The 55,657-nt window shown below is 71.5% G+C and carries 51 protein-coding genes and 1 pseudogene (1 of these 52 cut by a window edge); 22 read left to right on the plus strand and 30 right to left on the minus strand.

The features are described 5' to 3' along the window. The 4 genes in view from ACFY12_RS10760 to ACFY12_RS10775 are tightly spaced (at most 28 nt apart) and all read right to left on the minus strand, a layout consistent with a single transcriptional unit that may run on beyond the window. Positions 1-930, minus strand: partial view of a V-type ATPase 116kDa subunit family protein gene (locus ACFY12_RS10760; RefSeq protein ID WP_390715414.1) — the 5' portion only. The gene continues 534 nt to the left of window position 1, outside the view; the window shows 930 of its 1,464 coding nt (coding positions 1-930); it begins with the start codon at positions 928-930; its stop codon lies off the left edge, out of view. Next, positions 917-1,849, minus strand: coding sequence for a V-type ATPase subunit (locus ACFY12_RS10765; protein ID WP_390715415.1), 933 nt, complete (start codon positions 1,847-1,849; stop codon positions 917-919). The genes ACFY12_RS10760 and ACFY12_RS10765 overlap by 14 nt, the downstream gene beginning before the upstream one ends. Continuing rightward, positions 1,849-2,328, minus strand: a complete 480-nt coding sequence (locus tag ACFY12_RS10770) for a hypothetical protein (RefSeq protein ID WP_390715416.1) — start codon at positions 2,326-2,328, stop codon at positions 1,849-1,851. Before ACFY12_RS10770 ends, ACFY12_RS10765 begins: the two co-directional genes overlap by 1 nt. A gap of 28 nt (positions 2,329-2,356) precedes the next feature. Further along, a complete protein-coding gene (locus tag ACFY12_RS10775) occupies positions 2,357-2,617 on the minus strand; it encodes a hypothetical protein (RefSeq protein WP_390715417.1) in 261 nt (86 codons plus the stop codon). A 512-nt stretch (positions 2,618-3,129) separates the two neighbouring features. Between ACFY12_RS10775 and ACFY12_RS10780 the strand changes: the two genes are divergently transcribed. The 3 genes from ACFY12_RS10780 (at position 3,130) to ACFY12_RS10790 (ending at position 5,145) form a co-directional block, all read left to right on the plus strand. Beyond that, a complete protein-coding gene (locus ACFY12_RS10780; protein ID WP_390715418.1) occupies positions 3,130-3,597 on the plus strand; it encodes a cyclic nucleotide-binding domain-containing protein in 468 nt (155 codons plus the stop codon). A gap of 107 nt (positions 3,598-3,704) precedes the next feature. Beyond that, a complete protein-coding gene (locus ACFY12_RS10785) occupies positions 3,705-4,655 on the plus strand; it encodes a universal stress protein (protein WP_390715419.1) in 951 nt (316 codons plus the stop codon). Positions 4,656-4,662: 7 nt separating this feature from the next. After that, on the plus strand, positions 4,663-5,145 hold the full coding sequence (locus tag ACFY12_RS10790) for a CBS domain-containing protein (protein ID WP_390715420.1): 483 nt from the start codon (positions 4,663-4,665) through the stop codon (positions 5,143-5,145). A gap of 186 nt (positions 5,146-5,331) precedes the next feature. On the opposite strand, the gene ACFY12_RS10795 is transcribed toward ACFY12_RS10790, so the two are convergent. Then, entirely contained in the window at positions 5,332-5,973 is a 642-nt protein-coding gene (locus ACFY12_RS10795) for a DUF305 domain-containing protein (RefSeq protein WP_390715421.1), read from the minus strand. 230 nt (positions 5,974-6,203) lie between these two features. Further along, the gene (locus tag ACFY12_RS10800) at positions 6,204-6,389 is read right to left on the minus strand and encodes a hypothetical protein (RefSeq protein WP_390715422.1); all 186 of its coding nucleotides are present in this window, start codon (positions 6,387-6,389) and stop codon (positions 6,204-6,206) included. Positions 6,390-6,524: 135 nt separating this feature from the next. Here ACFY12_RS10800 and ACFY12_RS10805 point away from each other — a divergent pair, with 135 nt between their 5' ends. From ACFY12_RS10805 to ACFY12_RS10820, 4 genes are all read left to right on the plus strand, one after another. Then, positions 6,525-9,308 (plus strand): heavy metal translocating P-type ATPase, encoded by a 2,784-nt coding sequence (locus ACFY12_RS10805; protein ID WP_390715423.1) that lies wholly within the window; start codon positions 6,525-6,527, stop codon positions 9,306-9,308. Positions 9,309-9,713: 405 nt separating this feature from the next. After that, positions 9,714-10,601 (plus strand): CBS domain-containing protein, encoded by an 888-nt coding sequence (locus tag ACFY12_RS10810; RefSeq protein ID WP_390715424.1) that lies wholly within the window; start codon positions 9,714-9,716, stop codon positions 10,599-10,601. 109 nt (positions 10,602-10,710) lie between these two features. Further along, the gene (locus ACFY12_RS10815) at positions 10,711-10,914 is read left to right on the plus strand and encodes a hypothetical protein (protein WP_390715425.1); all 204 of its coding nucleotides are present in this window, start codon (positions 10,711-10,713) and stop codon (positions 10,912-10,914) included. Between the two features lie 2 nt (positions 10,915-10,916). After that, complete coding sequence (locus ACFY12_RS10820) at positions 10,917-11,804, plus strand: universal stress protein (RefSeq protein ID WP_390715426.1); 888 nt, start codon at positions 10,917-10,919, stop codon at positions 11,802-11,804. Positions 11,805-11,831: 27 nt separating this feature from the next. Here ACFY12_RS10820 and ACFY12_RS10825 read toward each other — a convergent pair whose 3' ends face one another. The 5 genes from ACFY12_RS10825 to ACFY12_RS10845 all read right to left on the minus strand — a co-directional run bounded on the left by ACFY12_RS10825 (position 11,832) and on the right by ACFY12_RS10845 (position 17,242). After that, positions 11,832-12,272, minus strand: a complete 441-nt coding sequence (locus ACFY12_RS10825) for a CBS domain-containing protein (protein WP_390715427.1) — start codon at positions 12,270-12,272, stop codon at positions 11,832-11,834. Positions 12,273-12,562: 290 nt separating this feature from the next. Further along, a complete protein-coding gene (locus tag ACFY12_RS10830) occupies positions 12,563-13,783 on the minus strand; it encodes a cytochrome P450 (RefSeq protein ID WP_390715428.1) in 1,221 nt (406 codons plus the stop codon). Positions 13,784-13,794: 11 nt separating this feature from the next. Beyond that, positions 13,795-15,171 carry an NAD(P)/FAD-dependent oxidoreductase gene (locus ACFY12_RS10835; protein WP_390715429.1) on the minus strand — a complete coding sequence of 459 codons (1,377 nt, stop codon included), beginning with the start codon at positions 15,169-15,171 and terminating at the stop codon, positions 13,795-13,797. Then, a complete protein-coding gene (locus ACFY12_RS10840) occupies positions 15,168-15,416 on the minus strand; it encodes a ferredoxin (RefSeq protein ID WP_390715430.1) in 249 nt (82 codons plus the stop codon). The genes ACFY12_RS10835 and ACFY12_RS10840 overlap by 4 nt, the downstream gene beginning before the upstream one ends. 362 nt (positions 15,417-15,778) lie before the next feature. Beyond that, positions 15,779-17,242, minus strand: a complete 1,464-nt coding sequence (locus ACFY12_RS10845) for an MFS transporter (protein ID WP_390715431.1) — start codon at positions 17,240-17,242, stop codon at positions 15,779-15,781. Positions 17,243-17,481: 239 nt separating this feature from the next. On the opposite strand from ACFY12_RS10845, the gene ACFY12_RS10850 reads away from it, so the two are divergent. Then, on the plus strand, positions 17,482-18,138 hold the full coding sequence (locus tag ACFY12_RS10850) for a TetR/AcrR family transcriptional regulator (RefSeq protein WP_390715432.1): 657 nt from the start codon (positions 17,482-17,484) through the stop codon (positions 18,136-18,138). Positions 18,139-18,462: 324 nt separating this feature from the next. Here ACFY12_RS10850 and ACFY12_RS10855 read toward each other — a convergent pair whose 3' ends face one another. The 5 genes from ACFY12_RS10855 to ACFY12_RS10875 form a co-directional block, all read right to left on the minus strand. Next, positions 18,463-20,487, minus strand: a complete 2,025-nt coding sequence (locus tag ACFY12_RS10855) for a flippase-like domain-containing protein (protein WP_390715433.1) — start codon at positions 20,485-20,487, stop codon at positions 18,463-18,465. Between the two features lie 501 nt (positions 20,488-20,988). Next, entirely contained in the window at positions 20,989-21,972 is a 984-nt protein-coding gene (locus ACFY12_RS10860; protein ID WP_390715434.1) for a 1-phosphofructokinase family hexose kinase, read from the minus strand. 906 nt (positions 21,973-22,878) lie between these two features. Then, entirely contained in the window at positions 22,879-24,309 is a 1,431-nt protein-coding gene (locus ACFY12_RS10865) for an RtcB family protein (RefSeq protein ID WP_390715435.1), read from the minus strand. Between the two features lie 314 nt (positions 24,310-24,623). Further along, entirely contained in the window at positions 24,624-25,058 is a 435-nt protein-coding gene (locus ACFY12_RS10870) for an archease (RefSeq protein ID WP_390715705.1), read from the minus strand. A gap of 189 nt (positions 25,059-25,247) precedes the next feature. Next, the gene (locus tag ACFY12_RS10875) at positions 25,248-25,892 is read right to left on the minus strand and encodes a universal stress protein (protein ID WP_390715436.1); all 645 of its coding nucleotides are present in this window, start codon (positions 25,890-25,892) and stop codon (positions 25,248-25,250) included. A 359-nt stretch (positions 25,893-26,251) separates the two neighbouring features. Between ACFY12_RS10875 and ACFY12_RS10880 the strand changes: the two genes are divergently transcribed. After that, entirely contained in the window at positions 26,252-26,830 is a 579-nt protein-coding gene (locus ACFY12_RS10880; RefSeq protein WP_390715437.1) for a universal stress protein, read from the plus strand. Between the two features lie 191 nt (positions 26,831-27,021). Here the strand turns inward: ACFY12_RS10880 and ACFY12_RS10885 are convergent, their stop codons facing one another. Next, complete coding sequence (locus ACFY12_RS10885; RefSeq protein ID WP_390715438.1) at positions 27,022-27,597, minus strand: hypothetical protein; 576 nt, start codon at positions 27,595-27,597, stop codon at positions 27,022-27,024. Positions 27,598-27,829: 232 nt separating this feature from the next. Then, positions 27,830-27,973: pseudogene (locus tag ACFY12_RS10890) on the minus strand (DUF4287 domain-containing protein); the annotation flags it as partial. Positions 27,974-28,705: 732 nt separating this feature from the next. On the opposite strand from ACFY12_RS10890, the gene ACFY12_RS10895 reads away from it, so the two are divergent. Continuing rightward, positions 28,706-28,840 carry a hypothetical protein gene (locus tag ACFY12_RS10895; protein WP_390715439.1) on the plus strand — a complete coding sequence of 45 codons (135 nt, stop codon included), beginning with the start codon at positions 28,706-28,708 and terminating at the stop codon, positions 28,838-28,840. Between the two features lie 197 nt (positions 28,841-29,037). Here ACFY12_RS10895 and adh read toward each other — a convergent pair whose 3' ends face one another. The 3 genes from adh to ACFY12_RS10910 all read right to left on the minus strand — a co-directional run bounded on the left by adh (position 29,038) and on the right by ACFY12_RS10910 (position 33,456). Then, positions 29,038-30,561: an aldehyde dehydrogenase gene (gene adh / locus ACFY12_RS10900; protein WP_390715440.1), complete on the minus strand. Its 1,524-nt coding sequence runs from the start codon at positions 30,559-30,561 to the stop codon at positions 29,038-29,040. Positions 30,562-30,628: 67 nt separating this feature from the next. Then, complete coding sequence (locus tag ACFY12_RS10905) at positions 30,629-31,945, minus strand: GAF domain-containing protein (RefSeq protein WP_390715441.1); 1,317 nt, start codon at positions 31,943-31,945, stop codon at positions 30,629-30,631. 263 nt (positions 31,946-32,208) lie between these two features. Further along, positions 32,209-33,456 carry a glycoside hydrolase family 18 protein gene (locus tag ACFY12_RS10910; RefSeq protein WP_390715442.1) on the minus strand — a complete coding sequence of 416 codons (1,248 nt, stop codon included), beginning with the start codon at positions 33,454-33,456 and terminating at the stop codon, positions 32,209-32,211. Positions 33,457-33,917: 461 nt separating this feature from the next. Between ACFY12_RS10910 and ACFY12_RS10915 the strand changes: the two genes are divergently transcribed. Next, complete coding sequence (locus ACFY12_RS10915) at positions 33,918-35,114, plus strand: acyl-CoA dehydrogenase family protein (RefSeq protein WP_390715443.1); 1,197 nt, start codon at positions 33,918-33,920, stop codon at positions 35,112-35,114. Positions 35,115-35,243: 129 nt separating this feature from the next. Here the strand turns inward: ACFY12_RS10915 and ACFY12_RS10920 are convergent, their stop codons facing one another. Beyond that, positions 35,244-36,452, minus strand: coding sequence for a pyridoxal-phosphate dependent enzyme (locus ACFY12_RS10920; protein ID WP_390715444.1), 1,209 nt, complete (start codon positions 36,450-36,452; stop codon positions 35,244-35,246). Positions 36,453-36,563: 111 nt separating this feature from the next. Beyond that, positions 36,564-36,980 carry a hypothetical protein gene (locus ACFY12_RS10925; protein ID WP_390715445.1) on the minus strand — a complete coding sequence of 139 codons (417 nt, stop codon included), beginning with the start codon at positions 36,978-36,980 and terminating at the stop codon, positions 36,564-36,566. Positions 36,981-37,199: 219 nt separating this feature from the next. On the opposite strand from ACFY12_RS10925, the gene ACFY12_RS10930 reads away from it, so the two are divergent. The 5 genes from ACFY12_RS10930 to fxsA all read left to right on the plus strand — a co-directional run bounded on the left by ACFY12_RS10930 (position 37,200) and on the right by fxsA (position 43,036). Continuing rightward, positions 37,200-37,640, plus strand: coding sequence for an Lrp/AsnC family transcriptional regulator (locus ACFY12_RS10930; RefSeq protein WP_043268198.1), 441 nt, complete (start codon positions 37,200-37,202; stop codon positions 37,638-37,640). Between the two features lie 60 nt (positions 37,641-37,700). Then, positions 37,701-39,347, plus strand: coding sequence for an amidohydrolase (locus ACFY12_RS10935; protein ID WP_390715446.1), 1,647 nt, complete (start codon positions 37,701-37,703; stop codon positions 39,345-39,347). Positions 39,348-39,879: 532 nt separating this feature from the next. Beyond that, a complete protein-coding gene (gene lnt, locus ACFY12_RS10940; RefSeq protein WP_390715447.1) occupies positions 39,880-41,553 on the plus strand; it encodes an apolipoprotein N-acyltransferase in 1,674 nt (557 codons plus the stop codon). Continuing rightward, a complete protein-coding gene (locus ACFY12_RS10945; RefSeq protein ID WP_390715448.1) occupies positions 41,550-42,305 on the plus strand; it encodes a polyprenol monophosphomannose synthase in 756 nt (251 codons plus the stop codon). The genes lnt and ACFY12_RS10945 overlap by 4 nt, the downstream gene beginning before the upstream one ends. Before the next feature lie 152 nt (positions 42,306-42,457). Beyond that, a complete protein-coding gene (gene fxsA, locus ACFY12_RS10950; RefSeq protein WP_390715449.1) occupies positions 42,458-43,036 on the plus strand; it encodes an FxsA family membrane protein in 579 nt (192 codons plus the stop codon). Positions 43,037-43,131: 95 nt separating this feature from the next. Here the strand turns inward: fxsA and ACFY12_RS10955 are convergent, their stop codons facing one another. The 3 genes from ACFY12_RS10955 to ACFY12_RS10965 form a co-directional block, all read right to left on the minus strand. Continuing rightward, positions 43,132-43,509: an RNA polymerase-binding protein RbpA gene (locus tag ACFY12_RS10955; protein ID WP_006601711.1), complete on the minus strand. Its 378-nt coding sequence runs from the start codon at positions 43,507-43,509 to the stop codon at positions 43,132-43,134. A 514-nt stretch (positions 43,510-44,023) separates the two neighbouring features. Continuing rightward, entirely contained in the window at positions 44,024-44,827 is an 804-nt protein-coding gene (locus ACFY12_RS10960) for a glycerophosphodiester phosphodiesterase (protein ID WP_390715450.1), read from the minus strand. Next, positions 44,824-45,504, minus strand: coding sequence for a YitT family protein (locus tag ACFY12_RS10965; protein ID WP_390715451.1), 681 nt, complete (start codon positions 45,502-45,504; stop codon positions 44,824-44,826). The genes ACFY12_RS10960 and ACFY12_RS10965 overlap by 4 nt, the downstream gene beginning before the upstream one ends. Positions 45,505-45,604: 100 nt before the next feature. Here ACFY12_RS10965 and ACFY12_RS10970 point away from each other — a divergent pair, with 100 nt between their 5' ends. Then, the gene (locus ACFY12_RS10970) at positions 45,605-47,110 is read left to right on the plus strand and encodes a PLP-dependent aminotransferase family protein (RefSeq protein ID WP_390715452.1); all 1,506 of its coding nucleotides are present in this window, start codon (positions 45,605-45,607) and stop codon (positions 47,108-47,110) included. 74 nt (positions 47,111-47,184) lie between these two features. Here ACFY12_RS10970 and ACFY12_RS10975 read toward each other — a convergent pair whose 3' ends face one another. Next, on the minus strand, positions 47,185-48,861 hold the full coding sequence (locus tag ACFY12_RS10975; RefSeq protein WP_390715453.1) for a hypothetical protein: 1,677 nt from the start codon (positions 48,859-48,861) through the stop codon (positions 47,185-47,187). 207 nt (positions 48,862-49,068) lie between these two features. Then, a complete protein-coding gene (locus tag ACFY12_RS10980; RefSeq protein ID WP_066936005.1) occupies positions 49,069-49,263 on the minus strand; it encodes a hypothetical protein in 195 nt (64 codons plus the stop codon). 247 nt (positions 49,264-49,510) lie between these two features. Here ACFY12_RS10980 and ACFY12_RS10985 point away from each other — a divergent pair, with 247 nt between their 5' ends. Further along, positions 49,511-49,942 carry a YchJ family protein gene (locus ACFY12_RS10985; RefSeq protein ID WP_390715706.1) on the plus strand — a complete coding sequence of 144 codons (432 nt, stop codon included), beginning with the start codon at positions 49,511-49,513 and terminating at the stop codon, positions 49,940-49,942. Between the two features lie 80 nt (positions 49,943-50,022). On the opposite strand, the gene ACFY12_RS10990 is transcribed toward ACFY12_RS10985, so the two are convergent. Then, positions 50,023-50,397 (minus strand): RNA-binding S4 domain-containing protein, encoded by a 375-nt coding sequence (locus tag ACFY12_RS10990; RefSeq protein WP_390715454.1) that lies wholly within the window; start codon positions 50,395-50,397, stop codon positions 50,023-50,025. Between the two features lie 72 nt (positions 50,398-50,469). Then, positions 50,470-51,387: a Ku protein gene (locus tag ACFY12_RS10995; RefSeq protein WP_390715455.1), complete on the minus strand. Its 918-nt coding sequence runs from the start codon at positions 51,385-51,387 to the stop codon at positions 50,470-50,472. 30 nt (positions 51,388-51,417) lie between these two features. Between ACFY12_RS10995 and ligD the strand changes: the two genes are divergently transcribed. The 4 genes from ligD to ACFY12_RS11015 all read left to right on the plus strand — a co-directional run bounded on the left by ligD (position 51,418) and on the right by ACFY12_RS11015 (position 55,598). Further along, positions 51,418-52,326: a non-homologous end-joining DNA ligase gene (gene ligD, locus ACFY12_RS11000; protein WP_390715456.1), complete on the plus strand. Its 909-nt coding sequence runs from the start codon at positions 51,418-51,420 to the stop codon at positions 52,324-52,326. 185 nt (positions 52,327-52,511) lie between these two features. Beyond that, entirely contained in the window at positions 52,512-53,774 is a 1,263-nt protein-coding gene (locus ACFY12_RS11005) for an MFS transporter (protein ID WP_390715457.1), read from the plus strand. Positions 53,775-53,857: 83 nt separating this feature from the next. Further along, complete coding sequence (locus ACFY12_RS11010; protein ID WP_390715458.1) at positions 53,858-55,177, plus strand: D-alanyl-D-alanine carboxypeptidase family protein; 1,320 nt, start codon at positions 53,858-53,860, stop codon at positions 55,175-55,177. Between the two features lie 208 nt (positions 55,178-55,385). Beyond that, entirely contained in the window at positions 55,386-55,598 is a 213-nt protein-coding gene (locus ACFY12_RS11015; RefSeq protein ID WP_390715459.1) for a cold-shock protein, read from the plus strand. The last annotated feature ends 59 nt before the right edge of the window (positions 55,599-55,657 follow it).

Consider the following 55,657-nt stretch of genomic DNA (forward strand, 5'->3'; position numbering starts at 1 on the left):
CCCGTTCTCCCGCCAGCGGTTGACGGTCCCCGCACCGTACGCCAGCGCGAGCAGCACCGCGCCGAGACCGACGGCACCGGCCAGCAGCCGTACGGGCTCCTCCAGTGGGTTCAGCCAGAGCACGGGCAGCACCCCGGTCGGGCCGAAGAACTCGCCGTACGCGATACCGGCAAGCGTGGCGGCCAGCCCGGCCCCGGCGACGAACGGCCACAGCGGGTGCAGCCACGTCATGCGCCGGGGCCGGCCGAGACGCAGCAGCAGTCCGGCGAGCAGCAGCAGCGCACCGTGCCCGGCGTCGCCGAACATCACGCCGAACATCGCCACGTAGACGATGCCGGCGGGCAGGGTGGGATCGAGGTCGGCATAGGGCACGGTCCCGTACGTCCGGACCAGGGGCGTGAACGAGCGGTGCACCGCACCGGTGCTGCGCAGCAGGGTCGGCGGATCGATGCCACGAGGTGTCCGCAGCGGTACCAGCGCACCTCCCGCACCGGCGATGCGCTCGGCGGTCGCGGGGACTTCGGCGGCCGGGCACCAGCCGGCGAGTGCGGCGACGGCCCCGCGCCGGACCGTGCCGGCGAGGCGCTCCTCCAGCTGTGCCTCGCCCGCCAGCAGATCCGTACGCCCGGCCCGCTCCAGCGCGTCGAGGTCGGGCGGGCGGGCGCTGAGGACCGCGCCCTCCTGCTCACCGGGTGCCCGCCGCAGCCGGCGGGCGGCCGAACCAGGTTCTCCCGGCCCGACGTCGTCGATCCGGTCGATCTCGACGCAGCCCGCCTCGGCGATCCGGACGAGGGTTTCCCGCAGCGCCTCGCGCGGGGCGACGATCGCCACCCGCTGCATACGGACCGGAATCACGGCCTGCATACGGCCAGGGGCCACGGGGCGGGCGAGCCGGCGCCGCGCCCCGCGCGCCGCGTCAGCCAGGACCATCGGACACCTCCGCCGGTCTGCCGCCCCGCGCGGCCAGTTCCAGCGCACCCCGCACGCGCCATGCGTCCGCGGACAGCTCCGCGACGGCGCCGATCACCGGCGCGGAGCTCATCCGGGATCCGCGCAGCAGCCCCGCCCCGTTCCGCCGCAGCTGGTCCCACCACCGCGCCTCTGCCCGCCACAGGTCCGCCGCGTCGTCGACCCCGTCGAGGGCCCAGCGTGCGGTGTCCGGCAAACGCTGCCGGAAGTCGGCGAACGACGCGGCACCTACCGCCCCGGAGCCGAGCAGCCGGCCCGCGTGCCGGGCGGACGGCTCCGCCAACCGGCGGCCGACGACGAACACTTCACGGCCGACCAGCAGCGCGAGCCGCCCCGCCGCCCAGCGCGCGGCCTCCGGAACGGCGGACGCGGTCCGTACGGCGGCGGAGATCCGCATACCGGTGGCCACCGCAGCCGGTGACTCTGCCCCCGGGTCACCCCAGACGGAAGAGGCCAGCGCGGCCCGCAACTCGGCCGGCGATCCGGTCCGGGCCAGCCGTGGCCAGGCGGTCGCCAGTGTGCCGAGCCGATAGGGCCGGACCGGCTGGGGGAGCGGCGTACCCGACACCGTACGAAGGTGGTCCTCCACATTGGCGATTTCGAACCCTGAGGCGAGCAGCCGGACGACGTTCGCCCCGCCGCGGGGCAGCCAGCCCGCCAGCACCCGCAGGTGCCACAACAGGGTTGCCGCGACCGCCCGTTGAGCGTCGGACAGCGAGGCATCGGGCTCGAGGTCGCGCCGGTAGGCCGTGGCTCCCAGGTGGCGCAGGGCGGCATCGAGGGTGGATGCCTCGGCCACCTCCCGGACACCCGCGGTGCCCAGGCACCGGGACAGCATGGCCCTGGCCCGGGTGACGCCGGCCACCCATCCGGCACCCATCACGGGCTCCCCGCGCCCGACGCCCCGGGCGCCGCCGGCGCGGTGCCGCCCGGATCGTCGAGTTCCGCCCTCACCAGCGCGGACACGCGATCGACGAGTTCAGGCATCCGTGCCTCCGCCTGCCGGCGCACCGCACACACCTCGCGCTCCGCCGAAGCGAGCAGCTCGGCGGACTCAGCCTCGGCAGCACGGCGGACCCGGTCGGCGCTCTCCGCCCGTACGCCCTCGGCACGAGCCCGCGCCTGCGCCACGATCTCCTCGGCCTCGCGCTCGGCTCCGCGTCGCCTCTCCTCAGCCGTGAGCGCGGCCTGCTCCCGTACGGCCCGTGCCTCGGCCTCGGCCTGCTCCAGCAGAGAAAGCGGCGGCTCCAGTTCGGCCGAGAGCTCAGCAGACCGGTCGGCGGGCACGCCCCCGGGGGCCGCCCGACCGGGCGGCCCAGCCAGGCGGAACCGCATCAGGAAGTCCCGGAATCCCGCCACCAGCTCTCCTCACGGATCAGCCCCCGATTCAAGTCTCCACAGGGGGTGTGCCCCTGTCGCGCCGGGTTGCGCCGTCTCCGGAGCCGGCGGCCGGCCGGCCATGTGCCGGTCGTCCGTCCGGCGGACGCTCCGGCCACAGCCGGGCCTGCGAGCGCATGACCACATGCCCGAGGCCGGACACCCCGCACACGATCAACAGGTCCGTGAGCGGCAGCGCCTCCGTACCCAGCAGCGCTTGCAAGGGCGGCAGACAGACGCCCGCCGCCTGGAGGCTCAGTGCCGCTCCCACAGCGACCAGCAGGAACGGATTGGCCAGACCGTCGGGACGCGCCCCTGCCGGCTCGTGTCCCCCGTCCCTCCGACGGTACGCAGCGACCAGGGCGCCGGGCAGGGCCGACCGGTCCGGCGGAACGGGGCCGCTCAGGACCGTATGCCCGGCTGGCCGGGGACCAGATCCGGTGGCGATGCGGCGGCATCCGGTGGCGATGCGGCGGCGCGGCGCGGTCCGAGTCCGCTCGCCTGCGGCGGTCGTGCTGTTGAGCCACTCGCTTTCGCCGCCCCGACCCGCTGGTCACCGGTGCTGCCCGGAGCCTGCCTGCGGTGGGCCGAGCCCAGCTCTCTGAGCCCGGAGCGACCCGGCGGCGGCCACCGGCCAGGTGAGCCCTCTCCCCGAGGCTGTTCGGCCCACCCCACCGCGCCGAACAGCCCCTGTACCGAGCACCGTCCGCGTGCGCACTCTGGAGGTGACCCCACAGCCCCGACGGTCCGCAGCCCACCACCGGAGACCCGGGAGGGACAGCCATGACCACGACGCCCTTGCCCTTGCTCAATGCACTCCCCGCGGAGGGGCGCGCTCGCCTGATGCAGTTCGCCGAGGCAGTGTCGTTTCCGGCAGGGACACGGATCTTCGAAGAACGCGGCCGCGCCGACCGCTTCTGGATCATCCGCACCGGCTCGGTCAACCTCGACGTCCAGGTGCCGCGCCACCGGCCGGCCGTCGTCGAGATGCTCGGCCACGGCGATCTGCTCGGGTGGTCGTGGCTGGTACCGCCGCACTCCTGGCGGATGGGAGCCGAGGCGTTCACCCCTGTGCGGGCGGACGAGTTCGACGCCGTGGCGGTACGAACCCTGTGCGAGGAAGATCCGGTACTCGGCCTGGCGGTCACCCGCCGGGTCCTCGACGTCGTCGCGCACCGCCTCCAGGCCACGCGGCTGAGGCTGCTCGACATGTACGGCCCCGGAGCAAGCACGATGCCGGCCCCACCGTGAACGCCGCTGGGCGATGTACCGCATGCGTACCCAGGGGTACCGCATGCGTACCCGGGGACATTCCCTTCCCCGGTCTCCTTCCCGATGTGAGAGAGGTGGTGGGGACGATGCCGCCCCCCTTGGTCGTCGGTGTGGACGGTTCGGATGCCGGCTTCCTGGCGCTCGACTGGGCGGTGGACGAGGCGGCACTCCACGAACTGCCGCTGCGCCTGGTGCATGCCTCCCGATGGGAACGGTATGAGGGTAGGGCGCCTTCGCTGATTCTCAAACGCCCCGCCGAACAGGTCCTGGCCGACGACATCGTCGGAGCCGCGGTCGAACGGGCCGTCCTGCGGAACGGAGACGTCGACCTCTCCGTGCAGGTTCTCGGGGACGACCCGGAGACCGTACTGCTGCGTGAAGCCGACCATGCGTCGGCGCTGATCCTGGGGTCACGCGGCCGCGGAGCGTTCACCGCGCTGTTGCTCGGCTCGGTCGGATGGGCCGTCGCCTCCAGGGCCCGGTGCCCCGTGATCGTGGTACGTGGAGACGGGGCGGGCCTCGCAGGGACACATGACCGCATCCTTCTCGGCATCGGTGACTCACCCCAAGGCTCGGAGGCCGTCCGGTTCGCTTTCCGGGAAGCGGCGGCTCGTGGCTGCACCCTCGACGCCGTCCGGGCATGGCGTTGCCCGGCGCACGAAAGCGCCGACCACCCTCTGCTCGCCGGAGCTCCCGAGCGCGACCACGAGGAACGGGCATCGGACGTGCTGAACGAGGCACTGCGGGAGACAGCCGGTGAGTTTCCCGCAGTACGGGTACAGCGCGCCACGGTGGAGGGTCCGGCCCATGAGGTGCTGGCACGCCGCTCCGCCACAGCAGATCTGCTGGTGATCGGAGCACGGCGCCGTCAGACGCACCTGGGGTTCCGGCTGGGGCGTGTGGCGCACGCCACTCTGCACCTCGCGGAGTGCCCTGTCGCCGTCGTGCCACAGCCGATACGAAGCGCCGTCTACGGGAGTGCACCGAGCAGGAAAGTGGGCCTCGGCTTCGGAGGAAGCGAAGCAGCGAGGAAGTGAAGCTCCTATGCGGGTACGTGAAGTGATGCGCACGCCGGTGGTCACGGTCGCTCCCGACACCACACTGGCGGAGACCGCGCAGCGGATGGGGGAGTGCGTCGTCGGATGCGTCGTGGTGATGTCCGGTCCGGCGGTCCACGGCGTGGTCACCGACCGGGACCTGACGGTGCGCGGGCTCGCCGCCGGGGCGAGTGCGACTTCGCCCGTCAGCAACGTGATGACGGCGCCGGTCCACACCGTCCGGGCGGACGACGATGTGGACGAGGCGTACCACACCATGCGCCGGACGGGCGTGCGCCGACTGCCCGTCGTGGACGGCGGCCGGCTCATCGGACTGGTGGCGCTCGACGACCTGCTCCTGGATGTGGCACGACGCCTCGATGAGCTGCTCGGACCTCTGTCGTGGTGCGCACTGGCCGAGCCGCCCGGCCCACCGCACTCGGCGGACCGGGCGGACCAGGCGGACCGGGGCCGGGCGCCCGGACTCTGAATCCCGCGCGCTCGGCCCACCTCCACACTGCGGGGGGGCGGTGCTGACCACGCCATCTACGATGCACGCGACGCGAATTGGGTATGCGCGCTCGCCGCTCAGGGCATCTCGTACCCTTCACCCGCAGCCTCGGGGCCGAGCCGGCGGCGACCTGCCCAGGAGCACGGGCAGCAGTCGGCACCGGGGTCAGTCCGTCCCGAGCATCTTCCGCATCTGGGTGATCTCCGCGGTCTGGGCAGTGATGATGTCGTCGGCGAGCTTCTTGGCCGGGCCGTATGTTCCCTGCCTCTTCTCGGTCCTGGCCATCTCGACGGCGCCTTCATGATGCTTGATCATCATGGTCAGGAACATGGTGTCGAAGGCTTTGCCGGAGGCACCGCGCATGTCGTCCATCTCGTGGTCGTCCATCATGCCGGGCATGTGCGAGGCGTCACCGTGACCCATCCCGTTCATGCCTTGGGGGACCTTTTCGCCCCAGGCGGTCAGCCAATTGGACATGGTCGCGATCTCTGGGTCCTGCGCCTTTTGGATCTTGGAGGCGAGGGCCTTGATGTCGCTGGACGAGGCCCGCGACAGGGCCATGTCGGCCATGGCGATGGCTTGGCGGTGGTGCGGAATCATTCCTTGGGCGAAGGTGACGTCTGCCTGGTTGTGCTCGCCTGCAGGGGCCGAGGCGGACGCGGCAGGGGTGGACGCGGCAGGGGTGGACGAGGTGCCGGCCTGAGCGGTGTCGTCATTCCCGCCACAGGCGGTGAGGACGAGCGCGGCAATCGCTGCGGCGGCGGCCAGGATGCTCCGACGGGGCAGGGTACGGCGGGTCTTGTTCATGGTTGGCGAACTCCTGGGATCGAGGGGGATCAGGAGATACCTGTATGTGATGAGGGGCAGTTCCGGACGATGCCGCGCCGCAGAGGCGAAGCCCGGATCCGCGGGAGTCGGAGCGCGCCGGCAGGGCGGAGCGCGCCGACCGGTCGGCCCGTACAGCAGGCAGGTCCGGCGCCGCGCGTGCCGGCTGGTCCTGTGATTCTTGCGGGTCGATTCTTGCGGGTCGCGGCCGCTCATGGCCCGCTCCTGGCCCGGGGTGCCCGCTGTCCGTAGGGCGAGTCGTAGAGGGTGTCGACGGCGGCGTGGACCAGGACTGCGGTGGTGATGGTGGCACCCCACAGGCCCCAAGCGCCGACGGTCGGCCGGGAGCCGGGCATCAGGTCCGGCCGGGCGGCTGACGTTCTTGTGTGCCTCGTCATTGCCGGCGTTCCTCCGCGCCGGCCCGCGCACAGGTGCCGATGGTCCTGGGCCGTTGGGCCGGTCAGCCCCTGCGCGGTAGGGGTGGCGGCGGGCGAGGCTGGAGGGGAGCGAGCACGCAGGGAGGGCGGTCTGCCATGGGTGTCGCCGATGTGGTTGTGGTGATCTCCGCCGCGGTGCTGATCGCCGGGCTGGGCTGGTTCTTCTTCGGTCCGCGTCGGGTCCGTGCCGCACGGCTGGAGGGTGGGGTGCAGCGGGTCGAGGTGACGGTGCGCGGCGGTTACCGCCCTGACGTCATCAAGGTCCGTCAGGGGGTGCCGGTGGAGCTGGTCTTCGACCGGCAGGAGAGCGGGGAGTGCACCTCCCGGGTGGTCTTCCCCGACCTGCGGATCAGCGCCGGCCTTCCGGCGTACGCACGGACCACCGTGCGCGTCAGCCCGGACCGGGCCGGCGCGTTCGGTTTTGCGTGCGGGATGAACATGATCCACGGAACGCTGCTGGTCGAACCGGACGGCGGCACGCCCTCGGGGGGTGAGGGCCGGGCGGCGGGCACCGCGGTGGCCGGTGGGCCGGTGAGCGGTGTGCCGGGCAGTGAGGCCACGGCGGCCGAGGCGGAGGCGGCGGAGTCCGCCGAACGGCGGGCGGAGATCGCCGACTTGACCCGACGGGTCGCCGTCGGCACGGTGCTCACGCTGCCGGTGCTCTTCGCGGTGATGGCCGACTCGCTGTTCCACGCGGGCTGGGTGCCCGGCTGGCTGCTGAACCACTGGCTGCAGCTGGCGCTGATCACGCCGGTGATGTTCTACACCGGGTGGCCGATCCACTCGACCGGCTGGCTGATCCTGAAGCACCGCGGCGCGGACATGAACTCACTGATCACCTTGGGTACCTGCGCCGCGTACGGCTACAGCCTGCTGGTCACCCTCGCCCCCGGTCTGCTGCCGAGCGAGGTGCGGGAGGTGTACTTCGAGGCGGTCGGGGTGATCCTGACGCTGATCCTGCTCGGCAGGCTGCTGGAGGCACGGGCCAAGGCCGGTACCGGGGAGGCCATCCGCGCGCTGCTGGGTCTGCGGGCCCGTACCGCACGCGTGGTCCGCGACGGGGTGGAGACCGAGATCCCGGTGGAGGAAGTGGCCGTCGGTGACGAGGTGGTGATCCGTCCCGGGGAGAAGGTGCCGGTCGACGCGGAGGTCCTGACGGGCTCCTCGGCAGTGGACGAGTCGATGGTCACCGGCGAGCCGATGCCCGTCACCAAGCGCGCCGGGGACACGGTCATCGGTGCCACGGTCAACACCACCGGGTCGTTGCGGGTGCGCGCGAGCAAGGTCGGTGCCGACACCGTGCTCGCGCAGATCATCCGCCTGGTGCAGCAGGCCCAGGCGTCCAAGGCCCCCATTCAGCGGCTCGCCGACGCGGTCTCCGCCTACTTCGTGCCCGCCGTGATCGCCATCGCGATCGGCACCTTCGCGCTCTGGTTCACCGTCGGCCCGGCCCCGGCCGTGACACTCGCGCTGGTCTCCGCCGTCGCGGTCCTGATCATCGCCTGCCCCTGCGCGCTCGGGCTCGCCACCCCGCTGTCGGTCATGGTCGGCACCGGCAAGGGCGCCCAGGCGGGCATCCTCATCCGCTCCGCCGAAGCCCTGGAGACCGCCCACAAGCTCGACACCGTGGTCCTGGACAAGACCGGGACGGTCACCGAGGGCAAACCCGTCCTCACCGACATCCGCACGGCCGGCGGAAGCTTCGACGAGGCCGGGCTGCTGACGCTGGTCGCGGGGGCCGAGGCCGACAGCGAGCACCCGCTGGCGGGTGCGATCGTCGCCGGCGCCCGCAGCCGCGGCATGACCCTGCCCGCGGCGAGTGACTTCGGCTCGGTCACCGGTAAGGGCGTGCGGGCCACCGTCGACGGCCGCGCCGTCCTGGTCGGTACCGCGCACCTGCTGGCCGACGCCGGCATCGACACCACCACGCTGAGCCCGATCGCGGCCGAGCTGTCCGCCCAGGGCAAGACCCCCGTCCTCGCCGCCGTCGACGGCCACGTGGCCGGAGTGCTCGCCGTGGCCGACACCGTCAAGCACGACTCCGCCCCGGCCATCGCAGCCCTGCAACGGCTGGGCATCGAGACCGTCATCATCACCGGCGACAACGCCCGCACCGCCGCCGCGGTCGCCGCCCAGGCGGGCGTGGGCCGCGTCCTGGCCGAGGTGCTGCCCGAGCACAAGGCGGACGAGATCCGCCGTCTGCAGGGCGGGGGCCGCACGGTGGGCATGGTCGGCGACGGCATCAACGACGCCCCCGCCCTCGCCGCCGCCGATGTGGGGCTGGCGATCGGCACCGGTACCGACGTGGCGATCGAAGCCGCCGACATCACCCTCATCTCCGGCTCCCTCGGCGGCGTGGTCACCGCCATCCGGCTCTCGCGCGCCACCATGCGCAACATCCGGCAGAACCTGTTCTTCGCCCTGATCTACAACGCCGTCGGCGTCCCTCTCGCCGCCGGAGCCCTGTACCCGCTGTGGGGCATCCGCCTCAGCCCCGTCATCGCCGCCGCCGCGATGGCCCTCAGTTCCCTCTCCGTGGTCACCAACGCCTCCCGCCTGCGCCGATGGCGCACGACACCACTGCCGACCGCCACGTCTCGATCCGTCGAACCCCGAGTGGAATCCGCCGCCGGCCGAGCGCCTGCCCACCCCGGGACAGCGGCCGGGCGGAAGCATCGGCCGGGCACCGAGACGACGGCGACAGACCCGGTCTGCGGCATGCGCCTGGACCCGGCAACCGCCGCTGAACGGCGCATCACCTCCACCGGCACCCACCTCTTCTGCTCCACGCACTGCGCCACAGCCTTCGACGCCGACCCCGATCGCTACCGCACACCAGCCGTGGGCGGAACGCCCGAAGGAGGAGGGGAGCACAGATGACGGCCACTTCCGGCCACTTTCGGCCACGCACATGTCCCTGCCCCGGACCCGGCATCGAGCGCAACACCACCCGGATACGCCGACCACCTCGCCCGGCTTCACAAGATCGAGGGCCAGGTACGCGGGGTGATCCGCATGGTGCGGGGTGACCCGCAGTGGTGCCGGGGAAGGCGGCGATCTCGGCGCCCAGCTCGGACTGACCGCCCGTGCCCTGCGAGAGGGCTGCTCTCCGTACGGTCAGCCCTGGACCGGCCGTCCCGTACCGAGGCCGGGCAGAGTTGCGCCACGCCGGTTGCGCATCACTGGACCCCCCCTTGCGCACCGATCCGGGGCCCGACGGCGCGCACCGGGGATCGGTGCGACACTGGCCGGGTAGGTGGCCGGCCTGCTCATCGGGAGGTTGCCGTGAGCGACTTCGAACGCCATGCCGCTGCAAAGGAAGCCCGCCGCGCCATGCCGGCCCGGCCCTGGACGCCGAACGAGGAGCGCCGCCAGGAGATGCTGCGGCGCTATCTCGGTGCGGTGGCACACGCCGCGTCGTCGAGGACCTCCGAACGGGCCGCAGGGCCGGGCGGGGCCGCGGCGACCGAGGCCGAGCCGGAAGCGGCCACGCCGCCCCGGCCGGAACAGCAGGCTGCCGCCCCCGTCCCCGTCCCCGCCCCACCACGAGTACGCGACGTCATGAGCGTGCCGGCCGTCTCGGTCCCGGGCGACATGCCGTACCTCGACGTCGCCCACACGCTCGCCCGCGAGCACGTCAGCGCCGTTCCCGTAGTCGATGCCGAGGACCATGTGCTCGGCGTGGTGTCCGAGTCCGACCTGCTGGCAAAGGCCGCTGTCATGGCCGCCCCGCACCCGCCCGGCCCCCTCGGCAGGCTCCGGGAGCATCACCTCTACGAGAAGAGCCGGGGAGAGACCGCGGCCACCCTTATGACCTATCCCGCGGTCACGGTCCGTCCCGGAGATCTGGTGGCCGATGCCGCCTGGACCTCAGCGCGCTCGCGCCTGAAGCGGCTGCCCGTCACCGACTACCACGGCCGGCTGGTCGGTGTCGTGAGCCGGATCGACCTGCTCCGGGCCCTCGTCCGCAACGACGCCGACATCCGCGAGGAGATCGTGTCCCGGATCATCCGGGAGGAATTCCTCCTCGACCCCGCCGGCTTCGAGGTGACGGTCGAGAACGGCCTGGTGACCGTGAGAGGCACGCTGGACAGCGAACTCGTACCGAAGTTGCTGGAATCGATCCAGGAGATCGAGGACGTGGTGGATGTGGCCGATCACCTCAGGATTTAACCGGTCACCGGCCGTTCGGGGACCAACCGCGTCTGCTGCCGGCGTCCACCGGCAGCCGCCGTCCGAAGGAGATGTTTCATCTGCTCGGGTCTGCGGTGCCGTCCGCTCCGTGCTGTTTCTGCTGCTCCGGATCGCTCTCGGCGGCGACGACGTTGTCCTTCACGAGCAGGAACTGTCGGGGGTGACGGAGATCGAGTCGATGCCGGCGCTTACCAGGATGCGGGCGAAGTCCGGGTCGTCCCTGACACCCTTTGCCGGTGGAGTCATGCTGGGGAGGGGAAGGGCGAGGCATGCGGGAGCGGCCGGGAGGTGACGATGGTTCCAGCGGAAACGCGCCGGCCGATCGTGGTCGGTGTCGCCCCGGAATCCTCCAGGCGGATGGCTGTTGCCTGGGCGGTGGACGAAGCGGCCCGCCGCCATGTTCCCTTGCGCCTGGTCCATGCCGCAGGGGCGCCTACCGTCTACCGGCAGACGGCGGTGCGGCCGTCCTGGGCGGAGTGGAGCCAGGCGTTGCACGAGGGCGGTGAGCGGGTGCTCGAAGAGGCGGTGGCTTTTGTCGAGGCCCGGCAGCCGCAGGTGGAGGTCTCCGGAGTGCTGGCCGAGGGGAGTCCGGCGTGGGTGCTGCGGGAGGAGGCAGGCGAGGCCGCCGTGGTAGTGCTGGGTTCCTACCACCTGGGCCGGGTCAAGGAGGTGTTCAGCTCGGTCGCGGTCGCGCTGCCGGTGATGGCGCACGCCCGCTGCCCGGTGGTCGTGGTGCCCGAAGCCGAGCACGTCACCCAGCAGCCGCCGTATGTCGTTGTCGGGGTCGACGGCAGTCCGCATTCAGCGGCCGCCGTCGACTTCGCCTTCCAGGAGGCCGCCCTGCGCGGTGCTGTCCTGCGGACCCTGTACGTGCGGCAGCCGCACCGGTTCGGTGTGCTGGACGCGCCGGCCATGGAGCAGGCATGCCGCAGCCTGCTGGCCGAGACCGTGGCCGGCCGTACCGCGACGTACCCCGAGGTGGAGCTGCACCATGAGGTCGTCACCGGCCACCCCGTGGAAGAGCTCACCAAGGCCTCCGCCCACGCACTGGCCCTGGTGGTGGGAACCCGGGGGCACGGAGGCTTCACGGGCATGCTGCTCGGCTCCGTGAGCCAGGGGGTGCTCCCCTACGCACACTGTCCCGTCATCGCCGTCCCCTGTTCCCCGGGGCCCGCTACCTGAGCGTAGGCACGAGCCCGCCGGCGCCGCCTAACGGGTGGGGAACGATCCCGGTACCCTGCGGGACGCGTCGACCACGTCCGCCAGCGCCCCCAACTGCACGGACAGGTACGAGAAGAGGTCGTCGAAGGAGACCATGCCCACCAGCCGCTTGTGGTCCACGACAGGCAGGTGGCGGATCTTGATCGATTGCATGGCGTGCAGTGCGACGGTGACGGGTGTGCCGGCGTCGACGGTCACCGGGTCGGCGGACATGACCGTCTCGACCTTCAGCTGAGGCGACAACCCGTGGGCCATTGCCCGGACGACCAGATCTCGGTCGGTGACCATGCCGATCACTTCCTCGCCCTGTACCACGGGCAGTGCGCCCACTCCCGCGTCAGCCATGTGACGAGCCGCTTCCTCCAAGGAGGCATCGGGCGGCACGCTGGCCGGCGGTGAACTCATGGCGTACTTGATCTCCATCGCCATCCCTGTTCCCTTCCCCGAGTGGCTCCCTCCGCCCGAGTCTCTGACCAAGCCGGCACCTACCAGCTTGGGAGATCGGGAGCCGGCCTGCCATCCGAGCGGCGCGGTGATCGTGCCGATCAGAGCCAAGTCCACGACGGCAGCACCGTGCATCATCCCCTCATGGGGAGCAATGCTCCCGTTGCTGCGATCAGGACGAGCACGGTCCGGCTTCGCCTTTCAGTGACTGAGTGACTACTCGATCCCTTGTCTCGGGGGTTTCGCGAACGGTGACGCCTTCGTTGCACAGCCGGTCAGGCGGTGCGTGTGTCGGAGGTGAGGCGGTTGAAGGAGACAGGGAGGTGCTGCGGGCCGCGGAGCACGGCGTTGTCCCGGTACGGCGGTGGGTCGGCGACCAGGCGGGGGGAGTCCAGTCGGCCGGCCAGGGCGGTGAGGGCTATGTGTGCTTCGGCGCGGGCGAGGGTGGCGCCGATGCAGTAGTGCAGGCCGCCGCCGAAGCCGAGGTGGGCGTTGTCACGGCGGTCGGGGAGGAACTGGTCGGGGTTGTCGAAGCGGTTGGCGTCGCGATTGCCCGCGGCGAGCATCAGCCGGACCCTTGAGCCCTTGGGGATGGTGGTGCCCGCGAGGTCGATGTCGGCCAGCGTGCTGCGGATGGTCATCTGCACGGGTGGGTCGTAGCGCAGGACTTCCTCCACCAGCGGGGTGGCCAGGTCGGGGTCGGTGCGTAGCCGGGCGAGGGCGTCGGGGTTGCGCAGCAGGGCGAGGGTGCCGTTGGCGATCAGGTTGACGGTGGTCTCGTGACCGGCGACCAGGAGAAGAGTGAGGGTGGTGAGCAGGTCCTTCGGCCCCATCGGGCCTTCAGGGGTGCTGCTGTGCAGCAGGTCGGAGATGAGATCGTCGCCGGGATGGGTGCGCCGGTGTTCGATGAGGCCCTGAAGGTATTCCGTCAACTGGCGGTGAGCGTCGACGAGTTCGCTGATCTCCTCCTCGGTGGGGATGTCGATGGGTTCCAGTCCGCGGGTGAGCACGCGGGAGAGGCTGCCGAAGAGGGGCTCGTCCTGGCGTGGTACGCCGAGGAGTTCGCAGATCACGGTGACCGGGAGGGGGTAGGCCAGGTCGGCCACGATGTCGAGTTGACCTGGTTGCTCGCTGATGTGGGCGTCGAGCAGGTCGGTGACCAGTTCGTGGAGGTGGTCGCGCATGCCCATGATCCTGGGGATGAAGTGCTGGGTGACCTGGCGGCGGAGTTGGTCGTGGCAGGGCGGGTCCTGGACGAGCAGGCTCTTGGTCTCCGGCGGGGGAAGGTAGGGGTTGCGCCGGTCGGAGCTGATGCGCGGGTCGTGCATCAGTTGGTAGATCTCCTGGTAGCCGCTGACCAGCCAGGTTCCGTCGTCTGCGCGGGCCACTGGCTGTTGGCGCAGTTGCGCGTAGTACGGGTAGGGGTTGGCGCGGTTGTCCTGCCGGGCTGCTGCGGTCATGAGATCGGTGGCGGACGGCTGTGCTGCCGTGGTCATGGTGGTGCTCCTTATGGGTGCGTGGCCGGGACCGGACCGGAAATCGGCGAGGGAGGTGCGGCGACGGCGGCACTGTCGGGCGTGTGGTGTCGGGGGAATGCGGCGTCGACCGGGGCGAGGTGCGCTGGGCCGTCGGAGGCGTTGAGTACGGGCGGGAACGGTGCCTTGGCTTCGATGAGGGCGGCGTATCCGTCCAGTACGCGGGGTGAGTCCACCGCGACGGCGGCGACCAGGCGTCCCTGGAGCCCGTATGCGGCGACGAAGCGGCGCTGGTCGAGGGATCCCTGGGTGACCATGACCTGGTCGGCGACGGTCGGCAGTCCCACGGACTTGAGGTTGATGCCGAACTGGTTGGACCAGAACGCGGGGAGGGGGCGGTGGACGCGGTGGTCGTGGGCGGGGCGGGTCATGTTGTGTGCGGCGGTACGGGCCTGGGCGATCGCGTTGTCCCAGTGGTCCAGGCGGAGGAGCTGGCCGGGGTAGAGAGGGTGCGGCCAGCGGGCGATGTCACCGGCGACGAAGATGTCCCCGGCCGGCGTCCCGTCGGCGGCCAGTGCCCGGCAGGCGCCGTCACACGCCACTCCGCGAGGGTCGGCGGCCAGGCCGGAGTCCGCCAGCCACTCGGTGTTGGCGAGCGCGCCGGTGGCAACCAGGGCCACCTCGGCATCGACCGTGGTGCCGTCGGAGAGCCGGGCTCGGCGCAGTCGGCCGTGGGCATCGCCTTCCAGGGCGTCGACGGTGGTGTTCAGCCGCAGGTCGACCCCGGCATCGCGGTGCCAGCCGGCGGCGGCGCGGCCGATCACACCGCCCAGTGCGCTCGCCAGCGGTGCCCGGCTGCGTTGGGTCACTGTCACCTCATGCCCCAACTCCCGGCATCCCGAGGCCACTTCCCCGCCGGTGAAGCCGGCGCCGATGACCAGCACCCGTGACGGACCGGCTGTAAGTGCCGCGCGTAGACGATCGGCATCGTCGCGTGTGCGCAGCAGATGCACGCCGTCCAGTTCGCCGCCGGCCCGTTCGGGCCAGGGGCGGGCGCGGGTGCCGGTGGCGATCAGCAGCCGGTCGTACCCCACCCGCCGCCCGTCGGCCAGGACCACCTGGCGGCCCGGCACGTCGAGTCCGGTCGCGGCGGTGCCCAGCAGCCATCGCGCGCCGATGTCCCGTACCCGGGGCAAGGTTGTGTGGTCGGTGGTCAGCCAACCGGACAGCACCGCTTTCGACAGCGGCGGCCGGTCATACGGCTCGTGGGGCTCCTCACCGATGAGGATGAGTTCCCCGGTGAAGCCCTCGTCCCGCAGGGCCTCGGCGGCACGCAGCCCGGCCAGCGAGGCGCCGACCACGACGATCCGGCCGGCGCCGCCGCGCCCGGTCGCATCTGCGGCGGTCATCGGCCCGCCCCCGAGGGCAGGGGCGCAGCCTCGGTGGCTCCGCTCAGCGTGATCGCCTGGACGGGGCAGGCCGCCGCGGCCCGCTCCACCTCGCGGCGCGCGCCGTCGTCCGGCGTGTAGTCGTACTCCAGCGACTCCTCGCCGCGGAACCGGAAGACCGTCGGCGCGGCGAAGACGCACTGGCCGTAGCTCTGGCACCGGTTCAGGTCCACCACCAGCCGCAACGGCCGCGATGGGGTCTGCATGATCATCTCTTTCCCTTTCTTCGCTGATGGAGGGCGAGCCTCCGCAGAGGCATGTACGTCGCCCGTGTGCTCGTGCGCCACACGCATGGCGCATCGCAAGTCCCATTTGAATAGTGACTGCTATCTCGACTGTAAACGCCATCCAGGTTTTTGCATAGGGCTTGCTATCTGAATGACTTCGGCGATGTGAATGTCGGGAGCGGAGAACCACGGCGTCAGCGACGGAAGGGCTGCGGCGTGAAGTGAGGGGCGCACCCCGGCGCCCGTCGCCACGGCGCTCTGAACGCTGGGGCGGGGAGGGCTGGTGCGGCTTGTGCGGCTTGTGCGGCTCCAGCCCTCCCCGGTCCTGCGGATCGGCCCGGCTAGCGGTCGGACCGCGCCAGCATCAGCGGCGCCGGTTCGGGTTCGGTGCTGGGCTGTGCTGCGGCCCCGCGTCGGCCGGGGATGCACAGGGTCACGAGCGCGGCCGCCACGGCGCCCGCTGCGCCAAGGACGAAGCCGGTGCGGAAGCCCGACTCGCTCGGAATCGCGACCGGCCCCATACGGGTAGCCATATGAGCCAGTACGAGACCCACCACCGCGCTCGAGGTCGAGGTGCCAATGGAGCGCATCAGGCTGTTGAGCCCGTTGGCCGCCGCGGTCTCGTCCACCGGGACCGCGCTCATGATCAGCGTGGGCACGGCCGCGTAGGCGAGGCCGATGCCCGCGCTGACGACGCTGGTGAACAGCAGCACGCCCCAGAGGTGGCCCATCAGGGGCGGGGCGAGGGCGTAGCCCGCCGCGATGATCACGGCCCCCACGAGCAGCGACGCCTTCGGTCCGCGTGCGGCCGACAGTCTGGCGGCATACGGCGAGACCGCCATCATGACCAAGCCGGAGGGCAGCATCCACAGGCCGGCGGCCGTCATGGACTGACCGAGCCCGTAGCCCGTCTCCTTGGGCAGTGCGAGCAGTTGAGGCGCGATCAGCGACATGGCATACATGGAGAAGCCGACGATGACCGAGGCGAGGTTGGTCATCAGCACCTGCCGCCGGACGCAGGTCCGCAGGTCGACCAGTGGTGCCGGCGTACGAAGTTCCCACCAGCCCCAGCCGATCAGCACGACGATCGCGGCCGCGAACAAGCCGAGCGTGGTGGGGCTCGTCCACCCCCAGTCGGCCCCCTTGGAGATGGGCAACAGCAGGCAGACCAGGCCCGCTGCCACACCCAGCGCCCCTATCACGTCGAAGCCCCTGGCTGTGGTGACCGGCGAGGCGGGGACGAGGAACCGTACGAGGAGCGCCATGATCACGCTCAACCCGGCCGCACCCCAGAAGAGGACATGCCAGTCCGCGTGCTGCGCGATGAGCGCCGCGGCAGGCAGGCCGAGTGCGGCGCCGACACCGAGGGAGGAACTCATCAGGCCCAGAGCGCTTCCCAGCCGCTCCGGCGGAAGGATGTCGCGCATCAGGCTGATGCCCAGCGGAACCACGCTCATGCCCATGCCCTGGAGGGCCCGGCCCACCACCATGGGGGCGAGTGAGGTGCTCACGGCGCAGACCAGGGAGCCGAGCACGAGCAGGGCGATGCTGACGAGCAGCAGGCGCCGCTTGCCGTAGAGATCTCCGAGGCGGCCGAAGACGGGGGTGGCCACCGCGCCCGCGAGCAGAGTCGCCGTGATGGTCCAGGAAGCGTTGGCAGTGGTGGTGTGCAGGAGGTGGGGGAGGGCGGGGATGAGCGGTACGACGAGGGTCTGCATCAGCGAGACCGTGATGCCGGCCGCGGCGAGCACGCCGACGGCGGCGCTGCTGCGGTTGGTTTGCATGGAGAGGCGGTGTTTGTTCACAAGGGGGACTCCCTACGACGCGACGAAGTGCAAAGAGGGCGAGGGGCGCCTGGAAGGCGGTCGCGGGCGGCGATGAACCGGCGTCGGCGCGGCGGCCGGCGATCCGCGCGACCTCACGCGCCGGCCCGCCGGGGCGCCCGCCACATCGCCATTGCAATTCAGATAGTGGTTGCCATTTGGACTGTACATCCCATCTGGCGGCTTGACGTAGGGGGTACTATCTGAATAGCTTGAGCGACATGAATGTCGAGAGTGAGGAACCCCGACGTCAGCGGTTGACCCGGGCCGAGGCCAAGGCCCGCACGCGTGCGCTCCTGCTGGATGCGGCTGCCCGCGTCTTCGCCCGTAAGGGCTTCACCGGTGCCTCGGTGGAGGAGATCGCCGAGTCGGCGGGCTTCTCCATCGGCGCGCTCTACTCGAACTTCTCCGGCAAGGAAGCACTCTTCCTGGAGCTGCTGTCGGACCGTGGCCGCGACCGTGTCGCCCAGGCCGCCAAGGCGCTGCACGACGTGGGCACCGAAGAAGCCGTCGCCGAACTCGGGCGCCTGCTCGTCGATGTTGCCGACAACGACACCGACTTCGCCTCGCTCCAGGCGGAGTTCTGGCTGTACGCAGTCCGCAACCCGCACGTACTGGAAACGGTGGCCGCTACCACGCGCGAGCCACGCCAGGCATTGGAGGGCGTCATGCGCACCGCGCTGGCCCAGCGGGGCGCACCCGGCGACGTCTCCCCCCAAGCCGTTGCCACCGTGGTGGGAGCGCTATGGCAGGGCCTGGTACGCCTGCGGCGCATCGACCCGGACAGTGTGCCGGAAGAACTCTTCGGACAAGCCCTCGGATGGCTGTTCACAGGCATCAATGCCAGCGACACACCCACTCCCGCTGACACCGACTGAACACAGACCAGCACAACCCTCGTGCACCGACCACAGCAAGACTCGTCACACGGATTCACCCTTGCCCGCCCTCTGACGAGCCCGTACCGGACCTTCTCATGCGGCAAACCCGCCTGACCTGCCTGCAACAGTCTGTCAACGGCCTCTTGATCGTCCGCCGCTGGCGGCCTCGAGACATCCTCGCCGGGGAGCTTACGGAGGCCGCTGCGAGAGATCCCAGACGGCGCCAAGTTCGAGGTCATCGCCCACCTGGACCGCGTCCTCGGCCCGGCCCTCGTCCGCGACGTCGGTCGCACCTGGCGTCGGGGCCCGGATGCGGTCGACTTAGCGAGCCGGAGGGCTGGCCGCCCACGCGAGGGCGTCATCGAGTTCGTCGTATGCGAACCGCCGAACCTCAGCCCGAACGAAGTGATTCGCGAGCTGGGGCGCCAGGGCGGCGACCTTACTGTCAGCCGCCAGCGCGATCTTCCGGACCTTCCGGTGGTGGTCGCGAAGGAACCGCACATGACGGATCAAGCCGCCCATGTTTTCCCAGCCGGGGAACTCGCGCGCATGGATCACGACGCCGGCCAATTCGGCGTGTGTCTTGAGCCAGCTGTCCACGGTCGACGCGAGGGCGTCGAAATCCTGTGCACGCAGGGGTTGTTCGACCTCGACCACGAGCACGTCGGACTCGGTCAGCCGGTGGGAAATGCCGGGGCCCTCGGGAAGCGACGACAGCCAGTGCAGGGCCTCGTCACGCTCCTGGCTTCCGAAGACGCGTACCGGACAGGCCATCAGAAAGCTCGTCAACCGGGTCGACTCACGGATCCAGCGCACGTCACTGACGACCGCACACCCCTCGAAAAGCCTCATGGCACCCATACCGACCTTGAGGTCCTCCCAGGCCGCTCCGGGAGTGAAGGACGTGAACTCGGGGCCGATCTCGCACAGGATCCGAATCCGGCGGCCTTCCCTCCGGGCGTCCTCGATGAGTGGCTCGACCACCGTCTGGTAGTCGCTCTTCGACACCGTCCCGATCGCCTTTACCGCGTCGACGCCGGCAGGGGTGTCCTCGGCTCTCTCCAGCATGCCCTTCCCCTCTCCGTGCCCGGTCGACGTATGGGTGGCCGCAGGCGTCCGAGCGGAGGCCGACGCACGGCCCAGTTCGACACTGATGCAATTCTTACAGAAAATTCCTTTTCGGGTATGACTGAAGATATGCGGCAATAGGCATGTTTCTGGGCATGGCGAGGTTCTGGCTGAGTGGTGGCCCGGTTGGACAAGGCCGATAGGTCCTACCCGTGCGACGACGAAGGATGATCGGAAGTCTCGGGCTGATCGGCGTGGAACGTCACGCCGATCCAGCAGACCCAGCCGGATCGGCTGCAACGCCCAGTAGCTGATGGCCCGGTACAGCAGAGTCGCGCCGATCGCCGAGCCGGGCGGCAGGCCGTACAGCACAAGCAGCACGGACAGGCTCGCCTCGACCACACCCAGGCTGCCGGGCGTCAGGCGCAGGCTGCCGGGGATCTGCGTGAGCCCGTAGGCGAGCAGCAGCCCGTGCCAGGGCACGCCGATACCCAGTGCCCACAGGCAGGCGGCCAGACACGCCGCATCGAAAGTCCAGTTCAACAGCGCGAGCAAGGCCGGGCGCAGCCACGTCCGGAAACCAGGCTGCAGGCTCCGGATCTGCACCACCACCTGTACCAGTGCCTGTCGGGCCCTGCGCACGCGTGCGGACCGCTGCCCGATCCGGTCCCAGCACCGTCGCACTGTTGCGCGGAAGCCTGCGAAACGGGACAGGCCGAAGACCGCCAGGCCGAGCAGCAGTCCCAGCCCCAGGAGGCCGGCAGCCGGGCGCAGAACGGTGGCGGCCCCGGTTGCGCCAACGGTGAACAAGCCGACCACGATCAGGATGGCCAGGCCGAGCACCGCAAGTGCCCCGGCGGAGACCAGTACGGCGGCCGCCAGGGCAGGTTCGACCCTCCGGCGGTTCAGCTGCCGAAACATCCAGGCGCTGGCAAGGGCCGCCCCACCGGGTAGTGCGCCCGCCACGGCGTTGGCCGCTACGGCGATCGCCACCATCCGCCGCAGGCTCCACCGCACCCCGCCCTCCCGCAGCAGCCAGCGCGGCACGGCCGCGAAGCACGCCACCGACAATGCCTCGACTCCCACAGCAACCGTCAGCTGAGGGAAGTGCACCCGGGAGATGAGGTCGAACGCCTGCGCCAGCTCGTGCCGCCGCCACACAGCCACCCACACCGCGGCCACCAGCAGCAGGCCGGCTCCGCACCAGGTCAACCAGCCCGGCCGAACCAGACGGTCCGCCTGGTTCTCCGCTGTGGTGTACGACCGCTCAGACGCCATCCGTCACCACCGGCGGAAGGCAAACCACCAAAAGCGGCTGCCGCCTGAGACGGCCTCGCATGCGCACACGTGAGACGGCGGATGCGCCGACTTGCTCGCAAGGACAGAGCCGTTCCATTCCGGGTTCACAGAGGCAGGTGTAGCACCGACAGTGCCGGGTTGCGGTCCAGCACTACTCGTCCGAGTGGCGTCGGTGTCTCTTCAGGGTTGAGCTCGAGACGGGCACCGGACTGCTGCGATGAGACGTGCGTCAACCGGACCCGACCATGGGGTGGGATCAGCGATGGGACCTCGATATGCGCTGGTCACACCGGAAACCGGTATGACCATTCGGGAAGCGGCCCTGGAGGTGTTGCGGCAGGAGGTGGATCCGTACGGCGGAAAGGCGTCCTCGGAGCTCTACGAAGAAGCGTGAGTCGCGGGGACCCCCCACCACACCCCGGCCGGACACCCACGGTCGCCCGGCTCCGCAGGGAACGATGCGACGGTCAACGCTCCCGATCACGACCTGGTTCGGAACGTGATCCCCACGTCGGAGCAGAGGGACTCGGCCACCTCACGGTCGAAGGGCTCGGTGCCGGGGGTAAGCACCGAAGCAGCGGCCACCGCCACCCCCAACGCGCAGGCACTGACCGGATCGTCCCCTGCGGCCAGCCGAACGGTGAGCGCGGCCACCATGCTGTCTCCGGCCCCGGCATCACTGAGCAGCTCCCCGGGCAGCGGCGGTGCACGCAGTTCGGTGTGGCCGTGACGGGTCGAGCAGAGCGCGCCCAGGTCACCGATCGTGGTGACCGCGATCTCGGCGGCCCCCGTGGTGAGCAGATGCTCGTTGACCGCTAGGGCGTCGTCGAAGCTGCGGACGGTCCGGCCGAGGAGATCGGCGGCCTCTGTCCGGTTGCACCTGAGCAGGAAGACGCCTTCGTCGAGCCCCTGCCGCAGCGCCGGGCCTGAGGTGTCCAGCACCAGCCGGGATCCAGCCGCCTTGATCCGGCGGGCAACCGCCGCGTAGAAGTCGTCAAGCAGGCCGCCGGGCAGGCTGCCGCTTGCCACGACGTACCTGCTGGTGCCGATCGCCTGCCCCAGCACGTCCAGGCAGCGTTGTCCCTCATGGTCGTCGAGGTGCGGACCGGGCGGGACGATGTGATGGCTGCGGCGGGACTCGGTCTCGAACAGCACGAGTGCTTCGCGGGTCTCGCCGTCGATGTCGACGGCGATGTGGTCGATGCCCTCTTCGTCCAGCAACCTGTTCAGGCGGCAGCCGACTTCGCGGCCGGCGGTGTGGACGGCGGTGGCCCGTCCTCCGAGTCGCGCCACACCGCGGGCGACGTTGATGCCCCCGCCCCCGCCGGCCACGGACCTGACCCGGGCGCGGTTCTTGCCGATGTCGGCAAGGTGGTCGACATCCCAGCAGATGTCGACGGTCGGGTTCACCGTCAGGGTGAGAACCGGCCCGGCCGTGGCGGGGTCCGGCGCTGTTGTGCTCATCGTGGAGATGCCGCCTCGCCCGGTATGGCCAGTGCCTGGCGCACCATCTGTTGAACGTGGCCCCGCTCGTTGTCGTACCCGGCTGTGACCGCCGGCGGGCCGTTGTCGGCAACGGCGCTCGGCGTGAGCCCGACGGCGGATGCTCGCGGACACGCCCCGATGCCGTTGGATTCCAGGGGTTTGTCTACGGCACCCAGCCCGTCCTGGTAGCGGCCACATGCCGGAAGATCTCGTTGACCTCGGAGCCGGTCGCCTTCCGTGCGGTCACCCAGACGATGCCGGTCACGTCGAGCGCATACTCGGTCTGCGCCGAGCGGGCCGAGGCGGCCGAACCCGTTGATCGCAACCCGGGCGGCCATGGTTCGCTCCCCACTTTCTTGGCCGAACCGCCGACGGAGCGGCCCGACACCTGGGACCTCGGCCGCGGCTGATAGCGGTCGGCTCACATGCCACGAACCGGACGGCCGATCATGCGTCTCACTGGCCCCGACCTGGCTTCGACGCTAACCCTTCCGACAGCCCGTCGCACCTCGTCGCCTCACCGGCAGATGCCAGCGGCTATCACGGCGCAGTGCCCGGCGGCGAAGGGTGGGTCGGCGGCAGGCTGCCCAGCAGCCGCCAGGTGCCGGAGGTGTCTGTGCGGGTCGGCCCAGCGCACGGCAGCCGCGAGAGCGACCTCCCCCCCCGGATGAACGTGGCCGAGGCGAAACAATGCGGCGCACGACTCGCCCACGAACTCCTGCTCTCCAAGGGACTGTAGGTACCCCGACAAGGGACTTTAGGTACCCCGACCGGCGGGAGAGACGCAACGCCGGTGGGACACCGGGCCGGCGAGCCGTTCGGAGAACCGCTCGGGAGACGGGCACTCGTGTCAGCGGCACAACAGGCGTGGACGGAGCCCCCAGGTCATCCTTTGACGACGCCTAGCGGGATCAGCCGGGCGACCAGCCGCGCCAGCCCGGCACCTTCGGTGGCGGAGGCGACCGCGTCGACGTCCTTGTAAGCGGCGGGAGCCTCCTCCGCGAGGCCGCGCCAGGAGGAGGGGCGGACGGCGATGCCATGGGCCTCCAGCGAGTCCCGCACCTGTTCGCCGCGGACTTGGCGCAGTGCGTGATGGCGGCTCCACACCCGTCCCGCGCCATGGCAGGTGGAGAAGAACGCGGCGTTGCCGGGCGTGCCGACCATGACGTACGAGGCGGTGCCCATGGTTCCGGGAACGAGGACCGGCTGGCCGGCCTCGGCGAGGTCCTCCGGCAGGCCGGGGTGGCCGGGCGGGAGGGCGAGGGTGGCGCCCTTGCGGTGCACACACAGCCGGCGCGGTACGCCGTCCACCTCGTGGGTCTCGATCTTGGCCATGTTGTGGGAGACGTCGTACACCAGGTCCACGCCTACACCCACACCGGCGGTGCAGGCGAATGCATGGCGTGCGGCCTCGGTGAGCAGCTGCCGGTTGGCGCGGCCGTAGTTGGCGGCGGCGGCCATCGCCCCGAGGTAGTCGCGGCCGGGCGGAGAGACGACGGGCGCGCAGGCGAGCTGCCGGTCCGGGATGTCGATGCCGTAGGCGCGCAGCGAGTGGTCCATGACCCGGACGTGGTCGGTGCACACCTGGTGTCCGAGGCCGCGGGAGCCGCAGTGGATCATCACGCAGACCTGGCCGACCCGCAGGCCGAAGGCGGCCGCGGTCCCCTCGTCGTACACCCGGTCCACCGCCTGGACTTCCAGGAAGTGGTTGCCCGAGCCGAGGCTGCCCACCTGGTTCAGCCCACGCTCCACGGCACGCTGCCCGACCTGCTCCGGGTCGGCATCTGCCAGCGCCCCGTGGTCCTCGCAGCGGTCCAGATCGCGCGGGACGCCGTGGCCGCACTCGACCGCGTACCGGGCGCCGCCGGTGAGCAGCTTCTCCATCTGTGCGCGTCCGGACAACCTCCACAGACCACCGCGTCCCACGCCGCGCGGCGTGGTGTCCCCGAGAACGTCCATCAGCTCCTTCAGGTGCGGGGCCAGTTCGACCCGCTCCATACGGGCAGCCAGCAGCCGGACACCGCAGGAGATGTCGAAGCCGACGCCGCCCGGCGAGACGACGCCGCCCGCGTCGATGTCCGTGGCGGCGACCCCGCCGATGGGGAAGCCGTACCCCCAGTGCACATCGGGCATGGCGAAGGAGGCGCGGACGATGCCGGGCAGCGTCGCCACGTTCACCACCTGTTCCAGCGCCCTGTCGCCGGCCGCCTGGGGCAGCAGCTCACGGCTGGCGAAGACGACACCGGGCACGCGCATGGCACCCTGCCGGTCGATGCGGAACCGGAACGGGCTCTCCTCCGTCACCGTGACGTCCATGTCCGTGTCCGTCGCTCTCGGTGAGTCTTCCTGGCCCACAGGCACCTCGCGCTGTCGTGAGAGTGCCGTGATCGACGCATCCGTCACTCCCCGGCGGACGGAGCCCGCAGGTCGGGGGCTCGATCCGGTCTGTCTCTCCCCACGCCACACGCCACAGTGTGCGCAGCGGGGCGTACAGGGGTCTGTCCTTCCACTGTGTCTCCGTCCGGCACACGCCGCACGGGCGGATGTGCCCGGAAGGCGACCGGTTCGGCCGGCACCCGGGGAGCCGGCTCGGCCGACAAGACGTACGTCAGGGGCCCTGAGAGGAACGGTCACACGTCGAGCGTGACCGAGCAGTGCCAGCCGTCCGGCCCGCGAGCGAATGTCAGCTCATGCAGGGTGACCGCTTTCGGCGCGGCCCCCGTCACCGGAAGCGCCCCGACGTCCGCCATGCTCAGCCCGGCCCGCAGCCCGCCGCGGACGGCGGTCAGCTCCGCCTCGACCGGGGCCTCGTTCTGGGTGTCGAGCCAGTACACGACCTCTTCCAGCAGTGCCACCAGCAGGTCCTCGTCCGTGTCCGCCCGGATCACGACATCCCGCCGACGCACACCGACCGCGCCCGCCAGGTCCAGGAAGGACTCGCAGACACCTCGCACGGCCTGCGCCAGGCACACCTCACGGGTCGGGCCCCATGCCTCCACCCGCAGATCCGCGGTGTGCGGAACGCTGCGGTGTCCGCCGAGCCGCGCGGAGCCTTCCGGCCGCATCACGCTCGCCCTCCTCGTACGACAGCCCCTGTTCCATCGTCGCCCCTCAGGCACCAGGGCAGGCGCCAGGCCGTCAGGGGCGGGGGCTCCTGCCAGACGACCCCATAACGATTCAACACCTGGGTGCCCGCCTGCCGCTTTCGGTGGTTCATGGTGGGTGGCCCGGGCGGAGAGTGCTGGGATTCGACGTCAACGGTGCGGGACGACGGCCACCGGGCAGTGCGCGTGCTGCGAGTCTGCGTGGGTGATCCGGCCCAGGCGGGCACCTGGCGGGCGGCCCGGGCGGTGCGCGCCCACGACGAGGAGATCGGCACGGGCGGAAGCTTCGACGAGCGCGCCCGCCGGGGAGCGCCGCCTAGGCTGCTGCCTCGCTGCTGCCTCACGCCTGAGCACAAGCCGCAGCGTGGACGGACTGCGTTCCGCGACGCCACTCCGAGAGAAGGTGTCGGGCAATTGGCTCCTCGATCGGCATGCGCAGACCTGGCGATCAGCAATATGCCTTACATGCCAGACAGATCCGAGCACCGTCACCGTGGCTTGCCGGCCACGGTCCACCCGTGCGTCGACCGCATCCTCGGAGACCTGCTCGGTCGTCACCGCGAGCCCCGGGTGTAGCTCACGCACCATGGTCTTGGCCCTGTCGAGCACCTCGGCCCCGTAGCGCCTCCGGCTGGCGGCCTCGTGGGCGATGGGGATGCCCAGTGGCTGGGGGGAGGCCCAGGAGTGCAGCAGGTGCAGCGGCAGCCCTTGGGCCGCCACCTCAGCGGCGCCCCGGCGCACCGCTGACCTGCTGTTCTCCGTTCCGTCCAGCCCCACCAGAACGGGGCCGCCCATGACAGACACCTCCGCGGACTCGGGCCTGCGGGAACAACCTCCCCTCCAGCGTCACGGCAGCGGGCCGGCAGCTCCATAGGCCGAAGAGCCCGACCACCGTGTGGTCACCAGGCCACGGCACCGAGGCGAACGGGGCCGGTCGGCCCCCCGATAGGGCCTGACCGGGTCTTCCCCATAGCGCTGACGGGAGCTTTGCTGAAAGTGACGAGGAGGACGACGAGACGACGAGACGCGGAGTAGTGGAGTAGTAGAGAGGAACTGCGCACCGCGCAACCCGTGCCCGCGAGAAGTGGGTGGTCCTCCTCGCCTCTGCATGCGTGGCGCCGGAACGCCGGAATGCCGGACGCTGGGAGGTAGCCATGAGCGACCGGTCGACGAAGAACCAGTCGGAGAGCGGCCGGCAACCGGTCGGCCGATCGGAAGTCGGCTGGCCGGAAGCCAGCCAGCCGGAAGCCAGCCGGTCGGAAGCTGGTCAGTCGAAGAGCGGCAGGTCACCGGACGATGGCTGGATCGTCGTGGGGGTTGACGGATCGGAGTCGTCCAAGGAAGCCCTGCGCTGGGCGGTGCACCAGGGGCGGCTGACCCACTGCCCCGTCCATGCGGTGATCGCCTGGGAGTACCCGCCCCTCTTTGGCTCGATCGGCTGGCTCGACGCCCCGCAGGAGCTCGCGCCGGACGCGAAGGTGTGGGCGGGGCAGAGCCTCGACCGCGCGGTCGAAGAGGTCGTCGGAGCGGCCGAGGCGGCGCGGATCCGCACTACTGTCGCCTACGGCACGCCCGCAGCCGTGCTGCTGGAAGCGGCCGAGGACGCGGCTCTGCTGGTCGTCGGCAGCCGTGGACACGGTGGGTTCACCGGAGCGCTCCTGGGCTCGGTCAGCTGGCACTGCACCCAGCACGCTCCCTGCCCGGTCGTCGTCGTACGGGGACGGAACCACTGAGTCGTACGGGGACGGAACCACTGAGCGAGGGTGGGCAACGCACCACGCTGCCGGCAGGCCAGGTCGGCGCGCGACCGGTCGCCAGCCGGCTCACCCACCGGCGCGAGGGGCGTATCCGGGGCCTACGGCAGCGTCGGAAAGGGGCGGCCGCCGGTCCCGACTGCCGAGGGCCCTGGCACGTTCACCCACGTTCACCGACGGTGGTGCCGTCCTTGCGCGTCGAGTTCCGCCCACTCCTTCTCCCACTGGGCGTAGCGCTTGCGGTTCAGCAGGAGGACGCCGGCCCGGTCTGTGCCGAAGACCAGCAGCCCGGTACCGGATGCGGCCAGGGTGCCGGCCACGACGCTCCGGACAAGGATGTCCGCCGGGGTGCTCGGGTCCCGTAGCAGGGCCCCGTGCTCGTCCAGCCACACGGTCGTCCGGTCTCCGGCATGAGCGCCGGGTGCCACAGTTGTCTCTCCTGTCCGGACGGTATGGTCCGAGGCCGTCCAGCGCACTGTCGCGTGCACTCGGCCACCCGTGCCGTCCCTGGCGTCACGGCCGGCGCGGGCGGGCGGCTCCTTCGTCACCACGGCGGTGACCGCATGCCAGTCGGCGCGTTGCTGCTGGGACGCGGTGTCCACCGCCTGGCCGGCCAGCACCCCGGCGGTCGGTGCCGCCACGGCGATGAGCAGCCCGGCGGCCAGGGCCATCCAGGACTGTGCCACGTCCGTGCCGCGCCGGAGCAGGTCGTGCCGCCATGGTGGGCGCATCTTCCGAGGAGTCATCGTGTACCCCCTTCGCCTGCTGTTTGGAGGGTCTCAAGACCAGGCAGGTCCGGGAGAGGGCCGAACGGTCCCGGTGAGGGGCCGGGGCGTACAGTCTGGGCGGTCGGGCCGGGACCGTTCGGCCCTCTGGCAGATCACCTCGAGTGGCGACCCGATGGATCGGATGGCTTCGTCGAGCAGTACTCGTCAACAAACGCTGTTGCTGAAGATGAACGAAGCCACCCAGGCCGTGTTCGGTCTTCAGCCGGCTCACGAGCTCCATGTGCTTGGCCGGGGGTGCGGAACGGGTGAGATCGTTCCCTTGCGTGATCGGGCGGCCGTACTTCTTCTCGACGGAGGGGAAGTAGCTGGCAGGGCCTTTCGCCGCAGTGGCCATGTCGGGGCTCTGTCCTTCTGTCCGTGTGCTGCCGGTGGCGTACCTCGGGTTGAGGAGCCTTGCCAGCGGGGTTCAGCACCACAGACGTGGCCTTGGACTGACCTGGACGCCTGGTGGGAGGTGTGTGAGAGAGGTTCCGACACTTGGCGATGAGTTACCGCGTCCGCTTCCGGGGAATACGCGAGCGCCCTGGTCGGCGCAGCCGTTTCCAGGTGCGGTGGACAGTCGACGGGCTTGAAAATTCAGAATCGTTCGGCACCGTCGGGGTCGGGCTTGCTGAGAGCAGGCACGCGAAGCTGATGACGTTGGCACGCGAGGGGGAGCCGTTCGATGAGCCCACGGGTCTGCCGGCGTCCGAGCTGCGAGCCATCAAGCAGCGTACGACGTGGTACGACATTGCCCACGAATACCTCGGCCAGCGGTGGTGGCGGAAGGCTCTGGACTGGATAAAGCGGAACTCCCTGCCCGTCAGTGCTCTCGCGGAATCCGATGTGCTGCGGCGTGCGCTGGATGCTCTGTGCTGCAAGTGGGACGGCAAGGCGGCTGCGGCCAAGACGGCACGGCGCAAGGGGCCGCATTCAACGAAGTTCTCAACACAGCAGTTGAAAAAGGGTACTTCGCAGAGAACCCCCTCAACGGGCTCAGGCTGTCCGACTGCTCGCGGCGGTTGGCCAGCAGTGCGGGCGCGGGCCTCGCCTTGAGGCGTTCTTCGGCTGCATGTACTACGCGGCCATGCGGCCAGCGGAGGTCATTCACCTCCGGCTCGAACAGTGCCACCTGCCCGAGACCGAGTGGGGGATGCTCAAGTTCCTGGACGGCGTCCGGGAGCAGGCCAACCGCCTGATCGAGCAGTCGATGAAGGAGTGAGACCGCGTCAGCCAGGGCGCAGCGCCTTCGGGGTGAGCCGGGAGTGGGACCGGAAATAGACCGGAAGAGCTGGTCAGGAGCGGGATAGCAGTGGGGGAGATTGGGAGGTACGACGTAAACCGGGCCCTGTTCTGAGCGGGCCGAGCGAGAGGCGCCTGACGGGCTAAAGCCCAGGTCAGGCGCCTTTTTCCGTGGGCTTAGAAGAAGCCGAGCTTCTTCGGGGAGTAGGAGACCAGGAGGTTTTTGGTCTGCTGGTAGTGGTCCAGCATCATCTTGTGCGTCTCGCGGCCGATTCCGGACTGCTTGTAGCCGCCGAACGCCGCGTGGGCGGGGTAGGCGTGGTAGCAGTTGGTCCATACCCGGCCGGCCTGGATGGCGCGGCCGGCGCGGTAGGCGGTGGAGCCGTCACGGGTCCAGACGCCCGCGCCGAGGCCGTAGAGGGTGTCGTTGGCGATGCCGATCGCGTCGTCGAAGTCGCTGAACGGGGCGACAGCCACCACCGGGCCGAAGATCTCCTCCTGGAAGACCCGCATGTCGTTGTTGCCCTCGAAGATCGTGGGCCGGACGTAGTAGCCGCCTTCCAGCTCGCCGCCCAGCTCGGCCCGGGTGCCGCCGGTCAGGATGCGGGCGCCCTCCTTCTGGCCGATGTCCAGGTAGGAGAGGATCTTCTCCAGCTGGTCGTTGGAGGCCTGGGCGCCGATCATGGTGTCGGTGTCCAGCGGGTGTCCCTGGACGATCTTCTCCGTACGGGCCACGCCGGCGGCGAGGAAGTCCTGGTAGTGGCCGCGCTGGATCAGGGCGCGGGACGGACAGGTGCACACCTCGCCCTGGTTGAGGGCGAACATGGTGAAGCCTTCCAGCGCCTTGTCCTGGAAGTCGTCGGCCGTGGACGAGACGTCGTCGAAGAAGATGTTCGGGCTCTTGCCGCCCAGTTCGAGGGTCACCGGACGCAGGTTCTCGGACGCGTACTGCATGATCAGGCGGCCGGTGGTGGTCTCGCCGGTGAAGGCGACCTTGGCCACCCGCGGGCTGGAGGCCAGCGGTTTGCCCGCCTCGACGCCGAAGCCGTTGACGATGTTGACGACGCCGGGCGGCAGCAGGTCGGTGATGAGGGACATGAAGTAGTGGACCGATGCGGGGGTCTGCTCGGCCGGTTTCAGGACGACGGTGTTGCCGGCGGCCAGGGCCGGGGCGAGCTTCCAGGTCGCCATCAGGATCGGGAAGTTCCAGGGGATGATCTGAGCGACCACCCCGAGCGGCTCGTGGAAGTGGTAGGCGACGGTGTCCTGGTCGATCTCCGACAGCGAGCCTTCCTGGGCGCGGATGGCGCCCGCGAAGTAGCGGAAGTGGTCGATGGCGAGCGGGATGTCGGCCGCCAGCGTCTCCCGTACGGGCTTGCCGTTCTCCCAGCTCTCGGCGACCGCCAGGGCCTCCAGGTGCTGCTCCATCCGGTCGGCGATCTTGTTGAGGACGGCGGCGCGTTCGGCGGCGGACGTACGGGCCCAGCGCGGTGCCGCGGCATGCGCCGCGTCCAGCGCGCGCTCCACGTCCTCGGCCGTACCGCGGGCGATCTCGGTGAACGGCTGTCCATTGACCGGTGTCGGATTCTCGAAGTACCGGCCCAGCGCGGGCGCCACGAACTCCCCGCCGATCCAGTGGTCGTAGCGGGGCAGATAGCTCATGACGGCATCGGCGGAACCCGGGCTGGCGTAACGGGCCATGGACGGTCTCCCAATCGCTCTCGGCGCGGTGCCCGCCGCTCCCGTGCGACGGGCGTCGTCGCGCAGGCTAGGGGCGCCGGAGTTGCGCGGACGTTGCGACGCGCCCGGCGGCGGCCGGTGTTCCGTTGCCGCCGCCTGCCAGGCCGTATGCGGCACGCAGCCGGTCGGCGGTGGCACGGGGCGCGGTACGGGTGAGGGAGTGGGCCGGCAGGGCGTCCACCAGGGTCTCGAAGACCTCCAGGTCGTCCTCGCCCCAGGGAGTGCGCGACCACTCGCGCAGCAGGTCGGGGTCGCGGGCGGTGAGCAGGGCGCACCGCATCCGGTCCGCCAGCGCCGCGCGCAGCCGCCGTACGCCCGGCGCCTCGGACAGCGGCAGCAGCGGGCCGGGGTAGGCGCCCAGCGCGGAGCGGGGATCTCCGGCCGCCAGCCGCTCCTCGACCGCGCCCAGATCGGTCTCGACGGGGCGGCTCAGCCGGTACGGGCGGGAGTGCAGCAGCGCACCCACGAGCTGTCGTAGCCGGGACAGCTCGGCCCGCAGGGTGACCGGACGCACCTCGCGGTCCCCGTACAGCAGCACGGAGAGCTGATCTCCCGTCAGACCTTCCGGGTGCCGCGCCAGCAGGACCATGATTTCGCTGTGCCGGCGCCCGAGCCGCAGCCGCTCGCCGTCCACGACGAGGAGCGCCTCGTCCCGGCCGAGCACGGAGAGGGAGACACCCAGAACCGGCCCGGTGGAGGCGAGATGGGCCTCGGCGGCGCGGGCGGTGGCCTGGACCAGCGCCAGACTGTGCGGGTTCGCCAGGTGGTCGCCACCGGTGATGTCCACCGCGCCCAGTAAGCGCCCGGTCCGCGGGTCGTGCAGCGGGGCGGCGGCACAGGTCCAGCGCTGCACCCGCAGGTTGTAGTGCTCGGCCGCGAAGATCTGTACGGCGTGGCCGGCGGCGAGCGCGGTGCCCGGGGCGTTGGTGCCGGCGTGCCGCTCGTCCCAGCGGGCCCCGGCGACGAAGTTCATCCGCTCGGCGCTGCGCCGCACCCCGCGGTGCCCCTCCACCCACAGCAGCCGCCCCTGCGGATCGCAGACCGCCAGCAGGTGCGCCCCGTCCTCCGCGAAGCCGCCCAGCAGCTCCCGGAAGACAGGCATCGCGCGGGCCAGTGGGTGCCCCTCCCGGTAGGCATGGAGCGCGGGTTCGTCCAGCTCGACGGAGACGGCGCCGTCCGGGGCGGCCCGGGCGTCGGCCGAGCGGCGCCAGGAGTCGGCGACGACCTGGCGGACCGGTGGGGTGACGGTGCCGTCGGCCAGGAACGCGGTATGGGCCCGGCGCACCGCCCTGTTGCGCTCCACCGGATCGGCTCCGGTCTCCATCGCCAGCCAAGGGTTGACCACGTGTCACCTCTTCGGTACGGCTCCTGTCCCCGTACGGCCGATGGTGCTCGTACCGGGCGCGCCCGTAAACCCCTCCCCATGAACTGTGCACCCGCCGCCTGTTGAAGCATGTACCGCGTGCGCCCGTAAACCCCGGCACGTGTTCGGAGATATGCCTGATGCCACGTCAGAGCATGCTCCAGGAACTGCTCCAGGAACTGCTCCAGGAACGGCGAACGGGCGGGAGGCCGCCACCTCCCGCCCGTCCGGCTCGGTCGCCGCGGCTACTTGATCGCCTTGATCAGCTCGCCGTCGGCGGTGTCACCGCTCAGTTCCCAGAAGAACGTGCCGCCCAGGCCCTGGGCGTCCTTGAAAGCCATCTTCGTGCCGATGGTCTTCGGGGTGTCGTAGCTCCACCACTGGTCACCGCACTTCGCGTAGGCGGTGCCGCCCACCTCGCCGGTGGCCGGGCAGCGGGCCTTGAGCACCTTGTAGTCGTCGATGCCCGCCTCGTACTTGCCCGCGGCCGCACCGGTGGCCGTACCGCCCGGCGCGTCCTGAGTGACGCCCGACCAGCCGCGGCCGTAGAAGCCGATGCCCAGCAGCAGCTTGTCCGCCGGAATGCCGAGGCCGAGCAGTTTCTTGGTGGTGTCGGTGGTGTTGAACCCGGCCTTGGGAATGCCGTCGTACGACGTGAGCGGGGAGTGCGGTGCGGTCGGCCCCTTGGCGTCCCAGGCGCCGAAGTAGTCGTACGTCATGGGGTTGTACCAGTCGACGTACTGGGCCGCGCCCGCGTAGTCGGCGGCGTCGATCTTGCCGCCGTCCGAGGCGTCCGCGGTGATCGCCGCGGTCACGAGATTGTCCTTGCCGAACTTCTCCCGCGTCGCCTTCACCAGCTTGGTGAAGGCGTCCTTCCCGCTGGTGTCGCAGGTCAGGCCGCAGGCGTTGGGGTACTCCCAGTCGATGTCGATCCCGTCGAAGACATCCGCCCAGCGCTTGTCCTCGACCAGGTCGAGGCAGGACTGGGCGAACGCCTCGGGGTTCCTGGCGGCGTCGGTGAAGCCGCCGGACCAGGTCCAGCCGCCGAACGACCAGATCACCTTGAGGCCGGGGTGCAGCTTCTTGAGCTTTCTGAGCTGGTTGAAGTTGCCGCGCAGCGCGCCGTCCTCCCAGGTGTCCGCCTTGCCGTCGACGCTCTGGTCCGCGGTGTACGCCTTGTCGTAGTCGGCGTAGGAATCACCGATCGTGCACTTGCCGCCCTGGACATTGCCGAAGGCGTAGTTGATGTGGGTCAGCTTGTCCGCCGACCCCGACGTCTCGATGTTCTTGACGTGGTAATTGCGGTCGTAGACACCCCAGTTGGTGAAGTAGCCGACGACCTTGTTCCCGGCCGCGGTGGTGGTGGGGGAGGTGTCCGCGGGGCCGGCGGAGGCCGGGCCGGCGAGCAGGGTGCCGGCCAGTGCGGCCGTACACAGCGCGGTGGCGGCGGCGATCACTCTGCGCGGTGATCGCATCCGGTGCGGTCTGAGCATGTCGTCTCCTCGGAGGGGGCGAGGGTGGTGGTCTCAACCCGTTGTGCCATGACCTGTGTTGCGTGACCTGCGTTCAGTGACCTGCGTTCAGTGACCTGCGTTCTGTGACCTGTGTTTTTCGTGTGGTGAACCGTGTTCGGTGTGGCGAATTGGCATGAACGCGCGGAACGTTGCAGCAGAAGGTAGAAGGACTAGACCAGTGCGTCAATGGTTCGGACCAATTTCGCGGTGGAGTGCCAGCGGATTTCCGGCCGTCCTCGGCAGGGGGCCGGATCTTCCCGGCCGTCGTTGATCAACCCGTGACGCGGGGCCGCCGATCGGGCATACTCCTAGCGCCACAGTCGCAGGTCATCGCCTTCCGTGACCCGGAACGCGATCATCGGCCTGGCACCACGGAAACCGGCGCCGCCGCCCACCCCGCGTGTGTCGCCGCAGTGCCCGACAGGGAGGAGAGCGCCGCCATGACCGAGTACGGCCCCCGGCCGGTGGACCGCAGGCTGCCCACGGAAGAAGCCCGCGACCTGCTGGCTCTCGTACGCGAGCTCGTCGAGCGGGAAATCAGGCCGACCGCCGCGGAGGAGGAGGAAGCCGGCCGCTTCCCCCGCGAGACCTTCGCCCTGCTCTCGGAATCCGGCCTGCTCTCCCTGCCCTACGACGAGGAGTTCGGCGGCGGAGGCCAGCCCTACGAGGTCTACCTCCAGGTCCTGGAGGAGTTCGCCGCCGCCCGGCTGACCGTCGGCCTCGGCATCAGCGTCCACACCCTCGCCTGCCACGCCCTGGCCGGCTTCGGCACGAAGGAGCAGCGCGCCGAACACCTCCCCGACATGCTGGGCGGCGGACTCCTCGGTGCGTACTGCCTGTCCGAGCCCGCTTCGGGCTCCGACGCCGCCTCCCTGACCACCCGCGCCACCCGAGGCGGGGAGGGGGGAGAGGCCGACAGCGGGGGGTACTGGACCCTGAACGGCACCAAGGCCTGGACCACGCACGGTGGGGTGGCCGACTTCTACACCGTCCTGGCCCGCACCGGCGGCAGCGGCGCCCACGGCATCACCGCCTTCCTGGTCCCGGGCGACGCCGAGGGCCTGAGCGCCGCGGCACCCGAACGCAAGATGGGCATGAAGGGCTCGCCCACCGCCCAGCTGCACTTCGACAACGTCCGCATCCCCGACGCCCGCCGCCTCGGCGACGAGGGCCAGGGCTTCACCATCGCCCTGTCCGCCCTGGACTCCGGGCGGCTGGGCATCGCCGCCTGCGCCGTCGGCATCGCCCAGGCCGCGCTGGACGAGGCGCTCGCCTACACCGCCGAGCGGCGGCAGTTCGGCCGCCCGATCGCCGACTTCCAGGGCCTGCGCTTCATGCTGGCCGATATGGCCACCCAGATCGAGGCCGGCCGTGCGCTCTACCTCAGCGCCGCCCGGCTGCGCGACGCCGGCCTGCCGTTCTCCAAGGAAGCGGCGATGGCCAAGCTCTTCTGCACGGACGCCGCGATGCGGGTCACCACCGACGCCGTCCAACTCCTCGGCGGCTACGGCTACACCATGGACTTCCCGGCCGAGCGCTATATGCGCGAGGCCAAGGTCCTGCAGATCGTCGAGGGGACGAACCAGATCCAGCGCATGGTCATCGCCCGCCACCTCGCGGGCCCCGAGACGCGCTGAACGACGACGGGCGCTGAACGACGGCAGGTACGGGACGACGGCAGGTACGGGACGACGACGGGTACGGTCCCGGCGGGCCCGGGGGAGTGCCCCCGGCCCGCCCCTCGCCCCTTGCCCCCGGCCCCCGGCTCAGCCGTCCAGGCCCTTGAGGCCCGTCGCCGTGCCGATCGCGACCACCACCGCCCCGGGATCGACGGGCAGTTGCCGTGCCACGGCGGTGGCGACGGCGGACGACGGCTCCAGCAGCAGCCCCTCCGCCGCCAGCCGCCTGTGCTCCGCCATGATCACCTCGTCGTCCACCGCACGCGCCGTACCCCCGCTGCGCCACAGCGCGTCGAGCCCCTGCCAGCAAGGCCGTTCCTCCCCGAGGGAGAAGGCCACCGTGCGCCGGCTCACCACCTGTGTCCTCTCCTGCCCGGCACGCTCCGGGTGGCGCAGCGCGGCGGTGTACGGGGCCGCGGCGGCCGGCTCGGCGGCCACCAGCCGGGGCTCGCCCGCGAGCAGCCCCGCAGCCGCCAACTCCCGGAAGCCGCGGCCGATTCCGGCCAGCAGATCCGCCCGGCTGGTGGGCACCACCACCGTGTCGATCCGCCGCCCCGCGAAGTCCCGCGCCAGCTCGTACGCGACCGACTTGTAGCCCTCGTTGGCGTACGGATTCCCGCCGGGGGAGGGTGCGGAGAAGCTGGTCAGCGGGTACCAGCCGTGCTCCTCGACGGCCCGGGCCATCGCCGCGTTCCGCTCGGGCACGGTGCCCCGGTGCACCACCCGCTCCGCCCCCAGGGCGTCGATCTGCGCCCGCAGCCCGGCCGGTACCGCCTCGTTGGTGAACACCACACAGCGCACCCCGGCCCGTGCCGCGTACGCGGCGGCTGCCGCACCCGCGTTGCCGGAGGACGCCGCGACCACGGTGTCCGCACCGGACGCCAGCGCCGCCGCGACGCCGACGGACATCGCCCGGTCCTTGTGCGAACCGGTCGGATTGCCGCCCTCGTACTTCAGCCACAGCTCACCGGGCGGATGCTCGCGGTGGTCGCCGTGGTCACCTAGGCCGCCGTCGTCACTGTGGCCGCTGTCGCCGCCGCGGCCGCCGTTCGGGTCCTGCCGCAGCCGGATGTTCGGGGTGTTCCCCTCGCCGAGCGTGACCGGGGGACCGGGCACGGGGAGCGCCGTCGGCAGCCCCCACGGTCCGCCCCGATATCCCGCGAGGTCCAGCCCGGTCAGATCCGCGAGCGGCGGCATCGCGGTGACGCCGATGCCTTCGGCGGCGCAGCTCCGGCAGCCGCCGAAGCCCTCCGCGGGACGGTCGCAGCGCAGGCACTGCAGGGGTGGTGGGGTCACCTTCGCTCCAAGGCCGGTTGATGGTCGACCTGGGGAACGTAACAGCCCGGTGCGCCGACGTGCCTGCCGCCTGCGGGCGGTTGAGGGGAACTCAGGTGCCGAGGCAGGTGCTCAGGCGCTCCGGCGCATCCGGGGTACCCGGAGCGGCCGGGCGCCCGGGCCGCCGATGTGGGAGAAGGGCTGGCGGCGCCAGTCCAGGCTCTCGGGGAGCGTCAGCAGCACGGCCGCGTCCCGCTCCTCGGCATCGGGGGTGTCGTCCGCCTCCGGGGCGCCGGACGCCGGACGGCCGGATCCCTGGCAAACCGTCAGACCGAAGGGGTTCCACGGGGTGGGGCACCGCGCGTGCTCCGGAAGGCTGTCCTCGTCCGCCAGCAGCGCGATCGGCTGTCGGCAGTCGGGGCAGGTCACGCGGTAGATCTCCAAGGTCTCGTACGCGTCGTGTGCACCGTCGTCGCCGGAGAGGCCGGGACTGTCGCCCTCCTGGGCGGTGATGTTCGAGGCTGCGGGGTCCTGCTGAAGGCGTCGCATTGTTGTCCATCCCCCTCGGGTGGGCCGCTCGGACCGCTGACTTCCTGTGACGGGCGGTCCTGGCCACCAGCAGCAATTCCCGCCATGCCCCGCGCATAATCGCGGCCACCCCGCGGACACGGGTTCACCCGTGTGGCATTGGTCACACAGCCCGGCGCGAAGGTGTTCACGCCCCGGCGCGCGATGCGCATACGCCCCCGCGCGCAGTAGGTTGAGCGGGTGGAGGAGTTGGACCGACAAATCGTGGATCTGCTCGTCAAGGACGGGCGGATGAGCTACACCGACCTGGGCAAGGCCACCGGCCTGTCCACCTCGGCGGTGCACCAGCGGGTGCGCCGCCTGGAGCAGCGCGGCGTCATCCGGGGCTACGCCGCCATCGTGGACCCCGAAGCCGTGGGCCTGCCGCTCACCGCCTTCATCTCGGTCAAACCCTTCGACCCCAGTGCGCCGGACGACATCTCCGACCGCCTCGCGGAGGTCCCCGAGCTGGAGGCCTGCCACAGCGTGGCCGGCGACGAGAACTACATCCTCAAGGTCCGGGTCGCCACCCCGCTCGAGCTGGAGCATCTGCTCACCCGCATCCGCACCCTGGCCGGGGTCTCCACCCGTACGACGGTGGTGCTCTCCACCCCCTACGAGGCCCGGCCGCCGCGGATCTGACCCGGCGGTATCCGGCCCCCGCGCACCGGGCGCCACCGTACGGGGGCCAGACTGTCCGCTATGAGCGAGCGCACCCCCGATCCCGCATCCTCCGGTACCCGCACCGTCCTGCTGCGCGGCGGCGAGGTGCACAGCCCCGCGGACCCCTTCGCCACCGCCATGGTCGTGGAGGGCGACCGCATCGCCTGGGTCGGTGAGGAGGGCGCGGCCGACTCCTTCGCCGACGGCGTCGACGAGGTCGTCCAGCTCGACGGTGCGCTCGTCACCCCGGCCTTCACGGACGCGCATGTGCACACCACGGCGACCGGGCTCGCGCTCACGGGGCTCGACCTGGCCGGCGCCGCCACCCTGGCCGACGCGCTGGCCCGGATCCGCGCGTACGCCGGTGCCCGCCCCGCGGACCGGATCCTGCTCGGACACGGCTGGGACGCCAGCGCCTGGCCGGAGGGGCGGCCGCCGTCCCGGGCCGAGCTGGACGCGGCCACCGGCGGCCGCCCGCTCTACCTCACCCGCGTCGATGTGCACTCCGCGGTCGTCACCACGGCCCTGCTGGACCTGGTCCCCGGCATCCGTGACCAGCCGGGCCACCACCCCGACGCCCCTCTGACCGGCGACGCCCACCACGCGGTCCGCCGGGCCGCCCACGCCACCGTCACCCCGGCTCAGCGCGCCGAGGCCCAGGCCGCCGCGCTGGCCCGCGCCGCCTCCCTCGGCATCGGCACCGTCCACGAGTGCGCCGGGCCGGAGATCTCCAGCGAGGACGACTTCACCGGGCTGCTCGCCCTGGCCCGGGAGACGAACGGTCCGCGGGTGGTCGGCTACTGGGCCGAGGCGGTCGCCTCCGCGAAGGACGCGGAGCGGATCCGCGGCCTCGGGGCGATCGGCGCCGCGGGGGACCTGTTCGCCGACGGCTCCCTCGGATCGCACACCGCCCATCTGCACGCCCCCTACGCCGATGCCGGCCACACCGGCACCGCCCACCTCGATGCGGACGCGATCGCCGCCCATGTCGCCGCCTGCACCGAGGCCGGTCTCCAGGCCGGCTTCCACGCCATCGGGGACGCCGCCCTCACCAGCGTCGTCGACGGCGTCCGGGCGGCCGCCGAACGCGTCGGCCTCGGCCGCGTCCGCGCCGCCCGGCACCGTGTCGAGCACGCCGAGATGCTCACCGAGGCCACCATCGCCGGCTTCGCCGAGCTGGCCCTGACCGCTTCCGTCCAGCCCGCCTTCGACGCGGCCTGGGGCGGCACCGAGGGGATGTACGCCGCCCGCCTGGGCGCCGAGCGGGCCCGCACCCTAAACCCGTACGCCGCCCTGCTCAGGGCCGGTGTGCCGATCGCCCTGGGATCCGACAGCCCGGTCACCCCGCTCGACCCCTGGGGCACCGTCCGCGCCGCCGTGTTCCACCGCACCCGCGCCCACGGCATCTCCGCCCGCGCCGCGTTCACCGCCCACACCCGCGGCGGCTGGCGGGCCGTCGGCCGGGACGACGCGGGCGTCCTGGTGCCCGGCGCACCCGCCGACTACGCAGTCTGGCGCACCGGCGAGCTGATCGTCCAGGCACCCGACGAACGAGTGGAGCGGTGGTCCACCGACCCCCGTTCCGGTACGCCGGGACTGCCCGATCTCACGCCCGGCGGCGACCTGCCGGTGTGCCTGAGCACGGTCGTCGGCGGCCGGACGGTCTTCGGGCCGCCGAACGAGTGACATCAGGCGGGCACGTACCGTCGCGACACGCGCCCGCAGATACTCGCCCCTGGTCCGGGTGCCCCTGGCTGACCTGGGACGACGCGAAAACGACGCAGGCGGAGCACCTGTTGACAGCAGGCGGTCGGCGGCCGGTAGGTTCGGCCGAGTCCACCACAGGACGTCCGACCGGGAGACCTCCGCGCAGTCGTCGAACGCAGCTGGGCCATGGGGCGGTGCGCCACACCGGCACACCGCCACTGGGAGCCAGGTCCAGGACCAGCGGCACGGGGCGACGGAACATCTCGACCGGATGGGGGTCCCTCCCTGCTCGACACGAGCCTGGGGGACGGTGCGACCCGGATGGGGCCCGGACGCTCAGTAGACAACGGCTTTCGGTCGACCCGCAGCCAGCGGGTCCCAGGTCGGCCCGAAGGGCGCCGGGCCCCGATCCGCACCCCCGGCCTTCCGATGTACGGTCAGCTCACACCGTCCTCGACGCCCCGACGAGCGGGGAGAGCCCCATCCGACCTCCAGGAAGGCCCGGCGACCAGTGCCCTCGGGTTCCCACAACCCCGCAGAAGCCGTCAGCGACCTCGCGCCGCACGGGCCGGAGCCGTCCGGCGGTACGGCCGCCCCGGCCGGGCCCGCCCGCCCCGGACGGTCCCGGCGGCTTGCCGCGCTGGCCCGCCGTGAGGCACCGCGCACCGGCCTCGCAGCGGTCTCCGGTGGCGCGCTGGCCCTCGCCTTCCCGCCGTACGACCTGTGGCCGCTGTCCCTGGCGGCGGTGGCCGCGCTGTCGCTGCTGACCCGCCGCCGGACCGCCCGCCAGGGCGCCTGGACCGGCCTGGCGTTCGCGGTGCCGTTCTTCCTGGTCCTGCTGAAGTGGCTGCATGTGGTCGGCTGGGACGCGGTGATCGGCCTGTCGATCGCCGAGGCACTCTTCGTGGCGCTGCTGGGCGCCGGCCTCGCCGCCACCTCCCGGCTGCCGGCCTGGCCGCTGTGGGCCGCGTGCCTGTGGGTCGCCCAGGAGTGGGCCCGCGACCGGGTGCCCCTCGGCGGCTTCCCCTGGGGCCGGCTGGCGTTCGCCAACGCCGGCTCGCCGTTCACCCCGCTCGCCGCGGTCGGCGGTGCCCCGCTGGTGACCTTCGCCGTGGCGCTGTCCGGCGCCCTGCTGGCCGCATGCGCGCCGGCCCTGCGGGGGCGGCGCGGGAGCGGCTCGATGCGCCGGGTGGTGCCGGCGCTGGAGGCGTTCGGCCTGGCCGCCGCGGTGGCCGGGGCCGGTGTGCTGGTCCCCGTCCCCACGAAGGCCGACGACACCGTCGACATCGCGGTCGTCCAGGGCAACGTCCAGCGGCCCGGTATGGACTTCCTGGGCCGCCCTCTGATGATCCTCGACAACCACGCCCAGGCCACCGAGAAGCTCGCCGCGGACGTCAGGGCCGGCCGGGCCAGGAAGCCGGACCTGGTCATCTGGCCGGAGAACTCCTCCGACCTCGACCCGTTCCAGTACCCGCAGGCCTACGACCGGATCGACCGCGCCGTGAAGGCCATCGGTGTGCCGGTCCTCGTGGGTGCCCTGGTCGACCACACCACCAAGGAGGGCTACGTCTACAACGAGGGCATCGTCTGGGACCCGAAGAAGGGGCCGGGCGCCTCGTACACCAAACAGCATCCGGTGCCCTTCGGCGAGTACGTACCGTTCCGGGAGCAGCTCAGCAAGATCATCACGCGCTTCCAGCGGGTGCCCCGCAACTTCTACCCCGGGGACCACACCGGAGTGCTCGACGTCGGCCCCGCCCGGCTCGGTGACGTCATCTGCTTCGAGGTCGCCTACGACGAGATCGTCCACGAGACCGTCGACGCCGGCGCCCGCGCCCTGGTCATCCAGACCAACAACGCCACCTACGGCCGGACCGGTCAGCCCGAACAGCAGCTGGCGATGTCCAAGCTGCGCGCCGTCGAACACGGCCGGGCGGTGGTCACCGCGGCCACCAGCGGGATCAGCGCCGTGGTCGCCCCGGACGGCACGGTCACTCAGCGTATTCCCGAGTTCACCCGGGGCGTGGTCTCCGCGCGCATCCCGCTGCGCGACGAAATGACGCTCGCCGACCGCCTTGGTGCGGCCCCTGAGTGGGTGATCGCTATGGTGGGCCTCCTGTCCTGTGCCGCCGCGGCAGTCGCCGGCCGGCGCGGGCGTACGAAGGACGAGAAGGGACAGCAGTGACAGACGGTCAGCGGCAGTACGGCCCGCTCGGCACCACGTTGGTGATCATTCCGACGTACAACGAAGCGGAGAACATCCAGCCGATCGTCTCGCGGGTCCGGTCCGCCGTCCCCGAGGCACACATCCTCGTCGCGGACGACAACAGTCCCGACGGCACCGGCAAGCTCGCCGACGAGCTGGCCGCCGGCGACGAGCACGTCCATGTCCTGCACCGCAAGGGCAAGGAGGGCCTCGGCGCCGCCTACCTGGCGGGCTTCCGCTGGGGGATGGAGCACGGCTACGGCGTCCTGGTGGAGATGGACGCCGACGGCTCCCACCAGCCCGAGGAACTCCCGCGGCTGCTCACCGCCCTCAGGGGCGCCGATCTCGTCCTGGGCTCCCGCTGGGTGCCGGGCGGCCGGGTGGTGAACTGGCCGAAGAGCCGCGAGTTCATCTCCCGGGGCGGCAGCCTCTACTCCCGCCTCGCGCTCGACCTGCCGCTGCGCGACATCACCGGCGGCTATCGCGCCTTCCGTGCCGAGACGCTCAAGGGCCTGGGCCTGGACGAGGTGGCGTCCCAGGGCTACTGCTTCCAGGTCGACCTCGCCCGCCGCGCGGTGCAGGCCGGCTTCCACGTCGTCGAGGTCCCGATCACCTTCGTCGAGCGGGAGCACGGCGACAGCAAGATGAGCCGCACCATCGTCGTGGAGGCGCTGTGGCGGGTGACGGCGTGGGGCGTGGGCTCCCGGGTGGACAAGCTCCGCGGCCGCTAGGGCGACAAGCTTCGCGTCCGCTAGTGCGCTTCGGACGCGAAGATCCGGCAGGAGCGCCCCAGGCGTGGGTTCTCCCCGGGGTCGTCCCGCGGATGGATCTCCTTCCGTCACCCGCAGAGGGTGCGGCGGGACGTGCCAGGCACACTTGAGGCATGACGTTCGGAGCCACCCCACCGCTCAGTCCCCGCCCGCCCCGGCGCTCGCGCGCCCGCCGGTTCATCCCCCTGGGCGTCGCCGCCTGGATGGTGCTGGAGATCTGGCTGCTGACCGTGGTTGCCGGGGCCACCACCGGCCTGACCGTCTTTCTGCTGCTGGTCGCGGGCGTGATCGCGGGCGGCTATGTGATCAAGCGGGCCGGCCGCCGCGCCTGGCGGCACCTCACCGAGAGCCTCCAGCCCGGTGCCGCCACGGCGTCCGCCACGCCCGGCCCGGCCGGCAACGGCGCTACGCTCCAGATGGCCGGCGGGCTGCTGCTGATGCTGCCCGGTCTGCTCTCGGACGTCCTCGGTCTGCTCTGCCTCTTCCCGCCGACCGGGAAGCCGATCCGGCGCTGGGCCGAGAAGGCGCTGAGCCGGCGGCCGGCGTATGCGCCGGGGTCGCTCGGTGACGCCTTCCAGCAGGCCCGCGGTGGCGGCTGGCAGCACCCGGACGGCAAGGTCGTCCAGGGCGAGGTGATCCGCGAGGACGATCCGCCGGCCCCGCGCCGTCAGGACCCGCCGCTGACCGGTTGAGCCGGCACGACAAGGGCCTGAGCACACACGACAAGGGCCGGGGCCACCGCGCGATGCGGTGGCCCCGGCCCTTGTCGTACCGCGGAATCCCGCCGTCAGGCGGACTTGCGGTTGGTGTCGCGCGGATGCACGGCGATGTTCATGGTGCCGGAGCGCAGGACTGCCAGCCGTTCAGCCAGCACCTCCTCGAGCTCCTCGCGGGTGCGCCGCTCCATGAGCATGTCCCAGTGCGTACGCGCGGGCTTCCCCTTCTTCTCCTCAGGGCCGTCGCCATCCACCAGAAGCGAGGGTGCACCGCAAACCTTGCACTCCCACTCCGGCGGAATCTCGGCCTCGACCGAGAACGGCATCTCAAATCGATGTCCGTTCTGGCATGCGTACTCCACCGCCTGGCGCGGGGCCAGGTCGATGCCGCGGTCGGTCTCGTAGCTGGTCACCACGAGGCGCGTGCCGCGGAGAGCTCGCTCACTCATGAATCGTGCCTCCCGGGCTTGTCGCCCACAGGACAGGTGTCGCTGTCGTCGTCATCCGGTCAACGTCCGGTCGGCGGTGAAGATTCCCGAAGTCGGAATATGTGCGTCGCCCGTCGTGCCGCCCCTTGTTGTACCCACCGGCGCCCGTTTTGTCACATCTGGCAGCAGATGTCACCCAACGTCTTCCATGGTTGAGCGCGCAGTAACGGTCCGCCTGGTGAGCCAAAGGCGTATACTACCGGCCTTCATGGTCGCCTGCTAAATCGCTCCGCTGGGCTGCTCTCCCACGTTGTCGGCTGACCCGCCGTGGTGGCTGTTCGCCGTTTGGCCTGGTGGTCGTTGTTTTCCGGCTTTCTCGCCGTCTCGCTCGGCGCAGGCTGTTGCCGCTGCGCGGGCTGTACGTCGCGGGTCCGGCCCCTCCGGACTGGCATCCTGCGGTCCGGCCCCTCCCGTGGTGGGCGGGAAGAGGACGGTTGGGGGGTGCGTGACCCCTAGTGCGTGCGCCATGGACCCCTTATGTGCGCGTCATGGACCACTCGCGCAGGACCGTCCGCAGCGTCTCGAGGCGATCGGTCATGATGCCGTCCACGCCGAGGTCCAGGAGGCGCCGCATCCGGTCCGCGTCATTGACCGTCCAGACGTGGACCTGCATACCCAGGGCGTGCGCGGCGCGCAGGAAGAGCGGGTCGACGACGGGGAGGCCGTACTGGTGCTCCGGCACCTGGACGCAGACCGCGCTGCGCCGTACCGCCGCGCCCAGAAGGCGGTCGAGCGGCAGCACCCCGCGGCCGTACGAGCGCAGGCGGAGACCGGCCACTCCGCGGACGCCGAGCGAGCTGGCCATCCGGCCGCCGGCCAGCCGCTGCGCCCGGGCCACCCGGGCCTCGGAGAACGAGCCGACACACACCCGGTCCCAGGCGCCGGTGCGGTGCAGCAGGTCCAGCAGCGGCGACAGCGCGGCCTCCGCCTTGAGGTCGACGTTCCAGCGCGCCTCCGGGAACTCCTCCAGCAGCTCCTCGAAGAGCGGCAGCGGTTCCCGGCCGGCGACCCGGGCCCGGCGTACGGCCCGCCAGGGGAGCTGTTCGATCGTCCCGCTGCTGTCGGTGACGCGGTCGAGCGTCGGGTCGTGGAAGGCGACCAGCTTTCCGTCCGAGGTGGCGTGCACATCGGTCTCCAGATAGCGGTAACCGAGGCCGACCGCGCGGCGGAAGGCGACGGCGGTGTTCTCCAGCCCGTCCGCAGCCCCTCCCCGGTGGGCGAAGGGGAGCGGTGCCGGGTGGTCGAGATAGGGGTGGCGGATGCGTATCGCTCGGGTCACTCCGGCAGTATCGCGCGCTCAGGTGAAGCGTCGCCGCGGGCCACCACCCGGGACTGCTCCTCGAGCCCCTTGATCGCGCAGAGCCGGAGGAAGAGCTGTGCCAGCGGGCCGATGGCCAGGGCGTACACCACGGTGCCGGCGCCGACGGAGCCGCCGAGCAGGAAGCCGACCGCCAGCACCGTCACCTCGAGGCAGGTCCGCACCAGCCGGACCGGGCGGCCGGTGCGCCGGTGCAGCCCGGTCATCAGGCCGTCGCGCGGACCCGGGCCGAAGCGGGCGGAGATGTAGAGGCCGGTCGCGGCGCCGTTGAGGAGGACGGCGCAGACCAGCAGCGGGATGCGGGCGCCGAGCGCGTGCAGCTCGGGCGTCCAGGCCAGGGTCGCGTCCATCACGACTCCGAGGATCACCACGTTGGAGACCGTGCCCAGGCCGGGGCGCTGATGCAGGGGGATCCACAGGAGGAGGATCAGCGCGCCGGAAACGATGGTGACCATGCCGATCGAGAGCCCGGTGTGCTCGGAAATGCCCTGGTTCAGTACGCTCCATGGCTCCAGGCCCAGGTCGGCGCGGACCATCAGGCCCATGCTCACCCCGTACAGCACCAGGCCCGTGTAGAGCTGGAACAGCCGGCGCGCCAGCAGGCTCCGCCGTGGGCTGCCTCGCCTCGTCGTGGACACAGAATTCCCCCTCCTGGCAGGATTGGACCGACGCGTGACACCATGTGGCACGCCAGGGCTCGAAATGTAGAGCCAATCCGGGGAAGGTGGACTGATCTTCATGGCTCAGTGGACTTCGGCGGTAGGGGCGCCGCAACTCGCCCGGCTGCTCCGGTCGCAGGACGCGCCCGCCGCCCAACCCGCCGCCGGCGGGCGCCGGTTGCCCGCCTACCGCAGCCTCGCCGACGGCGTCCGCCTCCTCGTCCTCGAAGGCCGGGTGCCGGTCGCCGCCCGGCTGCCCGCCGAGCGCGAGCTGGCCGCGGCCTTCGGCGTCAGCCGCACCACCGTCGCGGCTGCCTACGAAGCGCTGCGCGCCGAGGGGTTCCTGGAGTCCCGGCGTGGCTCCGGCAGCTGGACCGCCGTCCCGGCCGGCAACCCGCTGCCCACCCGTGGCCTGGAACCGCTGCCCCCGGAGGCCGCCGGCTCCATGATCGACCTCGGCTGCGCCGCTCTCCCGGCCCCTGAGCCCTGGCTCACCCGTGCTGTCCAGAGCGCCATGGCCGACCTGCCGCTCTACGCCCATACCCACGGCGACTACCCGGCTGGTCTGCCCGTGCTGCGACAGGCCCTCGCCGACCGCTACACCGCCCGAGGCATCCCCACCATGCCCGAACAGATCATGGTGACCACGGGTGCGATGGGCGCGGTCGCCGCGATCTGCCGCCTCTGTACCTCGCCCGGGGAGCGGGTGGCCGTCGACTCGCCCTCGTACGCCAACATCCTCCAGCTGATGCGGGACGCCGGTGCCCGGCTGGTCCCGGTCGCCCTGGGGGAGCGGCTGGCCGGCTGGGACATCCCGGCCTGGCGCCAGGTGATGCGCGATGCCGCGCCCCGTATGGCGTATGTCGTCGCCGACTTCCACAACCCCACCGGCACCCTCGCCACCGAGGAGCAGCGCCGCCGGATGGTCGACGCCGCGCGGTCGGCCGGCACCCTCCTCGTCGTCGACGAGACCATGGCCGAACTCCAGCTGGACCCGGATCCGGAACCGCCCCGCCCGGTCTGCGCGTTCGACCCCGCCGGCAGCGCCGTGATCACCGTCGGCTCGGCGAGCAAGGCGTTCTGGGCCGGCATGCGGATCGGCTGGGTACGCGCCGCACCCGACATCATCCGCAGCCTGGTCGCCGCCCGTGCCTACTCCGACCTGGGCTCACCGGTCCTCGAACAGCTCGCCATCGCCTCCCTGCTGGCGTGTGACGGCTGGGAGCAGGCCGTCGGCATCCGCCGCGACCAGGCCCGGGAGAACCGCGACGCGATCGTCGAGGCCCTCCAACGGCACTTGCCCGACTGGGAGTTCAGCATCCCGCGCGGCGGCCTCACCCTCTGGGTGCGCACCGGCGGGCTCTCCGGCTCCCGGATCGCCGAGGCGGGGGAGCGGCTCGGGGTGCGGGTGCCCTCCGGCCCGCGGTTCGGCGTCGACGGCGCCTTCGAGGGCTTCGTACGGCTGCCGTTCACGGTCAGCGGAGCGGTCGCCGACGAGGCCGCGGTCCGGCTGGCCGGCGCCGCACGCCTGGTCGCCACGGGAGCTTCGCCGGACACCGGGGTACGGCACACCTTCGTTGCCTGACGGGGCGTCAGCCGCGGCACGGGGCCGGTCGCCTTCCAGGTGTGGTTCCTCCGCGAAGACCCGCCAGAAATTCCTCAGGCGGTACGGGATTCGCCGCCCTTGACGATCCTCACATGGGTCGTCGCGCCCACCGGCTCGGCTGCGGCCCCGCCGTCCGCCGTCCCGTCCGCCGCCGCGTGCGCCGTGCCTGACTCGTCCGCCGCGTGCGCCGTGCCGGCCGGCACCGTACGCTCCGGCAGCAGTGCCAGCACGGCCTGCCGGTGCGTCTCGCTCGTCGCGTCGTCGAGCGGGTCGGGTGTGGCCGGTACCTGTAGTCGCAGTACGGGCGCCGAGCCCAGCCGCGCGTAACCGCGCCCCGGCGGCACCTGCGCGGTCGGCGTGGTGTGCGGTGGCGCACCGAGCACCGCCCGTACCTCGTCCGCGGTGGCGGGACCGAGTACCACCCGCGCCTTGGTGTGGGCCCGCACCGGATCGCTGAGCAGATCGGCGCCGTCGAACTGGTCGGCCACCACCACCGTGACATGGGCCGCCCGGCCGTGCCGCAGCGGCACCTGCAGCCACCGCTGTGGATCGTCCCGGCCCTCGGCGGCCGCGACATGGGTGAGTACCGTCAGCCGGTCCACGATGATCCACAGCGGCCGGCGGGTGTCGTCCGGCGCGGGCCGGCCCTCCTGTCGCGCCCGGTTCGCCACGATCAGCCGCCGCTCGGTCTCGTGCGACGCCCACTCCAGCGTCGCCAGTGCCCCGGCCAGCCCGCTCTCCACAGCCAGTACGCCCTGCCGCCCGACCAGACACCCGAACTCGCCGGTGCCCGCGCCGTCGACGACCAGCACCTCACCGTGGTGCAGCGCCTGCAGGGCGATCGAGCGCAGCAGCGTCGTGGTGCCGGTCCCCGGCTGTCCCAGGGCCAGCAGGTGCGGCTCGGTGGAGCGCGGCCCGGTACGCCAGACCACCGGCGGTACGTCCCGGGTCTCCGCCCCGGCCGTGACCGGCAGGGTCCGCTGCACCGCGTCCGGGTCGGTGAAGCCGAGCACCGTCTCGCCGGGCGAGGTGACGAAGCGCTGGGCGGCGATATCGGTGGGCAGCGCAGCCAGCACGGTCACCGTGAGCTGATTGGCCAGTTCGTCCCAGGCGAAGTGGTACTCCCGGCCGCGTCCGGCCTTGGCGTACAGCACCTGCTCGATACGGGCCCGGGCCTGGGTCTCCCCGTCGGTGAAGTACGGCGGGTATCTCAGCCGCAGACGCTCCAGCCGCCCGCGCTCGTCGAAGGAGTGGTCAACGAAGGCCCGCGCCCAGTCACCGCCGTGCGCGTACAGGGGGCCGGGGTCGCCCTCGGCGGACAGGTACGGCACCAGGGCCTCGTACAGGGACCGCAGCCGCTCGTCCGCCGCCTCGCCCGGGCCGGTCTCCGCCGGGGGGTGCTCCCGCCCGGCCCACGCCCCCGCGGCCGTCGCCGCGATCAGCGCGAGCAGCGGCCCGTACGGGACCAGGGCCACCACCAGCACGCACGCGCCGAGGAAGCAGAGCAGCGGACCGCGGCTCTCCCTCGGCGTCTCGGCCCACCGCCCCCGGCCGGCCGCCGCCAGCCGGCGCAGCCCCCGGCCGATGGTGAGGAGCGGGTGGAACACGTCGGAGGCGCTGTCGAGGGCGGTACGCGCGAGATCGCGACCGCGGGCGAGCGAGGCGCGGTCGGCCATACGGGCGAACGGTGTGCTGTCGGTGAGGATGCGGGGCAGAGGGCGCCGGGCCACGTCTTCTCCTGGTCATCGTGCGGTGGTCGGGAGGCTCGGCATGGGCGGCGAGCCGGGGCAGGGCGGGAACGCGCGGGGCGGGAAAGCGGAGCCGCCCGGACGGGACCTGGAGCGGCCCGTTCGGGCGGGACCCGTGGCGGTGCGCCGGGGGAGGACGCCGGGGCGACGCCGGGCGGACCGCTCCAGGGGGGACTCCCCGGAGCATTCCTAGAGCTTGATCCCTCCTAGGAGGCTCGCCAGGCTCGCGCCGCCGGCCTTGATGCTGGGGGCGATGGCGGAGCTGGCGAGGTAGAACCCGAAGAGCGCGGAGACCAGGGCATGGGACGGTTTGAGGCCGTCTTTGCGGAAGAAGAGGAAGACGATGGTGCCGAGCAGGACGACGCCGGAAATGGACAGAATCATGGGGGTTCTCTCCTGGGTGTGGGGACGGTCACCATGAGTTCTTCCAGCCTCACAGTACGTATCAAGCCGCAAAAAGCTGCAAACGGGTGATTAATCGTTGAAATTCCCTATATGGGTGCAGCTTTCGGGTGTGTCACCTCGGTATGTCGTCGGCGTGTCGCTCCCCGCCTCCACCACCCGGCACAATCGTCGGGTGCCGAAGTCGAATCCGAAGTCGAAGCCGAAGAAGAAGTCGCAGGCCGGGACGGTGCGCGCGCCGCGCCGTCCGGCGGCCGTCGCCCCCACCGCACCCTGCCCCTGCGGGCGCGCGGAGACCTACCGCGACTGCTGCGGCGCATGCCATGAAGGGCGTACCAGCGCGCCCACCGCTGAGCGGCTGATGCGCTCGCGCTACAGCGCCTTCGCCGTCGGCGACACCGCCTATCTGCTGCGCACCTGGCATCCGGCGACCCGCCCCGCCGTCCTCGACCTCGAATCCGCACAGCGCTGGACCGGGCTGGACATCCTCGGCGCGACCGGCGGCACCGCCTTCCACGACGAAGGCACCGTGGAGTTCCGCGCCCACTACAGCCTGCACGGACACGCCGGCAGCCAGTACGAGCACAGCCGGTTCGTCCGCGAGGACGGCGAGTGGCTCTACGTGGACGCCCTGCCCAGGCCTGAGTTCCCCGCGGCCTGAGTTCTCCGAGGTCTGAGTTCCCCGAGGCCTGAGTTCAGCGCCGTCCCCGCCCCGCTCCCGGCCCCGTGCCGCAGCGGGCGTCAGTGTCCGCGCAGCTGGTCGATCTCGCGGCGGTCGCGCTTGGTGGGGCGGCCGGTGCCGCGGTCGCGAACGCCCATTACCGGAACCTCCAACCGCGGCGGGGGCGGCGGGCTGTTGTCGACGAAGCACTCGGCAGCGACGGCCGCGCCCACCCGCTTGCGCACCAGCCGTGACACGACCACGATCCGCTCCCGCCCGGCGTGCCGCAGCCGCACCTCGTCACCGGGGCGCACGGCCTGGGCCGGCTTCACCCGCTCGCCGTTGACCCGTACGTGCCCCGCGCGGCAGGCCGCGGCGGCCAGCGAACGGGTCTTGGTGAGCCGCACGGACCAGATCCAGCTGTCGATGCGGGTGATCCCCTCGTCAGAAGCCATACCCAGACTCTAGAACGGGGGAAGGGGCGGGTGGGGGGAAGGGGGCGGCACGGGTCGGCGGGCGGCGGAGCGTCAGCCGGACTTCTTGGGCGTGGACTTCTTGGCTGCGGCCTTCTTTGCAGCGGTCTTCGCGGTGCTTTTCTTCGCGGTGGTCTTCTTCGCCGTCTTCCGCCCGCGCAGGGGCGTCACCGACGCCGGTTCGGCGTCCTCCGCCGGCCGGCCCGACCGCGCGGCCCGGACGCTCTTCTCCAGCGCCGCCGTCAGATCGATGACCCGGGCGCCGGACGGCGCTGCCGGGGCGACCGGCCGCCCGCCCTCCAGCTTGGCGGCGACCAGTTCCTCGACCGCCTCCCGGTAGTCGTCGTGGAGGTCGGCCGGGTCCAGCTCGCCCAGGGTGTCCATCAGGGTCTCGGCGAGCGTCATCTCGTTCTCACGGATCTTGACGTCCTCCGGGACGACACCGGAGACGGGCCGGATCTGATCGGGCCACAGCAGCTGATGCATCACGATCGCCCCGTCGTGCGCCCGCAGCATCACCAGCGACTCGCGCCCCCGCATCGCCACCTTGCCGACCGCGACCTTGCGGTGGTGCTCCAGCGCCTCCCGCAGCACCGCGTACGGCTTGGCCGCGGCCGCCCCGTTGGGCCCCAGGTAGTAGGCCTTGTCCATCTGCAGCGGGTCGATCTCCCCGGGGTCCGCGAACGACAGGATCGACAGGGTCTTGGCGGTCGGCGCCGGCAGTTGCGACAGCTCGTCGTCGGTGATCGGCACGACCACCTCGTCGCCCGGCGGCTGATAGCCCTTGCCGACCTCTTCGTTCGGCACCTCCTCGCCGTCCAGCTCACAGATCTTCCGGTACTGGACCGGTGCGCCGTCCTTCTCGTGGATGCGGACGAAAGAGACCGACGAGGTGCGGTCGGTGGCGCTGTAGGTCTTCACGGGGATGGTGACCAGCCCGAACGATATCGATCCATTCCAGATAGAGCGCATATGTCATCCCTTGTAGGGGATTCTCATCGTATGTCGCCGATCACCATCGTGGAGGGGCGGCGCCTCTCGCTGAGCAACCTGGACAAGGTCATCTATCCCGAGACCGGTACCACCAAGGGCGAGGTGCTGCACTACTGGACCACCACCGCGGAACCGCTGCTCGCACACCTCCACGACCGGCCGCTCTCCTTCCTGCGCTACCCCGACGGGCCGGACGGCCAGCGTTTCTTCACCAAGAACGTGCCGCCCGGCACCCCCTCCTGGGTGCAGACCTGCGAGGTCCCCCATACGACGTCCGGCCCCGCCCGGCAGGTCCTGCTCCAGGACCTGCCGTCGCTGGTCTGGGCCGCCAATCTGGTCGTCGAGCTGCACACTCCGCAGTGGACGCGGCAGGCCCCGGGCATCGCCGACCGCCTCGTCCTCGATCTGGACCCCGGAGCCCCGGCCACCATCGTCGAGTGCTGCACCGCGGCACGGTGGCTGCGCGACCGCCTGGCCGACGACGGCCTGGACGCCTACGCCAAGACCAGCGGCTCCAAGGGCCTGCACCTCGTCGTGCCCATCGAGCCCACCGCGTCCGAACGGGCCACCGCGTACGCCAGGACCCTCGCCGTCGAGGCGGCCCGGGCGCTCCAGGGCCTTGTGGTGCACAAAATGACCAAGTCGCTGCGCCCCGGCAAGGTCTTCATCGACTTCTCCCAGAACGCCGCCGCCAAGACCACCGCCGTCGCCTACACCCTCCGCGCCCGTGCCATCCCCACCGTCTCCACCCCGGTCACCTGGGAGGAGATCGCCGACTGCACCGACCCGGAGCAACTCACCTTCCGCTTCGAGGGGATCGCCCCTCGCCTGGCACGTCACGGGGATCTGCACGCCGCGCTTTGCGACCCCCGCCGGGCCCGCCCCCTGCCACGCGTGGCGCGGACCGGCCCGCGCTGATCCCGGCCGCGGCGCCCGTACCTTCCCGTACCGCCCCTTCCCGTACCGCTGTTTCTGCACCGCTGTTTCTGCACCGCTGTTGTTTCCGCGCTGCCGCGCCCCCGTTTTGGAACGAGCGATCCAGTGTGCTGTACAGTCCCCTCATGTTTTGGAACGAGCGATTCAAAAAGGGTGACCGTCCGGCCGTGCCGCGCGCCGTATATGTGCTCGCCGTGGGCGTCTTCGCCATGGTGACCAGCGAGTTCGTGGTGGCCGGGCTGATGCCGCAGATGGCCGAGGGGCTGCGGGTGGGAGTCTCGCAGATCGGCTACCTCATCACCGCCTTCGCGGTGGCGATGTCGGCCGGCGGGCCGTTCCTCACCGTCGCCGTGCTGAAGCTCCGTCCGAAGCGCGCGCTGATGGCACTGTTCGCGATATTCCTGATGGGCAATGTGCTGGCGGCCCTCGCTCCGCATTACGGGGTCATGCTCGCGGCGCGTGTCGTCACCGGGATCGCCTCCCAGGCGTTCTTCGGCGTCGCGATCTCGCTGTGCGTACAGCTGACCCGCCCGGAGGTCCGTGGTCGCGCCATCGCGGTGGCCATGAACGGGCTGATGCTCGGCACCCTGCTGGGGCTTCCGCTGGCGACCGTCGTCGGTGAACACTTCGGCTGGCGGGCGGCCTTCTGGGTCATTTCCGGGATCACCGTGCTCGCCGCGTGCGCCACGCTCGCCGGAGTGCCCCGACTGGAGCCCTCCGAGGGCGGCGGCGGTTTCCGGGAGGAAGCGGGCGCCTTCAGGAATCCCCGGCTATGGCTGGTGCTCTCCACCAGCACACTGATCATCGGCGCCACGTTCTCCGCGTTCAGCTACTTCCACCCCCTGCTCACCGAGGTCACGGGATTCGCCGCCGGTACCGTGCCGCTGCTGCTCATCGCGTACGGGGCGGCCACCGTGATCGGCAACACCGTCGTGGGACGGCTGGCGGACCGTCACACGGTGGCCGTGCAACTCGTCGGGCTCACGCTGAACTTCCTCTTCCTCGCCGGACTCGCGGTCTTCGCCCACCTCGCCGTGCCCGCCGTCCTGCTCATGCTGGGGATCGGACTGGTCGGCGTCACGATGAATCCGGCGATGGCCACCCGTGTCCAACGCACCGGGAACGCCCGGCCGTTGGTGAACACCGTGCACGCCTCCTTCATCACCCTCGGAGTCGTCGTGGGTTCCTCGGTGGGCGGCCTCGCCATCGACGCGATCGGACTGCGGGGGCCGCTGTGGCTGGGGGCGGGACTGGCCGTCCTCGGGATCGGTACGTTGATCCCCGATCTGCTGCGTGGCCGCTCCGGGACGGCCGCACCGCTGTCCGGCACCGCACCGCTGTCGGGCACCGCACCGGTGTCCGGCACCGGCCCGGCGCCGGTCGCCACCCCGGCGCGGGAGGCGAAGGAGGTCTGTACGGTGCGGTCCTGACGGCGTAACCCCCCGGCGGCGGCCGGACATCGGATGGAGTAGGCCAACCGGCGCGCGACCAGGGGCGTTCTTAGCGTGGCCTCATGCCGAGCGTGAGAGGGGTCCGGGCCCGAGCGCTGACCGCGGCGACCGTGTGCGCCGCGAGCCTGCTGATGCTGCCCGGATCCGCGTGCGCCGACGGCCCGCACGGCGTCGACGACCTCCACCCGGCCGCGCGGGCGGCCGGCCCCGCGGGCGCGGGGAGCCGGCTCGGTCTGCGCGGCGTGCAGTTCCGGGCCCGGCCCGACGTGCCCGAACCTCCCCGGGTCTCCGCGCTGTCGTGGATGGTGACGGAGGTGACGGACCGCGGCGGCGGGAGGATCCTGGCGGCGAGCAACGCCCATCGGCAGCTGCCGCCCGCCAGCACGCTCAAGACGCTGTTCGCGCTGACCGTCCTGCCCAGGTTCGCCCCGAGCGAGGTGCACACCGTCTCCGCCGAGGACCTGGCCGGCATCGAGGGCGGCAGCTCGCTGGCCGGACTCCACGAGGACACGCCGTACCGCGTCACCGACCTGTGGCACGGCGTGTTCCTCCGCTCGGGCAGCGACGCCGTCCACGCCCTGGCCGCGATGAACGGCGGCTGGGACAAGACCATCGACGACATGCAGAAGACGGCCCTCCGGCTCGGCGCGCGCGACACCCGGGTGGAGTCCGCGGACGGCTTCGACACACCGGGCCAGGTCTCGTCCGCTTTCGACCTGTCGCTCTTCGGGCAGGCCGGGCTGAGCAACCCCGACTTCGCCCGCTTCGCCGCGACGCGACAGGCCGAGCTCCCGGAAGGCGACCCGGAGGCGTCCGGCATCCAGAACACCAACCGGCTGCTGGTCGGCTCGCACGGCGTGCGCCCGTACGACGGACTGATCGGGGTGAAGAACGGCTACACCTCGCACGCCGGCCACACCCTGATCGCCGCCGCCCGGCGCGACGGCCGGACGCTGCTGGTCACCGTCATGCACCCGCGCTCCGGCGGCTCCAACGCGGTCTACGAGGAGACCCGTGCGCTGCTGGACTGGGGGTTCGAGGCAGCTCCCCGTGCCACCGCCGTCGCGATGCTGCCCACGATGGCACCCGGCAGCCGCACGCCCGATACGCGGCGCTTCCGCGCCACCCCAGGGCACATCCACTCCAGTCCGGGGCGCGTCCACCGGACTCCGGGGGGTATCCACCCGACCACCGGGCGCGTCGGCCGCGGCCCCGAGCTGGTGAGGTCCCTGCGCGGAGTGTCCGCCACGGCGCGGACGGAGACCGGCAGGCCTTGGCCGTACCGGTGGGGCCTGCCCGCCGCCGCGGCCGTCGTGGTCATCGGCGGCGCCGCGCTCGGCATCCGTCTGTGGCGGCGCCGCCGGACGGGCCGTGCCCGGTGAAGGGGCGACGCGTCAGCCACGTCGTGCGGGCGGCGGGCGTCGTGCGGTGTAGCGTCCTGATCAGCTGTCGTGGTTCCGAAGTGCCGGGTGTCCGTGTACACGCACGGGCGTTCCCGCTGTGCGGTGCGTGTCCGGACCAGGGCGATCACCTCCGGCTCCCGGGTTCACGCGGGAGCCGATTCGAGCCCCTTGAACGAAGGAGACGGACATGGCTACCGGCACGGTGAAGTGGTTCAACTCGGAGAAGGGCTTCGGCTTCATCGCCCAGGACGGTGGTGGCGCCGACGTCTTCGCGCACTACTCCAACATCGACGCCAGCGGCTTCCGCGAGCTGCACGAGGGTCAGAAGGTGACCTTCGAGGTCACCCAGGGGCTCAAGGGCCCCCAGGCGGAGAAGATCCGGCTGGAACAGCAGGCCTAGCGGCTTCTGACGGATCTCCGCAGCGGCGCCCGCTCCCGACCACCCGGGGAGCGGGCGCC

This window comes from Streptomyces sp. NPDC001339 (assembly GCF_042895955.1).
GTDB lineage: Bacteria > Actinomycetota > Actinomycetes > Streptomycetales > Streptomycetaceae > Streptomyces.

What these genes read in the sequence shown, in the direction of transcription:
- ACFY12_RS10855 (WP_390715433.1), bottom strand. Translation starts at nt 20,487, where the DNA reads ATGGCGTCTGAGCGGTCGTACACCACAGCGGAGAACCAGGCGGACCGT.
- ACFY12_RS11015 (WP_390715459.1), top strand. Translation starts at nt 55,386, where the DNA reads ATGGCTACCGGCACGGTGAAGTGGTTCAACTCGGAGAAGGGCTTCGGC.
- ACFY12_RS10790 (WP_390715420.1), top strand. Translation starts at nt 4,663, where the DNA reads ATGCGGGTACGTGAAGTGATGCGCACGCCGGTGGTCACGGTCGCTCCC.
- ACFY12_RS10850 (WP_390715432.1), top strand. Translation starts at nt 17,482, where the DNA reads ATGAATGTCGAGAGTGAGGAACCCCGACGTCAGCGGTTGACCCGGGCC.
- ACFY12_RS10885 (WP_390715438.1), bottom strand. Translation starts at nt 27,597, where the DNA reads ATGACTCCTCGGAAGATGCGCCCACCATGGCGGCACGACCTGCTCCGG.
- ACFY12_RS10895 (WP_390715439.1), top strand. Translation starts at nt 28,706, where the DNA reads ATGCGGCCAGCGGAGGTCATTCACCTCCGGCTCGAACAGTGCCACCTG.
- ACFY12_RS10780 (WP_390715418.1), top strand. Translation starts at nt 3,130, where the DNA reads ATGACCACGACGCCCTTGCCCTTGCTCAATGCACTCCCCGCGGAGGGG.
- ACFY12_RS10820 (WP_390715426.1), top strand. Translation starts at nt 10,917, where the DNA reads ATGGTTCCAGCGGAAACGCGCCGGCCGATCGTGGTCGGTGTCGCCCCG.
- ACFY12_RS10840 (WP_390715430.1), bottom strand. Translation starts at nt 15,416, where the DNA reads ATGCAGACCCCATCGCGGCCGTTGCGGCTGGTGGTGGACCTGAACCGG.
- ACFY12_RS10990 (WP_390715454.1), bottom strand. Translation starts at nt 50,397, where the DNA reads ATGGCTTCTGACGAGGGGATCACCCGCATCGACAGCTGGATCTGGTCC.
- ACFY12_RS10795 (WP_390715421.1), bottom strand. Translation starts at nt 5,973, where the DNA reads ATGAACAAGACCCGCCGTACCCTGCCCCGTCGGAGCATCCTGGCCGCC.
- ACFY12_RS10830 (WP_390715428.1), bottom strand. Translation starts at nt 13,783, where the DNA reads ATGACCACGGCAGCACAGCCGTCCGCCACCGATCTCATGACCGCAGCA.
- ACFY12_RS10865 (WP_390715435.1), bottom strand. Translation starts at nt 24,309, where the DNA reads ATGGACGTCACGGTGACGGAGGAGAGCCCGTTCCGGTTCCGCATCGAC.
- ACFY12_RS10995 (WP_390715455.1), bottom strand. Translation starts at nt 51,387, where the DNA reads ATGCGCTCTATCTGGAATGGATCGATATCGTTCGGGCTGGTCACCATC.
- ACFY12_RS10870 (WP_390715705.1), bottom strand. Translation starts at nt 25,058, where the DNA reads ATGCGGCCGGAAGGCTCCGCGCGGCTCGGCGGACACCGCAGCGTTCCG.
- fxsA (WP_390715449.1), top strand. Translation starts at nt 42,458, where the DNA reads ATGACGTTCGGAGCCACCCCACCGCTCAGTCCCCGCCCGCCCCGGCGC.
- ligD (WP_390715456.1), top strand. Translation starts at nt 51,418, where the DNA reads ATGTCGCCGATCACCATCGTGGAGGGGCGGCGCCTCTCGCTGAGCAAC.
- ACFY12_RS10785 (WP_390715419.1), top strand. Translation starts at nt 3,705, where the DNA reads ATGCCGCCCCCCTTGGTCGTCGGTGTGGACGGTTCGGATGCCGGCTTC.
- ACFY12_RS10805 (WP_390715423.1), top strand. Translation starts at nt 6,525, where the DNA reads ATGGGTGTCGCCGATGTGGTTGTGGTGATCTCCGCCGCGGTGCTGATC.
- ACFY12_RS10935 (WP_390715446.1), top strand. Translation starts at nt 37,701, where the DNA reads ATGAGCGAGCGCACCCCCGATCCCGCATCCTCCGGTACCCGCACCGTC.
- ACFY12_RS10835 (WP_390715429.1), bottom strand. Translation starts at nt 15,171, where the DNA reads ATGACCGCCGCAGATGCGACCGGGCGCGGCGGCGCCGGCCGGATCGTC.
- ACFY12_RS10875 (WP_390715436.1), bottom strand. Translation starts at nt 25,892, where the DNA reads ATGGGCGGCCCCGTTCTGGTGGGGCTGGACGGAACGGAGAACAGCAGG.
- ACFY12_RS10765 (WP_390715415.1), bottom strand. Translation starts at nt 1,849, where the DNA reads ATGGGTGCCGGATGGGTGGCCGGCGTCACCCGGGCCAGGGCCATGCTG.
- ACFY12_RS10860 (WP_390715434.1), bottom strand. Translation starts at nt 21,972, where the DNA reads ATGAGCACAACAGCGCCGGACCCCGCCACGGCCGGGCCGGTTCTCACC.
- ACFY12_RS10970 (WP_390715452.1), top strand. Translation starts at nt 45,605, where the DNA reads ATGGCTCAGTGGACTTCGGCGGTAGGGGCGCCGCAACTCGCCCGGCTG.
- ACFY12_RS10925 (WP_390715445.1), bottom strand. Translation starts at nt 36,980, where the DNA reads ATGCGACGCCTTCAGCAGGACCCCGCAGCCTCGAACATCACCGCCCAG.
- ACFY12_RS10825 (WP_390715427.1), bottom strand. Translation starts at nt 12,272, where the DNA reads ATGGCGATGGAGATCAAGTACGCCATGAGTTCACCGCCGGCCAGCGTG.
- ACFY12_RS10800 (WP_390715422.1), bottom strand. Translation starts at nt 6,389, where the DNA reads ATGACGAGGCACACAAGAACGTCAGCCGCCCGGCCGGACCTGATGCCC.
- ACFY12_RS10880 (WP_390715437.1), top strand. Translation starts at nt 26,252, where the DNA reads ATGAGCGACCGGTCGACGAAGAACCAGTCGGAGAGCGGCCGGCAACCG.
- ACFY12_RS10955 (WP_006601711.1), bottom strand. Translation starts at nt 43,509, where the DNA reads ATGAGTGAGCGAGCTCTCCGCGGCACGCGCCTCGTGGTGACCAGCTAC.
- adh (WP_390715440.1), bottom strand. Translation starts at nt 30,561, where the DNA reads ATGGCCCGTTACGCCAGCCCGGGTTCCGCCGATGCCGTCATGAGCTAT.
- ACFY12_RS11010 (WP_390715458.1), top strand. Translation starts at nt 53,858, where the DNA reads ATGCCGAGCGTGAGAGGGGTCCGGGCCCGAGCGCTGACCGCGGCGACC.
- ACFY12_RS10915 (WP_390715443.1), top strand. Translation starts at nt 33,918, where the DNA reads ATGACCGAGTACGGCCCCCGGCCGGTGGACCGCAGGCTGCCCACGGAA.
- ACFY12_RS10910 (WP_390715442.1), bottom strand. Translation starts at nt 33,456, where the DNA reads ATGCTCAGACCGCACCGGATGCGATCACCGCGCAGAGTGATCGCCGCC.
- ACFY12_RS10980 (WP_066936005.1), bottom strand. Translation starts at nt 49,263, where the DNA reads ATGATTCTGTCCATTTCCGGCGTCGTCCTGCTCGGCACCATCGTCTTC.